Origin of the sequence: Micromonospora sp. MP36, assembly GCF_008119785.1 — a bacterium.
Classification (GTDB): domain Bacteria; phylum Actinomycetota; class Actinomycetes; order Mycobacteriales; family Micromonosporaceae; genus Micromonospora.
The window spans coordinates 1-56,629 of the sequence record NZ_VSFA01000010.1; the positions used below are offsets into that span (position 1 = coordinate 1).

General features: G+C 73.9%; 49 protein-coding genes, 1 tRNA gene and 1 pseudogene (1 of these 51 cut by a window edge). 22 read left to right on the top strand and 29 right to left on the bottom strand.

The genetic code is table 11. From position 1 onward, the window contains the following. The 9 genes from FXF52_RS11420 to argS form a co-directional block, all read right to left on the bottom strand. Positions 1-1,040 (bottom strand): Rho termination factor N-terminal domain-containing protein (locus tag FXF52_RS11420; protein ID WP_187413448.1); only part of this gene is annotated, 1,040 nt, incomplete at its 3' end. Positions 1,041-1,334: 294 nt separating this feature from the next. Next, entirely contained in the window at positions 1,335-2,273 is a 939-nt protein-coding gene (gene thrB / locus FXF52_RS11425) for a homoserine kinase (protein WP_148796465.1), read from the bottom strand. A gap of 83 nt (positions 2,274-2,356) precedes the next feature. Next, the gene (locus FXF52_RS11430; RefSeq protein WP_148796261.1) at positions 2,357-3,601 is read right to left on the bottom strand and encodes an MFS transporter; all 1,245 of its coding nucleotides are present in this window, start codon (positions 3,599-3,601) and stop codon (positions 2,357-2,359) included. A gap of 23 nt (positions 3,602-3,624) precedes the next feature. Then, positions 3,625-4,434: a polysaccharide deacetylase family protein gene (locus FXF52_RS11435; RefSeq protein WP_148796263.1), complete on the bottom strand. Its 810-nt coding sequence runs from the start codon at positions 4,432-4,434 to the stop codon at positions 3,625-3,627. 303 nt (positions 4,435-4,737) lie between these two features. Next, complete coding sequence (locus FXF52_RS11440; RefSeq protein WP_148796265.1) at positions 4,738-7,998, bottom strand: efflux RND transporter permease subunit; 3,261 nt, start codon at positions 7,996-7,998, stop codon at positions 4,738-4,740. 196 nt (positions 7,999-8,194) lie between these two features. Further along, positions 8,195-9,244, bottom strand: coding sequence for a threonine synthase (gene thrC, locus FXF52_RS11445; RefSeq protein ID WP_148796268.1), 1,050 nt, complete (start codon positions 9,242-9,244; stop codon positions 8,195-8,197). Positions 9,245-9,358: 114 nt separating this feature from the next. Next, positions 9,359-10,678 carry a homoserine dehydrogenase gene (locus FXF52_RS11450; protein ID WP_148796269.1) on the bottom strand — a complete coding sequence of 440 codons (1,320 nt, stop codon included), beginning with the start codon at positions 10,676-10,678 and terminating at the stop codon, positions 9,359-9,361. Further along, complete coding sequence (lysA, locus tag FXF52_RS11455; protein WP_148796271.1) at positions 10,675-12,060, bottom strand: diaminopimelate decarboxylase; 1,386 nt, start codon at positions 12,058-12,060, stop codon at positions 10,675-10,677. The genes FXF52_RS11450 and lysA overlap by 4 nt, the downstream gene beginning before the upstream one ends. A gap of 2 nt (positions 12,061-12,062) precedes the next feature. Continuing rightward, positions 12,063-13,730 carry an arginine--tRNA ligase gene (gene argS / locus FXF52_RS11460; protein ID WP_148796273.1) on the bottom strand — a complete coding sequence of 556 codons (1,668 nt, stop codon included), beginning with the start codon at positions 13,728-13,730 and terminating at the stop codon, positions 12,063-12,065. A 98-nt stretch (positions 13,731-13,828) separates the two neighbouring features. Here argS and FXF52_RS11465 point away from each other — a divergent pair, with 98 nt between their 5' ends. From FXF52_RS11465 to FXF52_RS11480, 4 genes are all read left to right on the top strand, one after another. Beyond that, the gene (locus tag FXF52_RS11465) at positions 13,829-14,650 is read left to right on the top strand and encodes a DUF3105 domain-containing protein (protein ID WP_148796275.1); all 822 of its coding nucleotides are present in this window, start codon (positions 13,829-13,831) and stop codon (positions 14,648-14,650) included. 10 nt (positions 14,651-14,660) lie between these two features. Then, positions 14,661-15,329, top strand: a complete 669-nt coding sequence (locus tag FXF52_RS11470) for a DUF305 domain-containing protein (protein ID WP_148796277.1) — start codon at positions 14,661-14,663, stop codon at positions 15,327-15,329. A 186-nt stretch (positions 15,330-15,515) separates the two neighbouring features. Beyond that, positions 15,516-16,211 (top strand): winged helix-turn-helix domain-containing protein, encoded by a 696-nt coding sequence (locus FXF52_RS11475; RefSeq protein WP_148796279.1) that lies wholly within the window; start codon positions 15,516-15,518, stop codon positions 16,209-16,211. 173 nt (positions 16,212-16,384) lie between these two features. Continuing rightward, positions 16,385-16,456 (top strand) — tRNA-Arg (locus FXF52_RS11480). Between the two features lie 54 nt (positions 16,457-16,510). On the opposite strand, the gene ligD is transcribed toward FXF52_RS11480, so the two are convergent. Genes ligD through FXF52_RS11495 form a run of 3 tightly spaced genes read right to left on the bottom strand, consistent with a single transcriptional unit; the run spans position 16,511 to position 18,793 of the window. Next, positions 16,511-17,470: a non-homologous end-joining DNA ligase gene (gene ligD / locus FXF52_RS11485; RefSeq protein WP_148796281.1), complete on the bottom strand. Its 960-nt coding sequence runs from the start codon at positions 17,468-17,470 to the stop codon at positions 16,511-16,513. A 58-nt stretch (positions 17,471-17,528) separates the two neighbouring features. Continuing rightward, positions 17,529-18,008 (bottom strand): cupin domain-containing protein, encoded by a 480-nt coding sequence (locus FXF52_RS11490; protein ID WP_148796284.1) that lies wholly within the window; start codon positions 18,006-18,008, stop codon positions 17,529-17,531. Continuing rightward, the gene (locus FXF52_RS11495; protein ID WP_148796285.1) at positions 18,005-18,793 is read right to left on the bottom strand and encodes an isocitrate lyase/phosphoenolpyruvate mutase family protein; all 789 of its coding nucleotides are present in this window, start codon (positions 18,791-18,793) and stop codon (positions 18,005-18,007) included. The genes FXF52_RS11490 and FXF52_RS11495 overlap by 4 nt, the downstream gene beginning before the upstream one ends. A gap of 53 nt (positions 18,794-18,846) precedes the next feature. On the opposite strand from FXF52_RS11495, the gene FXF52_RS11500 reads away from it, so the two are divergent. Continuing rightward, positions 18,847-20,250: a PLP-dependent aminotransferase family protein gene (locus FXF52_RS11500; RefSeq protein WP_148796467.1), complete on the top strand. Its 1,404-nt coding sequence runs from the start codon at positions 18,847-18,849 to the stop codon at positions 20,248-20,250. Here the strand turns inward: FXF52_RS11500 and FXF52_RS11505 are convergent. Next, positions 20,169-21,677, bottom strand: coding sequence for an MFS transporter (locus tag FXF52_RS11505; protein WP_148796287.1), 1,509 nt, complete (start codon positions 21,675-21,677; stop codon positions 20,169-20,171). The genes FXF52_RS11500 and FXF52_RS11505 overlap by 82 nt on opposite strands. Positions 21,678-21,757: 80 nt before the next feature. On the opposite strand from FXF52_RS11505, the gene FXF52_RS11510 reads away from it, so the two are divergent. The 3 genes from FXF52_RS11510 to FXF52_RS11520 all read left to right on the top strand — a co-directional run bounded on the left by FXF52_RS11510 (position 21,758) and on the right by FXF52_RS11520 (position 25,013). After that, positions 21,758-22,153 carry a helix-turn-helix domain-containing protein gene (locus FXF52_RS11510; RefSeq protein WP_148796289.1) on the top strand — a complete coding sequence of 132 codons (396 nt, stop codon included), beginning with the start codon at positions 21,758-21,760 and terminating at the stop codon, positions 22,151-22,153. 105 nt (positions 22,154-22,258) lie between these two features. Further along, complete coding sequence (locus FXF52_RS11515) at positions 22,259-22,804, top strand: TetR/AcrR family transcriptional regulator (RefSeq protein ID WP_148796291.1); 546 nt, start codon at positions 22,259-22,261, stop codon at positions 22,802-22,804. 34 nt (positions 22,805-22,838) lie between these two features. Next, positions 22,839-25,013 carry an MMPL family transporter gene (locus tag FXF52_RS11520; protein ID WP_148796293.1) on the top strand — a complete coding sequence of 725 codons (2,175 nt, stop codon included), beginning with the start codon at positions 22,839-22,841 and terminating at the stop codon, positions 25,011-25,013. Positions 25,014-25,037: 24 nt separating this feature from the next. On the opposite strand, the gene FXF52_RS11525 is transcribed toward FXF52_RS11520, so the two are convergent. Continuing rightward, a complete protein-coding gene (locus FXF52_RS11525) occupies positions 25,038-26,294 on the bottom strand; it encodes an erythromycin esterase family protein (protein WP_148796295.1) in 1,257 nt (418 codons plus the stop codon). A gap of 69 nt (positions 26,295-26,363) precedes the next feature. Here FXF52_RS11525 and FXF52_RS11530 point away from each other — a divergent pair, with 69 nt between their 5' ends. Continuing rightward, a complete protein-coding gene (locus FXF52_RS11530) occupies positions 26,364-26,555 on the top strand; it encodes a DUF2795 domain-containing protein (RefSeq protein ID WP_148796297.1) in 192 nt (63 codons plus the stop codon). Positions 26,556-26,561: 6 nt separating this feature from the next. Here the strand turns inward: FXF52_RS11530 and erm are convergent, their stop codons facing one another. Beyond that, complete coding sequence (gene erm, locus FXF52_RS11535; protein WP_148796299.1) at positions 26,562-27,347, bottom strand: ErmE/ErmH/ErmO/ErmR family 23S rRNA (adenine(2058)-N(6))-methyltransferase; 786 nt, start codon at positions 27,345-27,347, stop codon at positions 26,562-26,564. A gap of 421 nt (positions 27,348-27,768) precedes the next feature. After that, positions 27,769-28,671: a Gfo/Idh/MocA family protein gene (locus FXF52_RS11540; protein WP_148796301.1), complete on the bottom strand. Its 903-nt coding sequence runs from the start codon at positions 28,669-28,671 to the stop codon at positions 27,769-27,771. A gap of 174 nt (positions 28,672-28,845) precedes the next feature. On the opposite strand from FXF52_RS11540, the gene FXF52_RS11545 reads away from it, so the two are divergent. Beyond that, positions 28,846-29,241, top strand: a complete 396-nt coding sequence (locus FXF52_RS11545) for a hypothetical protein (protein WP_148796303.1) — start codon at positions 28,846-28,848, stop codon at positions 29,239-29,241. Next, positions 29,234-29,716: pseudogene (locus FXF52_RS11550) on the top strand (hypothetical protein). The gene FXF52_RS11545 and the pseudogene FXF52_RS11550 overlap by 8 nt, the downstream one beginning before the upstream one ends. Here FXF52_RS11550 and fabG read toward each other — a convergent pair. Both fabG and FXF52_RS11560 read right to left on the bottom strand, forming a co-directional pair. Further along, complete coding sequence (gene fabG, locus FXF52_RS11555; protein WP_148796307.1) at positions 29,689-30,447, bottom strand: 3-oxoacyl-ACP reductase FabG; 759 nt, start codon at positions 30,445-30,447, stop codon at positions 29,689-29,691. The pseudogene FXF52_RS11550 and the gene fabG sit on opposite strands and share 28 nt — an antisense overlap. Before the next feature lie 70 nt (positions 30,448-30,517). Beyond that, positions 30,518-32,170, bottom strand: a complete 1,653-nt coding sequence (locus FXF52_RS11560; protein WP_148796309.1) for an alpha-amylase family protein — start codon at positions 32,168-32,170, stop codon at positions 30,518-30,520. Between the two features lie 77 nt (positions 32,171-32,247). Between FXF52_RS11560 and FXF52_RS11565 the strand changes: the two genes are divergently transcribed. After that, positions 32,248-32,847: a DUF1349 domain-containing protein gene (locus FXF52_RS11565; protein WP_148796311.1), complete on the top strand. Its 600-nt coding sequence runs from the start codon at positions 32,248-32,250 to the stop codon at positions 32,845-32,847. Positions 32,848-32,936: 89 nt separating this feature from the next. After that, positions 32,937-33,608 (top strand): DedA family protein, encoded by a 672-nt coding sequence (locus FXF52_RS11570; protein ID WP_148796313.1) that lies wholly within the window; start codon positions 32,937-32,939, stop codon positions 33,606-33,608. A gap of 12 nt (positions 33,609-33,620) precedes the next feature. Here FXF52_RS11570 and FXF52_RS11575 read toward each other — a convergent pair whose 3' ends face one another. The 5 genes from FXF52_RS11575 to lysX all read right to left on the bottom strand — a co-directional run bounded on the left by FXF52_RS11575 (position 33,621) and on the right by lysX (position 41,474). Beyond that, positions 33,621-35,177: a cellulose binding domain-containing protein gene (locus FXF52_RS11575; RefSeq protein ID WP_148796315.1), complete on the bottom strand. Its 1,557-nt coding sequence runs from the start codon at positions 35,175-35,177 to the stop codon at positions 33,621-33,623. A gap of 187 nt (positions 35,178-35,364) precedes the next feature. Then, positions 35,365-36,780 carry a carbohydrate-binding protein gene (locus FXF52_RS11580; RefSeq protein ID WP_148796317.1) on the bottom strand — a complete coding sequence of 472 codons (1,416 nt, stop codon included), beginning with the start codon at positions 36,778-36,780 and terminating at the stop codon, positions 35,365-35,367. Between the two features lie 77 nt (positions 36,781-36,857). Beyond that, positions 36,858-37,589 carry a membrane protein insertase YidC gene (locus tag FXF52_RS11585; protein ID WP_148796319.1) on the bottom strand — a complete coding sequence of 244 codons (732 nt, stop codon included), beginning with the start codon at positions 37,587-37,589 and terminating at the stop codon, positions 36,858-36,860. A gap of 125 nt (positions 37,590-37,714) precedes the next feature. After that, on the bottom strand, positions 37,715-38,008 hold the full coding sequence (locus tag FXF52_RS11590; protein WP_255471858.1) for a DUF6412 domain-containing protein: 294 nt from the start codon (positions 38,006-38,008) through the stop codon (positions 37,715-37,717). Between the two features lie 130 nt (positions 38,009-38,138). Beyond that, positions 38,139-41,474, bottom strand: a complete 3,336-nt coding sequence (gene lysX / locus FXF52_RS11595; RefSeq protein ID WP_255471859.1) for a bifunctional lysylphosphatidylglycerol synthetase/lysine--tRNA ligase LysX — start codon at positions 41,472-41,474, stop codon at positions 38,139-38,141. Between the two features lie 288 nt (positions 41,475-41,762). Between lysX and FXF52_RS11600 the strand changes: the two genes are divergently transcribed. The 3 genes from FXF52_RS11600 to FXF52_RS11610 all read left to right on the top strand — a co-directional run bounded on the left by FXF52_RS11600 (position 41,763) and on the right by FXF52_RS11610 (position 45,878). Next, positions 41,763-43,019, top strand: a complete 1,257-nt coding sequence (locus FXF52_RS11600) for a glutamate--cysteine ligase (protein WP_255471863.1) — start codon at positions 41,763-41,765, stop codon at positions 43,017-43,019. Then, the gene (locus FXF52_RS11605) at positions 42,943-44,316 is read left to right on the top strand and encodes an FAD-dependent oxidoreductase (RefSeq protein ID WP_148796321.1); all 1,374 of its coding nucleotides are present in this window, start codon (positions 42,943-42,945) and stop codon (positions 44,314-44,316) included. The genes FXF52_RS11600 and FXF52_RS11605 overlap by 77 nt, the downstream gene beginning before the upstream one ends. 140 nt (positions 44,317-44,456) lie before the next feature. Continuing rightward, positions 44,457-45,878, top strand: a complete 1,422-nt coding sequence (locus FXF52_RS11610) for a WGR domain-containing protein (protein ID WP_148796323.1) — start codon at positions 44,457-44,459, stop codon at positions 45,876-45,878. A gap of 42 nt (positions 45,879-45,920) precedes the next feature. Here FXF52_RS11610 and FXF52_RS11615 read toward each other — a convergent pair whose 3' ends face one another. Continuing rightward, complete coding sequence (locus FXF52_RS11615; protein WP_148796325.1) at positions 45,921-47,174, bottom strand: hypothetical protein; 1,254 nt, start codon at positions 47,172-47,174, stop codon at positions 45,921-45,923. Positions 47,175-47,176: 2 nt separating this feature from the next. Next, positions 47,177-47,692 carry a SigE family RNA polymerase sigma factor gene (locus FXF52_RS11620; protein ID WP_148796327.1) on the bottom strand — a complete coding sequence of 172 codons (516 nt, stop codon included), beginning with the start codon at positions 47,690-47,692 and terminating at the stop codon, positions 47,177-47,179. An 89-nt stretch (positions 47,693-47,781) separates the two neighbouring features. Between FXF52_RS11620 and FXF52_RS11625 the strand changes: the two genes are divergently transcribed. Continuing rightward, on the top strand, positions 47,782-48,651 hold the full coding sequence (locus tag FXF52_RS11625) for an aminoglycoside phosphotransferase family protein (RefSeq protein ID WP_148796329.1): 870 nt from the start codon (positions 47,782-47,784) through the stop codon (positions 48,649-48,651). Positions 48,652-48,699: 48 nt separating this feature from the next. Here the strand turns inward: FXF52_RS11625 and FXF52_RS11630 are convergent, their stop codons facing one another. Then, on the bottom strand, positions 48,700-49,293 hold the full coding sequence (locus FXF52_RS11630; protein ID WP_148796330.1) for an NADPH-dependent FMN reductase: 594 nt from the start codon (positions 49,291-49,293) through the stop codon (positions 48,700-48,702). A 114-nt stretch (positions 49,294-49,407) separates the two neighbouring features. On the opposite strand from FXF52_RS11630, the gene FXF52_RS11635 reads away from it, so the two are divergent. Then, complete coding sequence (locus FXF52_RS11635) at positions 49,408-50,244, top strand: helix-turn-helix domain-containing protein (protein ID WP_148796332.1); 837 nt, start codon at positions 49,408-49,410, stop codon at positions 50,242-50,244. 143 nt (positions 50,245-50,387) lie between these two features. Here FXF52_RS11635 and FXF52_RS11640 read toward each other — a convergent pair whose 3' ends face one another. Next, a complete protein-coding gene (locus FXF52_RS11640) occupies positions 50,388-51,197 on the bottom strand; it encodes an Fpg/Nei family DNA glycosylase (RefSeq protein WP_148796335.1) in 810 nt (269 codons plus the stop codon). Between the two features lie 158 nt (positions 51,198-51,355). Here FXF52_RS11640 and FXF52_RS11645 point away from each other — a divergent pair, with 158 nt between their 5' ends. After that, a complete protein-coding gene (locus tag FXF52_RS11645) occupies positions 51,356-52,030 on the top strand; it encodes a DMT family transporter (RefSeq protein WP_148796337.1) in 675 nt (224 codons plus the stop codon). Positions 52,031-52,143: 113 nt separating this feature from the next. Here the strand turns inward: FXF52_RS11645 and FXF52_RS11650 are convergent, their stop codons facing one another. After that, positions 52,144-52,512, bottom strand: a complete 369-nt coding sequence (locus FXF52_RS11650; RefSeq protein ID WP_148796338.1) for a helix-turn-helix domain-containing protein — start codon at positions 52,510-52,512, stop codon at positions 52,144-52,146. A 105-nt stretch (positions 52,513-52,617) separates the two neighbouring features. Between FXF52_RS11650 and FXF52_RS11655 the strand changes: the two genes are divergently transcribed. The 3 genes from FXF52_RS11655 to rocD all read left to right on the top strand — a co-directional run bounded on the left by FXF52_RS11655 (position 52,618) and on the right by rocD (position 55,459). After that, positions 52,618-53,256, top strand: a complete 639-nt coding sequence (locus FXF52_RS11655) for an NAD(P)-dependent oxidoreductase (protein WP_148796340.1) — start codon at positions 52,618-52,620, stop codon at positions 53,254-53,256. Positions 53,257-53,429: 173 nt separating this feature from the next. Next, the gene (gene ddaH, locus FXF52_RS11660) at positions 53,430-54,245 is read left to right on the top strand and encodes a dimethylargininase (RefSeq protein ID WP_187413458.1); all 816 of its coding nucleotides are present in this window, start codon (positions 53,430-53,432) and stop codon (positions 54,243-54,245) included. Further along, positions 54,245-55,459, top strand: a complete 1,215-nt coding sequence (rocD, locus tag FXF52_RS11665; protein ID WP_187413459.1) for an ornithine--oxo-acid transaminase — start codon at positions 54,245-54,247, stop codon at positions 55,457-55,459. The genes ddaH and rocD overlap by 1 nt, the downstream gene beginning before the upstream one ends. 59 nt (positions 55,460-55,518) lie before the next feature. Here the strand turns inward: rocD and FXF52_RS11670 are convergent, their stop codons facing one another. Then, positions 55,519-56,629 carry the 3' portion of an FHA domain-containing protein gene (locus tag FXF52_RS11670; RefSeq protein ID WP_148796342.1) on the bottom strand. 44 nt of this gene lie beyond the right edge of the window, so the window shows 1,111 of its 1,155 coding nt (coding positions 45-1,155); the start codon falls outside the window, past its right edge — the gene reads right to left on this strand; it ends in the stop codon at positions 55,519-55,521.

Consider the following 56,629-nt stretch of genomic DNA (forward strand, 5'->3'; position numbering starts at 1 on the left):
TTGTACTTGTCGCGCCGCTGCTCGCCCTCCCGGGCGGCCCGCACGGCGCCGGTGATCGCGTCACCGCGGCGCAGGCCGTACTTCTTGATCTGGGACATCGAGACGTACACGTCGTTCGGGCCGGCCAGGTAGCCGGTGGTCCGGACGAAGGCGTAGTTGTCGAGCACGTCGATGATGCCGGCGACCGGTACGAGGACCTCGTCCTCGCCGACCTGCGGCTCGCGGCCGCCCTCGCCGCCCTCGGCGCGCTCGCCGCGGCCACGCCGGCGGTCACGGAACCGGCTGCGCCGGCCGCGCCGGCCGCCGCCCTCGCCGTCCTCGTCGCCGTCGTTGTCGCGCTCGGCGCGCTGGCCCCGCTCGCCGCCGCGCTCGCCGCGCTCGGCACGTTCGCCCCGCTCGGCCCGCTCGGCCCGCTCGGCGCGCTCGCCGCGCTCGGCACGTTCGCCCCGCTCGCCCCGCTCGGCGCGCTCGGCGCGCTCGCCCCGCTCGGCGCGCTCGCCCCGCTCGGCACGTTCGCCGCGCTCGGCACGCTCGCCGCCGCGCTCCCGGCCACGGCCCTCGCCGCGCTCGGCCCGCTCGCCGGTCTCGGCGGGGGCCTCCTCAGCACGCGGCTCGGCCGGCCCCGCCTCGGTGGTCGCGGCGGTCGCGGCGGCCCGGCCACGCCGGCTCCGGGTGCGACCCTCGGTCGCCTCGGCGACGGGCGCCTGCTCGGCCGGGCGGCGCTCGGTCTCGGCCCGCTCCTCGCGGACCTCGGCGTGCACCTCTTCCCGGGCCGGAGCGGCCGCGGCGGCGACCTCGGCCCGCGGTCGAGGGGTGCCGGCGGCGGCGCCGCCCTGCCGCTCGGTGATCGCGCTGATCAGCTCGCCCTTGCGCATGCGAGCCGTACCAGAGATGCCGAGCGACGCGGCCAGGCTCTGCAGCTCAGGCAGCAGCATCGCCGAAAGGCCGGTACCGCTGCGCCGACGGCGAGTGGGGGCCGCGGTGGTGGCTTCGCCAGCGACGTTGGAAACATCCGACGTCACGTCGGTGGTGTCGCTCAATGGATTCCTTCCCTCGATAGGCCGGGGCTGCCCGGAGTCGAAACCAGGTGGCCGGGCGGCCTCGGTGCACCCGCCTCGCATGGACGCGTCGCGGGAGTCTGTGACACAGCAGCCGGTCGGTTTCCCGACTCACCAGCGGCGGTGAGCAGGTCTCGCCGTCTGCGGCGACCTGTGGAAACTGCGGTGCGGCGTAGGCCTTTGGCAGGGGTGACGGGCTGACCGCCGAGAGCTTCGGGGGTGCGCCGCCCCGCAGGAGATCGCATGCTTCGCGGCTGTGCTGAGTCTAGAGCGTAATCAACTCTTCCGACCTGCGGCAACAGGGTCCCGCTCGGCGTGTCCAAGTCTACCCCGGGCGACCCGGGCACCGCTGACGTCTATGGGCAACTCCCAGCACTGCCAATCTGTTCCCGCCTGGAATCCCGCCGGTACCTCGGTCAGGGCCAGGACCGTGGGGCCCGCCCCACTGACCACAGCCGCCACACCCGCCTCACGCAGCGCGGCGACCAGGGCGGCCGTCGCCGGCATCCCCCCGGCCCGGTAGTCCTGGTGCAGCCGGTCGACCGTGGCCGGCAGCAGCAGCGCCGGATCGGCGGTCAGCGCGTGCACCAGCAGGGCCGCGCGTCCGGCGGTCAGGGCCGCGTCGGCGTGCGGCACGGTGGCCGGCAGCGCGGCCCGGGCGACGGCGGTCAGGCCGCGCTCGCCGGGCACGAAGACGGTGGGGCGGACGCCGTCCGCCACGGGCAGCGACACCGCCCGGGCACCGCCCGGCTCGGTCCAGGCGACGGTGAAGCCACCGAGCAGGCAGGGCGCGACGTTGTCGGGGTGGCCCTCGATCCCGGCGGCCAGCCGGAGCGCGGTGTCGTCGTCCAGCGTCGCCGCGCCGTCGTCGACCAGCGCGCGGGCCAGCAGCACCCCGGCGACGATGGCCGCAGAGGAGGAACCCAGGCCCCGGGCCTGCGGGATCCGGTTGACGCACTCCAGAGACAGCCCGGGCGGCTGGATGCCCAGCACGTCGAAGGTGGCGCGCATGGCGCGTACCACCAGGTGCCGGTCGCCGTCCGGCAGCTCGCCGGCGCCCTCCCCGGTCACCACCACCCGGGCCCCGCCGGCGGTCACCTCGGCCGCCACGTCGTCATAGAGCCCCAGGGCCAACCCGAGCGAGTCGAAGCCGGGGCCTAGGTTCGCGCTGGTCGCGGGCACCCGGACCCGTACGGGACCGGAGGCGAGAGTCATCGGCACCGGCTCATGCTAGGACCCCGCCCCGACAACGCGCCGATTCGCCCGGACCGTGGGAAGTGATCAGCTCCGCTCGCCGGTCAGGGAGTGCGGCTGGGCTCCGGCTCCGCCGCCGGGTCGGTGAGCGAGAGCCGCCGGGTGGCGAGCCGCCAGCCCAGCGCGTAGACCACGGTGACCAGGCCGCAGCCGGCCAGCACGGTCCGCTCGCTGACCTTGTCCACCACCAGGGCCACCGCCAGCTGACTGACCGAGATGGCAAGCGTCGCCAGCATCATGTCGGTGGCGAAGACCCGCCCCCGCAGGTGGTCCGGCACCTCGCCCTGGAGGGCGTAGTTGGACAGCACCCAGTTGCTGCCGCCGCCGAGGTGGGCCAGGAAGACCAGCACCAGCACCAGCGGGAACCAGGCGACCACCGACACCCCGAGGTAGGCCAGACCGTAGAGGGACATGGACAGTGCCAGCCCGGTGAGCAGCCAGGCCCGGTTGGCGAGCACCCGGCGCATCAGGATCGGGCCGACCAGCGCCCCGGCGCCCCGGGAGGCGAAGAGCAGCCCGGTGCCGACCGCCCCGACGCCGTACAACCCGGCGAGGAGCGGGAAGACGGTCAGCACGCCGTTGCCCAGGCCGACCGCCGACTTCACCGTGACCAGGGCGAGCACCCGGGGCCGCTGCGCGATGTAACGCAGCGCCTCGCGGATCGCCGGCCAGGTGCGTGCGGGCGTCTGCGCCGGGTCGCGGGGGGCCTGCAACGGCCGGCGGATCAGCGTGGCCAGGCCGGCCGCCACCACCAGGCCGCCCGCCGCCACCCAGAAGCTGACGTACGCGCCGGCCGCCGCGCTGATCATGCCGCCGAGCGAGGCGCCGACCACGGTCATGGTGCCCCAGGCGGAGCCCGCCACGGCGTTGCCGGCGGCCAGGTCCGCCGGGTCGAGCACGTTGGGCAGGGCGGCCTGGGCGGCCGGCGAGTAGAACGCCTTCGCCACCGCCATGGCCGCGATCGCCACCAGGGCCAGCCAGGCTGTCCGGGGGCCGCGGACGCCGAGCAGCAGCAGGACGCCGGCCAGCGCGGCGAGGTTCGCCGCGATCATGATCTTCCGCCGGTCGAACCGGTCGGCGATGGTGCCGGTGTACGGCAACAGCAGCGCGGTCATGCCGGTGTCCACGGCGAGCACCAGCGCGCCCCAGACCCCGCTGCCGGTCAGCTCCGGCAGGAGGACCAGCAGCGGCACCATGACGAACCAGTCGGAGCCGAACACCACCAGCTCGGCGAGGAAGAGGTTGCGGAAGTCACGGTTGCGGACGAGGACCGAGACGGTGGGTGACACGCCGGAACCCTACCCCCGGCCGGTCAGACCACGGCCGCGTGGCGGAGCAGTTGGGAGACCGTGACGAAGGTGTAGCCGCGGGCCCGCAGCCCGTTGATCATGTCGGGCAGGCCACGCAGCGCCACCAGCCGCCGCTGCGTGCCGACGTCGTGGCCGAGCAGGATGGTGCCGGGCTGCACGTCGGCGACGATCCGCCGGGCGTGCCCAGCCGGGTCGTTGGGGAACTCCCCCTCGACCATCTGCAACGTCCACAGCACCAGCCGGTAGTCCAGCCGGGCGGCGGCGTGCAGCACCGCTCCGCCCAGGTGCCCCCACGGCGGGCGGATCAGGCGGGGCGCCACCCCCGTCGCCTGGACGATCGCCTCGTGGCTGCGCCGCAGGTCGTCGTACGCGGTGTGGGCGTCCATCCGGGCCAGGTCGTGATGGGCCCAGCTGTGGTTGCCCACCTCGTGCCGACCGAGCCGGCCGCGCACCAGCGCGGCGTGCTCCCGGGCCCGCACGCCGACCAGGAAGAAGGTGGCCGGGACGGCGTACTTCTCCAGGGTGTCGAGCACCATCGGCGTCCACTGTGGCAGCGGCCCGTCGTCGAAGGTGAGCGCGATCAGGCGCTCGGTGGTGCGTACGCCCCAGACGACCTCGACCGCGCCGGAGCCGACCTCCTGGTGGCGGCTGCCCAGCGTGGCGCTGGCCGGCCCGCCGGCGATCGGCAGCCGGCGGTCGGCGATCCAGGTGGTCTGCGAGGTCCCGGCGGCGCCCAGCGCGGCGCCCCCGGCCAGCAGGGCGGTACGACGCAGCACCGCCCGCCGGTCCCACCGGCTCACGCCGTCCGCCATGGCCCCGCCCCCGCTCCGGCCGGCCGCGAAAGCGGGAGCGGCCGACACGCGCAGCACGTGTCAACTCACTCACGGTACAGCCCGACGTCGCCGTCCACGGTCCCCTCGCGCCGCCGTCCGCCTCTGATCCGGAAAGAACCGCCGTCCGCCCGCCTCTGGCCGGAGCGGCGGGTGGACGTGGCGGGCAAGGGTGGCGCCCCTGGACGGTGCCGATCGAAAAGAGTGGCCAGCCGACGCGGGATGGCCACTCTTTCCGGGAAGCTGCGCGTACCCGGGCCCGAAGGCCCCGGTGCGGCGGGCGGGTCAGTCGGTGGGTGGGAGGGGGGAGCGGCGGCTCTTCGGGAGCCGGAGCACCTCGAACTGGTCCGTAGCGTCGAGCAGCGCGGCGGACGGGGCCGGCCGGGCCGGCGGCGCGGCGGCCGGCGCGGGAGCCTCGGCCGGCGGCGCGCCGGCACCGACCGGGACCGGGACGTGGACCGGCTCCCGCGCCGGCTCCGGGGTGCCCCGGCGGCGGACCCGAGCCGCGCGCAACGACTCCTTGGTCCGCTCCACCATCGTGTAGAGGGTCGGCACCAGGATCAGCGTCAGCAGCGTCGAGCTGATCAGGCCGCCGATCACCACGATCGCCAGCGGCCGGGAGATGAAGCCGCCCTCGCCGGTGAGGCCGAAGGCCATCGGGAGCAGCGCGAATACCGTGGCGACCGCGGTCATCAGGATCGGCCGCAGCCGCCGCCGGCCGCCCTCGACCACCGCCTCGGTGACGACCATCCCCCGGGCCCGGTACTGGTTGACCAGGTCGAGCAACACGATCGCGTTGGTCACCACGATGCCGACCAGCATGAGCACGCCGATCAGCGCCGGTACGCCCAGCGGCGTCCCGGTGGCCAGCAGCAGCGCGATCGCGCCGGTGGCCGCGAACGGCACGGAGACCAGCAGGATCAGCGCCTGGGTCAGGCTGCGGAAAGTACCGACCATGATCAGGAAGACGATCGCGATCGCGGCCAGCACGGCCAGCCCCAGGTCGGCGAAGGCGTCCTTCTGGTCGGCGCTGACGCCGCCGATGGCGACCGTCGCCCCGGGCAGGTCCAGCGCGTCCAGCCGCTTCTGCAGCTCCTGGGTGGTGGCACCGAGGTTGGCGCCGGTGGCCGCACCGGTGACCGAGACGCTCCGCTCGCCGTCGATCCGGGTCACCTGCTGCGGGCCCTCGACCTGGTTGACGTCGGCGATGGCCTCCAGCTTCACCGGGCCGACCGGCAACGCCCGCAGTTCGGCCAGGCTCAGCGGCGGCCGCGTGCCGGTGCTGAGCACCACGTTCAGCGGCCGACCGTCCAGCGTGACCTGCCCCAGCGGGGCGCCCCGGTACGCCTGCGCGACCAGTTGCCCGACGGCCGCCTCGGTGAGCCCGGCCCGGGCCGCGGCGACCCGGTCCACGGTCACCTCGACCCGGGGCACCCGGCTGGCGAGGCTGGTGGCGACGTCCTCGACGCCCGGCGTGCCGGCCATCGCGTCCCGGACGGCCTCGGCGGCCCGGGTCAGCGTCTCCTGGTCGGCGGCCTGCACGACCACCTCGAGCTGGCTGGCGGAGCCGGCGTTCTGCCCGGCGCCGAAGCTCAGCTCACCCACCTCCGGGCCGAGCGCGTCGAACTCCGCGCGGAGGGTCCGCCGGACCTTCGCGGCGTCGGTGTCCGCGGTGAGCGCCACCGAGTAGGAGGCGGTGTTGTTGCCGCCGCCACCCGCCCACGGATTGTCGGTGCCGCCCGCGCTGACCTGGTAGGTCTTCACCCCCGGCGTACGCCGGAGCACCTCCTCGACCCGCGCGGCGGCCTGGTCGGTGCCGGTGAGCCCGGTGCCCGCCGGCAGCTCCTGCCGGATGGCCAGGGTGTCCTGGCCGGAGTCGTCCAGGAAGTTGGTCTCCAGCTTCTGGGCCAGGCCGAACGTGCCGAGCAGCACCAGCAGGCCCAGACCCACGGTGGCCCAGCGGGTGCCCCGGGAGCGGGTGGCGAAGCCGATCGCGGGCAGGTACGCCCGCTGCAACGGGCTGCGCAGCTCCTTCTCCTCGGCCGCCCGGCGGGCCGCGGCGTCGTCCACCCCGCCCGCGCGCGGCCTCAGGAACCAGTACGCCAGCACCGGAATCACGGTCAGCGAGACCAGCAGCGAGGCGAGCAGGGCCACCGTCACGGTGATCGCGAACGGCGCGAAGAGCTGCCCGACGAAGCCGCCCACCAGCGCGATCGGCGCGAACACGGCGACCGTGGTGAGCGTCGAGGCGGTCACCGCGCCGGCCACCTCGCGGACCGCGCCGAGGATCGCCTCCCGCTTCGGCTCGCCGTACTCCAGGTGCCGCTTGATGTTCTCCAGCACCACGATCGAGTCGTCGACGACCCGCCCGACGGCGATGGTCAGCGCGCCGAGGGTGAGCAGGTTGAGCGAGTGGTCGCCGGCCCAGAGCACGATGAGCGCGACCAGCACCGACAGCGGGATGGAGACCACGGTGACCACGGTGGAGCGGATCGAGAGCAGGAAGACCAGGATCACCACCACCGCCATGAGCAGGCCGAGCAGGCCCTCGGTGGTGAGGCTCTCGATGGACCGCTCGACGAACGGGGCCTGGTCGAAGACCACGGTGAGGTCGGCGCCGGAGGCGGCCGAGAGCGCGTCGAGCCGGTCCCGGATGTCGTGCGAGATGCCGACCGCGTTGCCGTCCGGGGTGGCGGTGACGGCGATGCCGAGGCTCGGCTTGCCGTTGGTCCGGGTGAACCCGGTGGCCGGGGCGAGCTGCTGCTCCACCCGGGCCACGTCGCCGAGGCGTACCGGGGCGGCGGGGGCGGTGGTGAGCACGATGCCGCGCAGCTCGTCCACGGTCCGGATCGGGGTGCCGACCTGGACCGGGAGCGACCGGCTCCCGTCGGCCACCGCGCCGGCCGGCACCGCGACGCCGTTGGTCTTGAGCGCCTGGGCGATCGCGGTGGGCGCCAGCCGGGCCGCGGCCAGCTTGACCGGGTCGGGGGTGACCAGCACGACCTGGTCGCGGGTGCCGGTCACCGCGACCGTCCGGACCCCGTCCAGCCCCTCCAGCTCGGGTACGACGGTCCGGCGCAGCTGCTCCGCCAGCGCCTGCTCGTCCGCGCCGCCGGTCGCGGCCACCACCACGGCCGGCAGGTCGTCGGTGCTGCCGGCGATGACCTGCGGGTCCACCCCCTGGGGCAGTTGCCCGTCGATGCGGTTCAACGCGGTCTGCATCTTGTTGACCACGTCGTCCAGGTCGGTGCCGAACGCGTACTGCACCTGGACGGTGGTGGAGCCCTCCCGGGAGGTCGAGGTGACCTTCTCCAGCCCCGGGATGCCCTGGAGGCTGTTCTCGATCGGCTCGGTGACCTGGGACTCCACGATCTCCGGCGCGGCGCCCGGGTACGCCGCCACGATGAACGCGGTGGGGAACTCCAGCGACGGCAGGAGCTGCTGCTTCAGCGACGGTACGGCGAACGCCCCGAACGCCGTGGTGACCAGCGCGATGAGGGCGATCAGCCCTCGGTTGGCGAGGCTGAATCTGGCGAGCAGCGACATCGGCGTGGCTCACTCCTGGGATGGGGTCTGCGGGGTTGCCCAAAGTCTGCCCCACCCCATCCCTCCACTTCGCACCCACCCACCCCCGCCCGCAGCCCCGTTGATCATGAGGTTAGCGGCGAAGAGAGCGCTTTCGCGTGCCGCCAACTTCATGATCGCCGAGGCGCGGGGGTCGGCGACCGGGGTCGGGGACCGGTCAGGCCAGGTCTAGGGAGCGGGCGGCGGAGAGGGGGTCGTTGGCGATCGTGACCGGGGCGGGAGCCGTCGAGATGGCCCACTCCGGGTCCTTGAGGCCGTGGCCGGTGACCGTGCAGACCACGGTGGACCCGGCCGGCACCCGGCCGGCGGCGGCCTGCTGGAGCAGACCGGCCACGCTGGCCGCGCTGCCCAGCTCGACGAAGGCGCCCACCTCGCGGGCCAGCAGCCGGTACGCCGACAGGATCTCCCGGTCGGTGACCGCCGAGATCAGCCCGCCCGAGGCGTCCCGGGCGTCGATCGCCTTGGTCCAGCTCGCCGGGTTGCCGATCCGGATGGCGGTGGCGATGGTCGACGGTTCCGGCACCACCTGACCGGTGACGAGGGGGGCGGCGCCGGCCGCCTGGAAGCCGTACATCTTCGGGGCCTTCGTGGCGTTGCCGGCGGAGAGATCCTCCGAGTAGCCCATCCAGTAGGCGGAGATGTTGCCGGCGTTGCCGACCGGCAGGCAGTGGATGTCCGGCGCGTCGCCCAGCGCCTCGACGATCTCGAACGCCGCCGTCTTCTGGCCGTGCAGCCGGTCGATGTTGACCGAGTTGACCAGGGCGACCGGGTAGTCCTGGGCGAGCTTGCCGGCCAGCGCCAGGCAGTCGTCGAAGTTGCCCTGCACCTGGAGCAGCTTGGCGCCGTGCACCAGTGCCTGGGCCAGCTTGCCCAGCGCGATCTTGCCCTGCGGCACCAGCACCGCACAGGTGATCCCCGCGCGGGCCGCGTACGCCGCGGCGGAGGCGCTGGTGTTGCCGGTGGAGGCGCAGATGATCGCCTTGTCACCCGCCGCGACGGCCTTGGAGACGGCGACCGTCATGCCCCGGTCCTTGAAGGAGCCGGTGGGGTTGGCGCCCTCCACCTTCAGCCAGACGTCGGCGCCGATCCGGGCGGAGAGCACCGGCGCCGGCAGCAGCGGGGTGTTCCCCTCGTGCAGCGTGACGACCGGAGTGGCGTCGGTGACCGGCAGCCGGTCCCGGTACGTCTCGATCAGACCCCGCCACATGTCGTTCTCCTCGCCTCGACCGCCCCGGTCGCATCGGGGCTTCTACCAGCGTGAACCAGCCTCTCGGACCGGCCGCCGGCACACCTGGGGTTAACCATCAGGCGGGACGGGAGGCTACGCCCCGCCCTCGACCCGCAGCACGCTGGTCACCGAGCGGACGATCTCCAGCCCGCGCAGCTCCCGGACGGTGGCCGCGAGCGCGGCGTCCGGCGCGACGTGGGTGACGATGACCAGTTCGGCGTCCGCGCCCCCGCCCCCGCCGCCCGCCGGGCCCTGCCGGACGGTGGCGATGGAGACCTCGTGCCGAGCGAAGACCCCGGCCACCGCCGCCAGCACACCCGGCCGGTCGGTCACGTCGAGGCTGATGTGGTAGCGGGTGAGCGCCTCCCCCATCGGCCGCACCGACAGGTCCGCGTACGCCGACTCGCTGGGCGCGTGCACTCCGGCGAGGCGGTTGCGGGCCACCGCGACCACGTCGCCGAGCACCGCGCTGGCGGTCGGCGCGCCGCCCGCGCCGCGCCCGTAGAACATGAGCTGCCCGGCCGCCTCCGCCTCGACGAAGACCGCGTTGAACGCGTCGCCGACGCTGGCCAGGGGGTGGGCCAGCGGGATCATCGCCGGGTGCACCCGCACGCTGACCGTCTCGCGGCCCGCCGCGTCGGTGCCCCGGGCGGCGATGCAGAGCAGCTTGATCGTGCAACCCATCGCCTTGGCGCTGGCCACGTCGGCGGCGGTCACCTCGGTGATCCCCTCGCGGTGCACGTCGGCGGCGGTGACCCGGGTGTGGAACGCCAGGGAGGCGAGGATGGCGGCCTTGGCGGCGGCGTCGAAGCCCTCCACGTCGGCCGTCGGATCCGCCTCGGCGTATCCCAGCTCGGTGGCCTCCTCCAGCGCCTCGGCGAAGCCGGCGCCGGTGGCGTCCATGGCGGAGAGGATGAAGTTGGTGGTGCCGTTGACGATGCCGGTGACCCGGTTGATCCGGTCGCCGTGCAGCGACTCGCGCAGCGGGCGCAGCAGGGGGATGGCCCCGGCGACGCTCGCCTCGTAGTAGAGGTCGGCGCCGCCCTCGGCGGCGGCGTCGTGCAGCGCCGCGCCGTCCTCGGCGAGCAGCGCCTTGTTGGCGGTGACCACGCTCTTGCCCGCGCGCAGCGCCTCGACCAGCCAGCTCCTGGCCGGCTCGATGCCGCCGACGACCTCCACCACGATGTCCACGTCGTCCCGCTTGATCAGCCCGAGCGGGTCGGTGGTGAACAGGGCGGGGTCGACCGGCAGGTCGCCGCGGTCCCGGCCGAGCCGGCGTACGGCGATGCCGGCGATCTCCAGCGGGGCGCCGATCCGGGCGGCGAGGTCGGCCGACTGCTCGTGCAGCAGCCGCACCACGTCGCTGCCGACCGTGCCGCAGCCGAGCAGCGCCAAGCGAACGGGTGAGGTCATCCGACATCCAATGCGAGCAGGTCCTCTTCGGTCTCCCGGCGGACGATCAGCCGGGCCCGACCGTCGCGGACGGCGACGACCGGGGGCCGCGGGACATGGTTGTAGTTGCTGGCCATGCTCCGGCAGTACGCCCCGGTGCCGGGCACCGCGACAAAATCTCCGGGCTGCACGTCAGCGGGCAGGAATTCATCCTTCACCACGATGTCCCCGGACTCACAATGCTTTCCCACCACGCGGGCGAGCAGCGGCTCCGCCGTCGAGGCCCGGTTCGCCACCGTGGCCGAGTAGGACGCGTCGTAGAGCGCGGTGCGGATGTTGTCGCTCATCCCGCCGTCGACGCTGACGTACGTCCGCAGGCCGTCCACGTCCTTGACCGTGCCCACCTCGTAGAGGGTGAACACGGCGGGGCCGACGATGGCCCGGCCCGGCTCGATGGACAGGTGCGGCACCCGCAGCTTCTCGGCGAAGCACTCCCCGTCGACGATCTTGCGCAGCCGCTTGGCCAGGTCGCTCGGCGCGGCCGGGTCGTCCTGGGTGGTGTACGCGATGCCGAACCCGCCGCCCAGGTCCAGCTCGGGCAGTTCCACGCCGCGGGCGTCGCGGATCTGCGCCTGCAGGCCGAGCACCCGGCGGGCGGAGACCTCGAAGCCGCTGGCGTCGAAGATCTGCGAGCCGATGTGCGAGTGCAGCCCGCGCAGCTCCAGCACGTCCTCGTCGAGGATCTTGAAGGCCGCCGCCGCGGCCGCCCCGCCGGCGAGCGAGAAGCCGAACTTCTGGTCCTCGTGCGCCGTGGCGATGAACTCGTGGGTGTGCGCCTCCACGCCGACGGTGACCCGGACCAGCACCCTGGGGCGTACGCCACGCTCGCGGGCGAGCGCGGTGAGCCGGTCGATCTCGGCGAACGAGTCGACGATGATCCGGCCCACCCCGGCGTCCACCGCCCGGGTCAGCTCGGCCACCGACTTGTTGTTGCCGTGGAAGCCGATCCGCTCCGGCGGCATCCCCGCCGACAGCGCGGTGGCCAGCTCGCCGCCGGTGCAGACGTCGAGGAACAGGCCCTCCTCGGCGATCATGCGGACCACCGCCCGGCAGAGGAAGGCCTTGCCGGCGTAGTAGACGTCGGCGTCCGGGAAGGCGGCCTGGAACTCCCGGCAGCGGGAGCGCAGGTCATCCTCGTCCAGCACGTACACAGGGGTGCCGAACTCGGCGGCCAGGTCGCGGACGTCCAGCCCGGCGACCTCCAGCGCGCCGCTCCCGCCCCGCGCCACGTTGCGCGGCCACAGCTGCGGCACCAGGGCGTTGACGTCGACCGGGGTACGCAACCAGGCCGGCCCGCGGTTGCCGATGTCGCCGTGCAGGGCACCGGCTTCGTGCGCGCGCATGGTTACATCCTTTCCGGCGCGGAGACGCCGAGCAGCTGCAGGCCGTTGGCGATGACCACGCGGGTGGCGTCGTTGAGCCAGAGCCGGGCCCGGTGGGTGTCGGTGATCTCCTCGTCGCCCTGCGGGGTGACCCGGCACTGGTCGTAGAACCGGTGGAACGCCGGGGCCACCTCGCGCTCCAGGTAGTGCGCGAGCCGGTGCGGCTGGCGCAGCTCGGCGGCGGTGGCCACCACGGCCGGGAACCCGGCGAGGGCCTTGAGCAGCTCGTGCTCCTTCTCGTGGGCGAGCAGCTCGGGGCGGAAGCCCGCCGCCGCGCCCCGGGTCAGCCCCGCCTCGGCGGCCTGCCGCGAGATGCCGGCGGTCCGCGCGCCCACGTACTGCACGTAGTAGACCGGGTTGTCGTTCTTGGCCCGGGTCCACAGCTCCACGTCGATGTCGATGGGCGAGTCGGCCGAGTAGCGGGCCAGCGCGTACCGGGCGGCGTCCACGCCGATCGCGTCGACCAGGTCCTCCAGGGTGACCACGGTGCCGGCCCGCTTGCTCATCCGCACCGGCTGCCCGTCGCGGACCAGGTTGACCAGCTGACCGATGAGGATCTCCAAGTTGCGGTCCGGGTCGTCGCCGAAGCAGGCGGCCATGGCCTTCATCCGGCCGATGTAGCCGTGGTGGTCGGCGCCCAGCATGATCACCACGCGCTCGAAGCCGCGCTCGCGCTTGTCCAGGTAGTAGGCGCAGTCGGCGGCGAAGTAGGTCCACTCGCCGTTGGACTTGCGCAGCACCCGGTCCTTGTCGTCGCCGAAGTCGGTCGTGCGCAGCCAGGTGGCGCCCTCGGCCTCGTAGACGTGCCCCTGCTCGCGCAGCCGGGCCAGCGCCTTGTCCAGCTCGCCCCGGTCGTGCAGGTCCTTCTCGTTGAAGTAGGTGTCGAACTCGACGCCGAAGTCGCGCAGCGACGCCTTGATCTCCTCGAACATCAGCTGGACGCCCTCGACCCGGAACACCTCCTGGGCGGCGGCGTCGTCCAGCTCGCGCACCTCCGGCCGGCGCCGGCACACCTCGTCCGCGATCTCGGCGAGGTACGCCCCGCCGTAGCCGTCCTCGGGGGTCGGCTCGCCCTTCGCGGCAGCGAGCAGGGAGCGGGCGAACCGGTCGATCTGGGAGCCGGCGTCATTGAAGTAGTATTCCGTGCCCACGTCGGCGCCGGTGGCGCGGAGCAGCCGGCTGAGCGCGTCGCCGACGGCCGCCCAGCGGACCCCGCCGATGTGCACCGGGCCGGTCGGGTTCGCCGAGACGAACTCCAGGTTGATCTTCTGGTCGGCGAGGGTCTCGCTGCGGCCGTACGCCGGGCCGGCCTCGACGATGACCCTGGCGAGCTGGCCGGCGGCGGCCGAGTCGAGCCGGATGTTCAGGAAGCCCGGGCCGGCGATCTCCACCGACTTGATCCCCGGCGCCCGGCCGAGCTGCTCGGCCAGGGCGGCGGCCAGCTCCCGCGGGGGTACGCCCACCTTCTTGCTGAGCTGCAGCGCCAGCGTCGAGGCGTAGTCGCCGTGCTCGGGGTTGCGGGGTCGCTCGACGGTGGTCTGCGCGGGCAGCGCGGAGCGGTCCAGGCCCCGGTCTTCGAAGACGGCGTGGGCAGCGGCGAGGACTACGTCGGCGAGTTCTGCGGGAGTCACCGAACCATGTTATCGGGGGTAGACTCGGGCACCGCGGCGGCGACCAGCATGTGAACCCGACCCGCCGGCTCCCTGACCGACCGACCTGACGAGGCACGATGAGCATCAGCACCCCGGGCGGCCCGGAGCGCCGTCCGACCGTGGTCAGCACCGGCAAGAAGCCGGCTGCCGGCCGGCCGGCCGCTGCCGACAAGCCCGCCGGTGGCAAGGCCGGGTCCGGCAAGGGTCCGAAGCCGACCGGCGGCGGCAAGGGCCGCAAGCCGGTCGCCCCGGTGAAGGTCAGCCAGGGCCGGTCCTGGGGTCCGATCGCCCTCTTCGTCGCCGTTGGCGTGCTCGCCGTCGGCATCATCGGCTACGGCGCCTTCGCCGCCTACCGGGGCTCCCAGCCATGGCAGGAGCGGGCCGACGCGATCAAGGGCGTGGTCGACTTCCGCAAGAAGGACAAGGACCTGGTCGCGGGCGGCAACCACCAGACGGGCCCGATAAAGTACGACATCCTCCCGCCGGTCGCCGGCCCGCACAACGCGGCCTGGCAGAACTGCATGGGTGACGTCTACGACGCTCCGATCGCCAACGAGCACGCGGTGCACAGCCTGGAGCACGGCACGGTCTGGATCACCTACCGCCCGGACCTGCCGGCCGACCAGGTGGCCAAGCTCAAGGCCAAGGTCGAGGGCAAGGAGAAGATGATGCTCAGCCCGTTCGAGGGGCTGGACAAGCCGATCTCGCTGCAGGCCTGGGGCTTCCAGCTCAAGGTCGACAACGCCGACGACAGCCGGATCGACGACTTCATCAAGACGCTGCGGGTGAACGCCTCCGTCGAGGGCCCGAACGCCAACTGCGGCCAGGGCATCACCGCCACCGGCACCACCCCGCGGGACAACCTGGGCAACCAGATGCCCGAGCAGCCCACCCAGTGAGGACGCCGCGATGACCGCCGCCGTGACAACGGACACCGACCTCGACGAGGCCCCGGTCACCGGTGACGGTGACCGGGGGGCCGCGCGCCGCTTCGGCGTCCTGGCCCTGGCCGCCGCCATCGTGGTCGGTCTCCTGCTCGGGTACGCGGGCGGCCTGCTCACCCCGACCTTCACCCGTCCGGGCAACAACTCCGCCGAGGCCGGCTTCGCCCGGGACATGACCACCCACCACGCACAGGCGGTGGCCATGGGGCTGATGGCCTTCCAGCAGGGCCAGGACCCGGAGGTACGGCAGATCGGCGGCGACATCGCCACCGGCCAGCAGGGCGAGATCGGCACCATGCAGACCTGGCTGCGGTCGTGGCAGCTCGACCCGACCGGCGACCAGCCGCCGATGGCCTGGATGCCGGACGGCGCCGGCCTGGTCAAGAACGGCCTGATGCCGGGCATGGCCACGCCGGACGAGATGGCGAAGCTGCGGACCGCCCAGGGCCGCGAGTTCGACGTGCTGTTCCTCCAGATGATGATCCGGCACCACCTCGGCGGGATCCACATGATCCAGGGGATCCTCGATCAGGGGCACGACAAGGACGTGCTGGCGGTGGCCCAGATCATGAAGAACACTCAGCAGACGGACCTGACCAACCTCCAGGCCGCGCTCAAGCGGCTCGGCGGCTGAATCGCCGGCACGCCTGCTCCGAAGGGCCCGCGTCGTTCCCGACGCGGGCCCTTCGCATGGCCAGCCTCATACCAGCCCGTTATGCCCGTTTATAACGCTTTGGCAGTCTCCGACCCATAGCGCGCCTTGGAGACTTTTCTCCCCACATATCGTGACCAGTTGCGATTCGGGCTCGTTGCGCAAGACGTGGGGGTTGCACTCAGAGACGCAGGCAGGTCGGTGACCAGTTGGTGCCGACGTCACACCATCGGCGGTGACGGGGCGGTGGCAGCCGTCCGTCGCGGACAGCGGCCGGGCGAGTCGGGAGCGCTCAGCCGCGAACAGGAACTCGAACTGATCGACGTGCTGCGGGGCGTCCACCCCGACGAGTTCGGCCTGGACGAGGAGCTCTGGACGCGACAGAGCCTGACCACCCTCATCCAGCGCCGGTTCGACCTGACGATGGACGCCGGCACGGTCGGGGCGTACCTGCGGGCCTGGGGGTTGGGTCCGCGGGAGCCGCGGGAGCGGGCCTGCGGGCTCTGCGTGGGCGCGGTCGAGCGCTGGGTACGCAGCGAGTACCCGTCGATCACCCGGGCCGCCCAGGAGCACGCCGCGGAGGTCTACTGGATCGGCCGGGTGCGCCTGCGCGGCACCATGCCGGCGGCGGACGTGATCTCCGCGGTCTCCTCCCGGGGCCGGGTCCGCTTCATGATCACCACGCCGTCGGTCGACCCGCCGCTCCCGCGCGACTTCGTGCTGCGGCTCAGCGGCGCCGAGGAGCGGACCGTGCACCTGATCGTCGACGGCTCGTGGCCGCGCAACGAGTGGCCGCGCCGCCTGCCGCGCCGGATCGTCCTGCACCCGCTCCCCAGCTGCGGCCGCCCCCTGGCCGCCGCCTGACCCCGACCACCACTTCGCGCCGACCACTCCCGCTGATCATGAGGTTGACGGCGACGACGATCTCCATCGCTGCCGCCAACCTCATGATCAGCGGCGACGGTGGACCTGGGCGACGCGCGGGATACCGATTGGGTGATCCGGGAGGGGGTTTGCTACTCTTCTCGGGTCGCTGAGCCCCCGTAGCTCAGGGGATAGAGCACCGCCCTCCGGAGGCGGGGGCGCAGGTTCGAATCCTGCCGGGGGCACAGACACGAAGAAGCCCGGGCCGTCGGCCCGGGCTTCTCAGCATGTCGGACGAGTCAGCCGGCCTCGCGGCGGGCCTTCGCGCGGCGCTTGCCCTCGTGCATGGCCTGCACCCGGGCCACCGGGATGGTCCGCCCCTCGGCGACCAGGTCGGCCGAGAGCCGCTGCGGGGCGGGCAGCGCCGCCGCCCACGGATCCCGCTCGGCGACCAGCGCCGGCACGGTCCGCACCGTGAAGTCGGCGGGCGTCACCGACTCCAGGTCGGCCCAGCCGACCGGGTACGACACCGGCGTGCCCGGCCGCACCCGGGGGCTGTACGCCGCCACCACCGTCGCCCCGTGCGCCCGGGTCGAGTCGACGAACACCCGGCCGCCCCGGTCCTCCACGATGAAGGCGGTGGTGGCCAGCGCCGGGTCGAGGCGTTCGGCGCGGGCCGCGACGGCCCGGGTCACGGCGGCCGCCTCCTCGGCGGTGGTTTCGGCGTCCACCGGCACGATCACGTGCACGCCCTTGGCGCCGCTGGTCTTCACCGCCCCGGCCAGCCCGACGTCGGCCAGCGCCTGCCGGACCAGCAGCGCGGCCCGCACCGCCATGCCGAACGAGTCCCCCGGCGGCGGGTCGAGGTCGAGCACCAGATGGGTGGGGTGCTCCGGGTGGCCCGCCAGGCCCAGCGTCGGGTGGTATTCCACCGCCCGCTGGTTGGCCAACCAGAGCAGCGTCCGCCGATCATCGCAGAGGGCGTACGAGATCCGCCGGCGCGACGCCTCCGCCCAGACCGAGGTGCGGCGCACCCAGTCGGGGGTGTACTTCGGCAGGTTCTTCTGCATGAACGGGTCCTGCCCGGGCCGCACCCGGACCACCGAGAGCGGCCGGTCACGCAACCCCGGCAGGATCCGCTCGTGGACGGCGTCCAGGTAGTCGACCAGGTCGCGTTTGGTCGCCCCGGCCCCGTCGAACAGCGGCTGGTCCAGGTTGGTCAGCGACACCCCGTCCCGGGTCTCGTCAGCGGCACCCATCCGCTCACCTTCCCGGTCTGCGGCTGTGCCGGCAACCCCGACACGGCCGCCGCGGGAGTCAGATCCAGAACGTGTCGTGCCGCAGGAAGAACTCCGTCCGCTCCTCCTCGGTCTTGTCGGCCAGGTCCAGCAGGCCCTCGAAGTAGCCCTCCCGGGGCGCGCCGGGGGCGAAGTGCAGCAGCATCGAGGCCGGCTCGCCGGACTCGTTGCGGAACGCGTGGACGCCGCCCTCGGGGACGTGCACGAAGTCGCCGGGCACCGTGTCGATCCACCGCCGCCCGTCGTAGATGCGTACCGTGCCGGACAGGATGAAGAACGATTCCGAGATGGACCGGTGGAAGTGCGGGTCGGGGCCGCTCGGCTGTGGCCCCATCTCCCAGCGGTAGAGCCCGAACTGCCCGTTGGTCGACGCGCCGGTGGCCAGGTAGTGGGCCGTACCGCCGCTCGGGTAGACCAGCTCCGGGGGCTGGTCGGCCGGGCGGTGGGTGGCGGTCGGCTCACCCCAGTCTCCTGAGTAGCGCGGCGGCGGATAGGTCACCGTGCCTCCTCTCCGGTCGGGAACACCTCGTCGCCCGCCCGGATCGCGGCGAGCATCTCGACGGTACGGGCGCGGGCGGCCGCGTACAGCCCGGAACCGAAGCTGATCCGGGCCACCCCGAGCCCGGCCAGCTCGGCCACGGCCGGCGCGCCGGGTCGGGTGAGCACGTTGACGGGGGCGTCCACCTCGGTCACCAGGGTCCGGATCGCCGCCGGGTCGGCCAGCACGATCGGATAGACGCAGTCCGCTCCGGCCGTCCGGTAGCGGCGGGCCCGGCTGACCGCCTCGGCGAGCCGCCCCTTCGGCGGCCCGTACGCCCGCAGGTGGACGTCCACCCGGGCGTTGAGCACCAGGTCCACCCCGGCCTCCCGGGCCGCCGCGCGGACCCCGGCGAGCAGGTCGGCCTGCTCCTCGACGTCGCACAGCTCCCGGGTACGCGGGTCGGAGTCCTCGAGGTTGCAGCCGACCGCGCCGGCGGCGAGCAACCGCTCGACCAGCTCGGCCGGGCGCAGCCCGTACCCCCGCTCCAGGTCGGCGGTGACCGGGACGGGCACCGCGGCGGCGATCCGGCCGACCGCGGCGAACATCTCGTCCACCGGGGTGGCCTCGTTGTCGGCGTGGCCGAGCGCCTCGGCGACCGCGCCGCTGCTGGTGGCGACGGCCGGGAAGCCGGCGGCGACCACGTCCCGGGCCGACCCGGGATCCCAGGCGTTGGGCAGGATCAGCGGATCTCCGGGGCGGTGCAGCGCGCGCAGCGCGGCGGCCCGCAGGCTCAGCTCGGTCATGCGGGGATTCTCGCCGGTGCGGTGGCCGCCCCCTAAGCTCCAATTCCGTGCCGATGGACTGGGCCGATTTCGGCGTCGACCTGCACTTGGAGCTGGACGCGAGCGGCGGCCGGCGAGCCGGGCTGGAACGGGCCCTGCGCGAGGCGATCCGCGACGGCCGGCTGCCGCCGGCGACCCGCCTGCCGGCCACCCGCACCCTCGCCACCGAACTCGGGCTGTCCCGGGGCACGGTCAGCGCCGCCTACGACCAACTGGTCGCCGAGGGCTGGCTGGTGGCCCGGATCGGTGCCGGCACCGAGGTCAGCCCGCTGCGCCGGGCCGCGCCGGCACCGGTCCCGCCGCCGCCCGGGGCGGCGCCCTTCCGGTACGACCTCCGCCCCGGCAGCCCCGACGTCGGGCACTTCCCGGTCACCGCCTGGCTGCGGGCCACCCGGCGGGCGCTGGCCGTGGCTCCCGCCGACGCGTACGGCTACGGCGACCCCCGGGGCCGGCCGGAGCTGCGGTCCGCGCTCGCCGGCTACCTGGGACGGGCCCGCGGCGTACTCGCCGCCCCGGAGCGGATCGTGGTCACCACCGGGTACGTCCAGGCGCTGGTGCTGCTCACCACCGTGCTGCGCGACGCCGGTACGCCGGTCGTCGCGATGGAGGACCCGGGGCTCTCCTTCCACCGCGAGGTGGTCCGGCGGCACGGCGGAACCGTGCTGCCGCTGCCCGTCGACGAGCGGGGCGCGCGCACCGACCTGCTCGGCAGCGGGCGCCTCGCCCGGGTGGGTGCCGCGGTGGTGACCCCGGCGCACCAGTTCCCGACCGGGGTGACGCTGCACCCGGCCCGCCGGCACGCGCTGACCGACTGGGCCCGGACCACCGGCGGCCTGGTCGTCGAGGACGACTACGACGGCGAGTTCCGGTACGACCGGCAGCCGGTCGGCGCGGTCCAGGGCACCGCCCCGGAGCAGGTCGCCTACGTGGGCACCGCGGCGAAGACGCTCGGGCCGGCGTTGCGCCTGGCCTGGCTGGTGCTGCCGGCCCGGCTGGTGGATCCGGTGGTGGACGCCAAACGGCACCTCGACCTGCACACGGAGACCATCGGCCAGCTCGCCCTCGCCGATCTGATCGGCACGCACGGTTACGACCGGCAGATCCGGACCGTCCGGCGCCGCTACCGGCAGCGGCGGGACCTGCTGCTGGACCGGCTGTGGCGGTGGCCCGGCCTGGGCGGGATCCCGGCGGGCCTGCACGCCACCCTGCACCTGCCGCCGGACGGCCCGACCGAGGCGGAGGTGCTGGCGGCGGCCGCCGCGCGTGGCCTCGCCCTGGGCGGGCTGGCCCCGCACCGGCACCACCCCGAGGGGCAGCCGGGCGGCCTGGTCGTCGGCTACGCCAGGCCACCGTCGCACGCGTACCCGGCGGCGGTGGACCTCCTGGCCGAGGTGCTGGCGACGGCCGACCGCCGCTGACCGCGGCCTGGCCCGCCGTGGTGGCCGGGCGCCGGCCGCTTTTTCCCCGCGGTGACGAGGGCGACCAGCAGGGCGGCGGTGACCAGTGCGGCGGCCACGGCGAACGCCGACCGGTAGCCGGCGGCGAGGGCGGCCACCTGGTCCGCGCCGGCGGCGCGCGACGCGTCGGTGCGGACCGCGGCCAGGGTGGCGAGGGCGGCCAGCCCGAGGGCTCCGCCCACCTGCTGGGTGGTGTTGGCCAGTCCGGAGGCGAGCCCGGCGTCGTCAGGCGCGGCACCGGCCATGGCGAGGGTGGTGACCGCCGGGAGGGTCAGCCCGCCCGCGACGCCGAAGACCAGCATGGCCGGGAGCACGTCACGGGCGTAGCTCGCGTCCACCGGGAGGCGGGCCAGCAGCAGGAAGCCGACCACGGCGAGCGCCAGCCCGCTGACCAGCACCGTCCGGGCGCCGTACCGGGCCATCAGCCGGCCGGCCAGGCCCAGCGAGACCAGCGCGATCACCAGCGGGGCGGGCAGGAAGGCGAAGCCGGTGGCCGCCGGGTCCAGCCCGAGGACGAGTTGCAGGTGCAGCGCGAGCAGGAACTGGAAGCCGAAGTACGCGGCCACCATGAGGAACTGCACGACGTTGGCGGCGACCAGGCCGGGCGCCCGCAGCACCCGCGGGGGCAGCAGCGGGGTCGGGGCACTCCGCTGCCGGACCGCGAAGCCGGCGAGCAGCGCCACGGCCAGCGCGGCGGCGCCGAGGGTGCGCGCCGAGGTCCAGCCGTGCGCTCCGGCGCCGACGATGGCCAGCACGGCCACCATCAGGCCGGCGGTGGCCAGCACCGCGCCGAGCAGGTCCAGACCGGCCCGCAGGCCGACGCCGGGGTCCGGCGCGATCAGCCGTACGGTGGCGGCCAGGATAAGCGCGCCGATCGGCAGGTTGATCAGGAAGATCGACCGCCAGCCGGCCAGGTCGGTGAGGACTCCCCCGACCAGCAGGCCGATCGAGGCGCCGGCCGCGCCGGTGAAGCTGAACACGGCGATCGCCCGGGCCCGCTCGGCCGGCTCGGGGAAGAGCCGGACGATCATGCCGAGGCTGACCGCGGTGGCCAGGGCACCCCCGACCCCCTGCGCGAACCTGGCGGCGACGAGCGTCGCCGGGCCGGTGGCCACCGCGCAGAGCAGCGAGGCGAGGGTGAACAGCGCCACCCCGGCCAGGAAGACCTGGCGCCGGCCGAGCAGGTCGCCGAGGCGCCCGGCCAGCAGGAGCAGGCCGCCGAAGGCGACCAGGAAGGCGTTCACCACCCAGGCCAGCCCGGCGCCCTGGAAGCCCAGGTCGGCCTGGACGGCCGGCAGCGCCACGGCGACGATGCTGCCGTCCAGGATGATGATCAGGCTGCCGGCGCAGAGTACGAGCAGCGCCGGCCAGCGGTGGGACCCCGTCATCGGGTACGCCTCCTTGGTGCACGGTTTGTTACCGAGGACATCGTCTGTGACCATCAGACCGAGCGGAAGGAGGCACTTTCGTGTCCCAGGGGAACAGCTGTGTGTCCGTGACCGCGCAGCAGGCGCGCGCCTGCACCGTCCGGGAGGCGCTGGACCGGGTCGGCGGCAAGTGGAGCATCGGCATCCTGATCGCCGCGTCGCAGGGCCCGATCCGGTTCACCGAGTTGGAGCGGCAGGTCGAGGGGATCAGCCGGCGGATGCTCACGCTGACCCTGCGCAACCTGGAGCGGGACGGCCTGCTGCACCGGCACGTCCACCCGACCGTCCCGCCGAAGGTGGAGTACACCGCCACCCCGATGGCCCGGGAGCTCTACGAGTCGCTGGTCGCGTTGACCGCGTGGGCGGAACGGCACCGGACGGCGATCAGCGCGGCCCGGGCGGCGTACGACCGGGAGCACGGCGCCCCGGCCGGCTGAGGCTGCGCTGGCCCAACTGGTGGCGGACGCGCTGTGGCGAAGGCCACGCAATCGGTCTGACCGATCGGTCAGGTGCTGACCGATCGGTCAGGCATCCTGGAGGACATGGCACGACCGGTACCGGAGACCCACCAGGAGATCCTCGCCGCGGCGGCGCGACGATTCGCCGTCACCGGCTACAAGGGCACCTCGCTACAGGACATCGCCCGCGAGGTGGGCTGCTCCAAGGCCACGGTGCTCTACCACTTCGCCAACAAGGAAGCCCTGCTCGGTGAGCTGATGGCGCCCGCCATCGCGGTGCTGGAGGCGCTCGACGCGCGGATCGCCGCGCACCGCGGCGGGGCCGCCCAGCGGGTCGCCGCCGAGGGCTTCGTCGACCTCGCGGTCCGCTTCCGCCGCGAGATCGCGCTGCTCCGCGGCGAGTTCCCCGACCTGCTCCAGCAGCCCGCCTTCGCGCACGTCCAGCAGATCTCCGAACGGCTGATCGACGCCTTCGCCGGCCAGTCCGACCGCCCGTCCGCGCGGATCGCCGCGCTGGTCGTGCTCGCCGGCATCGCGGAGACGTGCGCCGAGTTCATCGCCATCCCCGACGAGGAGCTGCGGCCCGCGCTGCTGGCCGTCGTCCAGCGGGCCCTCGAGCCCGCCACCTGATCCCAGTTCACGACCCCGAGGACAAGGAAACCTCATGGCGACCCTGCTCTACCGGCTCGGCCGGGCATCCTTGCGCCGCCGGCGACTCGTCGCCGTCGTCTGGCTCGTCGTGCTCGTCGGCCTCGGCGCCGCCGCGCTCACCCTGAAGGGCCCGACGGCGAGCAACTTCAGCATGCCGGGCACCGAGTCGCAGCGCGCGATCGACCTGCTCGCCGAGCGGTTCCCAGCGGCCAGCGGAGCCACCGGCACCATCGCCGTCAAGGCACCCCAGGCGGGCCAGCTCGGCACGCCCGCGGGGCAGGCCGTGGTCAAGCAGGTCACCGAGGAGGCGGCCGCCCTGCCCGGAGTGGTCGGTGCGGTCGACCCGTACCAGGTCAAGGCGCTCAGCCCGGACGGCCGGTACGCGCTGATCCAGGTGCAGTTCAACGGCCGGGCGGACGAGGTGACCGACGCCCAGCGCACCGCGTACGAGAAGGTCGGCGCGCAGGCCGAGGCGCAGGGGTGGCAGATCGCCCCGGGCGGTGAGGTGCTCAACGCCGAGCCGGAGGTCGGCTCGACCGAGGCACTCGGTGTGCTGGTCGCGGCGATCGTCCTGATCATCACCTTCGGCTCGCTGGTGGCGGCCGGCATGACCATGCTGAACGCGCTGACCGGCGTCGGCGTCGGCATGGCCGGCCTGTACGCGCTCAGCGGCGCGGTCGAGCTGACCAGCACCGCGCCGATCCTGGCGCTGATGCTCGGCCTCGCGGTCGGCATCGACTACTCGCTGTTCATCACCTCCCGGCACCGGCAGAACCTGCGCGACGGGCTCTCCCCCGAGGAGGCGGTCGGCCGGGCGGTCGGCACCGCGGGTTCCGCCGTGGTCTTCGCCGGCGCCACCGTCGTCATCGCGCTCGCCGGCCTGGCGGTGGTGAACATCCCGTTCCTCACCGTGATGGGTCTGGCCGCCGCCGGTACAGTCACCGTGGCCGTGCTGGTCGCGATCACCCTGGCTCCGGCGCTGCTCGGCTTCGCCGGCCGGAAGGTGCTCCCGCGCAGGCTGCGCAACCCCGAGGCGGTCCGCTCCGCCGGCGCCGAGGACCGCTCGGGCTTCGGGTTCCGGTGGGCGCACTGGGTGACGAAGCTGCGCATCCCGGTCATCCTGGTCGGCCTGCTCGGCCTCGGCCTGCTCGCGCTCCCCGCCCAGCACATGCGCCTGTCCCTGCCGGACGCCGCCACCGCGGCCGAGGGCACCCCGGCCCGGGTCAACAACGACCTGATCCAGGAGGGCTTCGGCCCCGGCTTCACCGGCCGCCTCGCGGTGGTCGTCACCGCCGACTCGCCGCAGGCGACCCAGGCCGCCGTACCGCAGGTCACCGCGCTGGTCCAGAAGACGCCCGGCGTGCTGGCCGTGGCCCCGCCGCAGCTCGACCCGACCGGGCGGACGGCGCTGCTCGGAGTCATCCCCAAGGAGGGCCCGACCGACGAGGCCACCGAGACGCTGGTGCACGACATCCGCCACCAGGTCGGCGGCATCCGGAACGCCGACGTGCTGCTGACCGGCGCCACCGCGATCGGCATCGACGTGTCCGAGAAGCTCTCCGACGCGCTCCCGGTCTACCTGCTGCTGGTCGTCGGCCTGTCCGTGCTGCTGCTGATGCTGGTGTTCCGCTCGGTCCTGGTACCGGTGAAGGCGGCGCTGGGTTTCCTGCTCACCGTGGCGGCCACCTTCGGCATCACGGTCGCGGTGTTCCAGCAGGGCCACCTGGCCGACCTGATCGGGCTGGACACCCCCGGCCCGCTGGTCAGCTTCCTGCCGATCCTGCTCGTCGGCATCCTGTTCGGGTTGGCCATGGACTACGAGGTGTTCCTGGTCTCCCGGATGCGAGAGGACTTCGTGCACGGCGACACCGCTCGGCAGGCGACCATCAACGGGATGGGGCACGGCGCACGGGTGGTCACCGCCGCCGCGCTGATCATGATCTCGGTGTTCGGCGGCTTCGTCTTCCTCGACGACCCGGTGATCAAGTCGATGGGCTTCGCGCTCGCGATCGGGGTCGCCATCGACGCCTTCGTGGTCCGGATGACCATCGTCCCGGCGGTGATGTCGCTGCTCGACACCGCCGCCTGGTGGATCCCCCGCTGGCTGGACCGGATCCTGCCCAACGTGGACGTCGAGGGCGAGGGCCTGCGTACCCACCTGACCGAGCGGGAGACCGCCGGCGTGTGACCACCCGGGGACCTGCCCGGCCGGTCAGACCCCGGCCGGGTAGGTCTCCATCTCACCGGGAGCGCTCAGCGCCGGCAGCGGGTGCAGGGCGGTGGCCTCGTCGCACCAGATGAACGCGTCGTAGCGCTCGCCGAGCCGGGTGGGCACGTAGTTGCCCCAGGCCTCGAAGCTCGGGTCGTAGACCACCCCGATGGCCCGGTGGTCGGCCGTCCCGGTCACCCAGTCCGGCTGGTCGGGGCCGCCGAAGACCAGCACCGCCCGCTCCGGCATCAGCTCGTGCAGCCGCCGCTCCACCGAGCCCTCCCGGGCCGGCGGCACCACCACAGCCTCCGCCGGCGAGCCCCAGCGCGGCGCGGCGATCACCGTGCCCCGGTAGCTGCCGAAGCCGACCAGGGCCACCGCGTCCCCGCCGTGCCGTTCCCGGGCGAGCTGACCGATGTTGACCATCCCGTCCGCCGTCATGTCGGTAGCCCGGGCGTCGCCCACGTGGGTGTTGTGCGCCCAGACGATGCCCCGGGATTCCGGGCCGTAGTGGTCGAGCAGCCGGTCGAGCGTGTCGGCCATGTGGCTGTCGCGGACGTTCCACGACTCCGGGCCGCCGCCGACCATCGCCCGGTAGTAGCGCTCCGCGCCGGCCACCACCTCCGCGTTCTGCCAGGCCGAGAAGCACTCCGGGCCGTCCGCGGCGGCCTGTTCCCGGGTACGCGCCAGCAGCCGGACGACCTCCTCCTCGCACCGGGCGGAGACGAACCGGCTGGCCGTGCCGTACTCCTCGACCCGCTTGCCGTACGGCTCGAAGCAGCGGTACGCCTCCTGCGCCGCCTCCAGCGAGGTCGGGTCCTCCTCGCCCAGGTAGTCGAAGATCGCCTGCATCGACTCCCACAGGCTGTAGACGTCCAGCCCGTGGAAGCCGGCCCGGTCCCCCTCGGGGCGTTCCAGGTTCCACGCCCGCAGCCAGCGGCAGAAGCGCGCCACCTCGGCATTCGCCCACATCCAGGTGGGCCAGCGCTCGAAGCGTTCCAACGCGGTCTGCGGATCGGCCAGCCCGCCCGGGGCGGCCACCACCGACCGGTGCACCCGGTCGCAGTCGGGCCAGTCCCCCTCCACCGCGACGAAGTCGAAGCCCTGCTCGGCGATGAGCCGCCGGGTCAGTTGCTCACGCAGCCGGTAGTAGTCGTAACTGCCGTGCGTCGCCTCCCCGATCATGACGATCCGGGCGTCCCGGACGCTGTCCAGCAGCGGGTCGAAGTCGCTCGGCGCGCCGAGTCGCTGTACCAGCATGCCCGCGGCTACCCGGGGACCCGTCGGGCAAACCGGCATGCCCTCCGGCGGAGCGGGTAGCCGCGTGGCATGACCGTGACCGGGGTGCAGTTGCAGGAGTTCCTGGCCGGGCTCGACTACCCGGTCTCCCGGGAGGACCTGATCCGCTGGTGCCAGGAGAACGGTGCCAGCACGGAGACGTTACAGCTGCTCAAGGCCCTCCCGGCGGAGGACTTCGACTCCCCCGCCGAACTGGCCGACGCGCTGAAGACGCTCGGCTGAGCCGGGTCAGACCCGGAGCAGCCGGAACAGGGTGAGCCACTGCTCCGGCCAGACCTCGCCCACCAGCGTGTCGGGCGGCAGTCGGAGCGCGCGCAGCGCGGCGTCCACCCGGGCCCGCGGCTGGTGCCGGCGCAGCGAGGCGGACAGGGACCCGCCCACCCCGCCGAAGCCGGCCTCCACCAGCCGCCGGTAGGCCGGCAGCTCGGCGGGGGACAGCAGCGGCTCCGGCCGCCGCTCGATCCGCAGGATGCCGGCGTCGACCCGGGGCACCGGGCGGAACGCCGTCCGGGGCACGGTGCCGACCGACCGCCAGGCGTACTCGGGCCAGGTCAGGATCGTCAGCCGGCTCCACCGGCCGCCGTGGCCGGTGCGCCGGCGGGCGTACTCCCGCTGGGTGAGCAGGGTGGCCGCGCGGAGCCGGTCGGCGGCCAGGCACCAGCGGACCACCGCGGCGGTCAGCGACCACGGGATGTTGCCGACCAGGTCGAAGGGCTCGGTGGGCGGCGCGGCGGCCAGGAAGTCGGCCCGGCGCAGCGCCACCCCGGGCCGGCCGGCACAGGCCGCCGCCAGGTCCGCGGCGGCCACCGGGTCGATCTCGTACGCGACCAGCCGCCGGCACCGGGCGGCCAGCGGCACGGTCAGCCGGCCCCGGCCGGCGCCCACCTCGACGAGGAGGACGTCCGGGTCGGGTCGGGCCGCCCGGACGATCCGCGCGACGGCGGCCGGGTCGGCGAGGAAGTTCTGGGAGAGCACGCGACGGGACCGGTCGCGTTCGGTACGGTGGGGCGCCATGGCGTCGTCGTCCTGTCTGTCGCCGAGCGGCGACGGGACGGACAGGCGGCCGGCGGGCAGCCGGCGATCGGGCCTGTCCGAGCGGATGGGGACTCGGACGGCCCACGGCACGGGCGGTACGCGGTCAGCACCCACCACCCGACCGGCGGCTCACCGCGCCGGGGCACGGCGCGGGGCGGGTCGGTGGGGTGTGGTGCCACCGCCGGCGGCCCCCGAAGGGGCGGATCGCCGGCGGGCGGTCAGCAGCGGGTCGCGTTCCGGCCGGCCGGGGCCGGACGCCGGATCCGCGGGCGGGCCACCAGCAACGGGGCCCAGGCGGCCGGCGTGCCGGCCACGTCGATCAGGGCGTGCGCCATGCGGCGAGGCTAGCCAGGGGAAGCCTCCCCGTCGACCGGTTTTCGCCGCGCGTTGACCGGCCCGGTCAGGCGGGCAGGTCGACGGTGCGGCCCTCGGCGCGGGCCCGTTCGGCGGCGTCGAGCACCCCCACCACCTCCCGGCCGAACCGGACGTCACACCGGTGGTCACGGGTGCCCGCCTCGACCTCCTCCAGCAGCTGGTCGATCGCCGTGCCGTACGCCTGGAGCGCGCTCCCGTCGCCGGGTGGGACGGTCTCGGTGCCGTTCTCGCCGAAGAAGACGAAATCCCGGGTGACCGCCTCGGCCGGCGCCTCCAGGGTGAGCGAGAGGCTGCTGGTGGCGCCGCCGTCGTGGGTGAGCAGCAGGTGCACCAGGCCGCTCGGGCCGTCCATCGCAGCGACCTGGGTGACCCGGCCGAGCACCGGCAGGATCAGCGACAACGCGTGCGGGCCGATGTCCCACAGCGCGCCCCGGTCGCGCCGCCACTGCGAGTTCCCGTACGGGTTCCCGGGCTGGTAGATGTACGCGAACATGGTGGCCCGGGCGTGCTGCCAGCCGCCGGCCGCCGCGGTCGAGGCGAGGAAGCCGGTGACGTTCGGGTGGAACCGCTGGGTGAAGAAGACCACGGAGGCCACCCCGGACGCCTGCGCGGCGGCGACCACCCGGTCGGCCTCGGCGAGGCTCAGCGCCAGCGGCTTGTCCAGCAGCAGGTGCCGCCCGGCGGTGGCGGCCCGGACGGCGATCTCGGCCTGGATGTCCGGCGGCAGCGCGACGGCGATCGCGTCGCAGGCGCCGAGCAGCGCGTCCACGTCGTCGAAGGCCGGTACGCCGTGCCGAGCGGCGAGCGCCCCCACCTTCGCCGGGTCCCGGCCCCAGACCCCGGCCAGCTCGGCCTGCGGGTGCGCCTCGATGGCCGCGGCGTGTGTCTCCGCCGCCCAGTGACCGGTGCCGAACAAGCCGAACCGCACCACGGGTCCCCCTGCCGTCGTCGTCCGCCACGGCGTACGCCGGTGGCCGTGATCCACGCTAGTCGTCCGGTCGGGTCGACGCGCCCTCGACCGGACGGGAGAGCCGGGCGACGGTGGTTACTACGACGCTTAGTAGTCTGTGTCGGTGAATCGGACTGCGCCGGGAGGGCGTCGATGACCAGCGCCGCGGCGGCCGGCTCGCCGGTGGACGGGATCCTCGCGACGGCCGCGATCGTGCTGTCGCTCGTACTCGCGCTCTGGGCGCTGGTGGCGGCGCTGCGCCACCGGGCGCCGGACCGGCTCCAGTTCGTCGGCCTGGCCGCGTTGGAGGTGGCGCTGCTCGCGCTCGCCGTGCTGGCGCTGGTGGCGCTCGGTGGCGGCGAGCGGCCGGGCGAGCCGGGCGCCTTCTTCGGTTACCTGGTGACGCTGGTCTGCCTGCCGCCGCTGGCCTGGGTGCTGGCCCGGATGGAGCCGACCCGCTGGGGCTCGGCGATCGTCTGCGCGGTCTGCCTGGTCACCCCGGTCGTGGTGGTCCGGTTGCAGCAGACCTGGGAGGTCGTCGGTGGCTGAGACCCGAGCGCCCGAGCGCACCACCAACCGGGGCCCGGGCCGGCTGCTGATCGCCGTCTACATCCTCTTCGCCATCGCCGCGACCTCGCGGGCCGGCCTGCAGATCGCCACCAAGTTCGACGAGGCGCCGGTGGCGTACCTGCTCTCCGCGGCGGCCGCGCTGATCTACATCGTGGCGGCGGTCGGGCTGGCCCGGGCCGGGCACGCCGGCCGCCGGGTCGCGCTGGCCTGCTGCTCGGTGGAGCTGGTCGGGGTGGTCGCGGTCGGCATCCTCAGCCTGGCCGACCGGGCGCTCTTTCCCGACGAGACGGTCTGGTCGGGGTTCGGCAGCGGTTACGGCTACATCCCGCTGGTCCTGCCGATGCTCGGCCTCTACTGGCTCTGGCGCACCCGTCACGACGCGTCCTGACGCGTCCCGCCCCGGGCTCGGGCGGGACGCGTCGGGGGTCAGTCCTTGGGGCCGCCGGCGACGTAGATGACCTGGCCGGAGACGAAGGACGCGCCCTCGCTGACCAGGAACGAGATGGTGTGCGCGACGTCCTCGGGCCGGCCGGTGCGGCGGACCGGGATCTCGGCGGCGGCGTGCTGCTGGAGCGCGGCGAAGTCGACCTTCATCCGGGCCGCGGTGGCCGCGGTCATGTCGGTGACGATGAAGCCGGGCGCGACCGCGTTGACGGTCACGCCGAACGGGCCCAGCTCGATGGCCAGGGTCTTGGTGAAGCCCTGCAGGCCCGCCTTGGCCGCGGCGTAGTTCGCCTGGCCCCGGTTACCCAGGGCGGAGGTGCTGGAGAGGTTGACGATCCGGCCCCACTTCCGCTCGACCATGTGCTGCTGGGCCGCCTGGCTGAACAGGAACGCGCCCCGCAGGTGCACGCTCAGCACGGTGTCCCAGTCGGCGTCGGTCATCTTGAACAGCAGGTTGTCCCGGAGCACCCCGGCGTTGTTGACCAGCACGGTCGGCGCACCCAGCTCGGCCGCGACCCGCTCGACGGCGGCCTCCACCTGGGCCCGGTCGGAGACGTCGGCGCCGACCCCGAGCGCCCGGCCGCCGCCCGCGGCGATGGCGTCCACGGTCTCCTTGGTCGCCGACTCCTCGATGTCGACTACGGCGACGGCCATGCCGTCGGCGGCCAGCCGGCGGGCGGTGGCGGCGCCGATACCGCGCGCGGCTCCGGTCACGATGGCGACGCGGGGCTCCTCCGACATGATTACCTCCCGGTAACTTGGGCTCGATCGAAGGAGCTTAACCCAGGGGTACGCGGGACCAATCCCGTCGTCACAGCCCCCTACCCCGGCAGATCCGGATCCACCGGTAGCCGTAGCCGGCGAGCTTGAGCCGGTCCAGCTTGCCGACCTCCTCGTAGTTGCGATCGGTGAGCACGTCGATCGGCAGGTCCGCCTCGGGGGCGAGCATGCTCAGGTCGACCTCGACGTCCTCGGTGCCGAGGTTGTGCAGGAAGGCCATGGTCCCGGTCGGCCCGTCGGCGCGGTGCGCGAGCACCCCGGGTGGCATCGGCACGTCGATGTGGGTGGTGCTGCCCGAGCCGATCTCCGGGGCCTCCCGGAGCGTACGGATCATCCGCTCGAACCAGCCCAGCAGCGACCTCGGGTCCTTGCGCTGCGCCGTCACGTTGACCTGCTGGTAGCCGTACTCCCCCCTGTCCACCACCGGGCGGACCAGCTTCTCCGGGTCCGCCGTGGAGAAGCCGCCGTTCTCCTTGTACGACCACTGCATCGGGGTACGGATCGCCTCCCGGCCGGGCAGCGACAGGTCCTCGCCCATGCCGATCTCCTCGCCGTAGCGCAGTACCGGCGTGCCGCGCAGCGAGAACTGGAGCGCGTACGCCAGCTCGATGCGCCGGCGGTCGTTGTCGAGCATCGGGGCGAGACGGCGGCGGATGCCCCGGCCGTAGAGGCGCATGTCCTCGTCGGGGCCGAACTGCTCGTACACCTGGTTGCGCTGCTCGGCGGTGAGCCGCGACAGGTCGATCTCGTCGTGGTTGCGCAGGAAGGTCGCCCACTGCCCGCCCTCGGGCAGCGCCGGGGTGTCCCGCAGCGCCTCGATCACCGGCTCCGGGTCCTGCCGGGCCAGGGCGAGCATCAGCCGCCCGTTGAGCATGAAGTCGAAGAGCATGTGGATCCGGTTGGCCGAGCCGCCGCTGTCGCCGAAGTACGTCGGGAGCTGGTCGGGCTCGACGTTCGCCTCGGCCAGCAGGATCGCGTCCCCCCGTCGCCACTGCACGTGCTGGCGCAGCTCGGTGAGGAAGTCCATGTCCTTCGGTGAATCCGGATCGCCGGGCTCGGTCAGCTCGATGATGAACGGGACGGCGTCCATCCGGAACCCGGAGACGCCGAGCTGGAGCCAGAACGACACGATCTTCTTGATCTCGGCACGGACCTCGGGGTTGGCGATGTTGAGGTCCGGCTGGAACTTGTAGAACCGGTGGTAGTACCACGCCTTGGCGGTCCGGTCGTAGCTCCACGTCTCGTTCTGCTCGCCGGGGAAGACCATGCCCTGGTGCCGGTCCGGCGGCTCCTCGGCGGACCAGACGTACCAGTCCCGGTACGGCGAGTCGGGCGAGGAGCGGGCGGACTGGAACCAGGGATGCTCGTCAGAGGTGTGGTTGACCACCAGGTCGATGACCACGTGGATCCCCCGGTTCCTCGCCTGGTGCAGCAGCTCGGCGAAGTCGCCCAGGCTGCCCAGGCGCGGGTCCACGTTGTAGAAGTCGGTGACGTCGTACCCGCCGTCGCGGCGCGGGGACGGGTGGATCGGATGCAGCCAGAGGCAGGTCACGCCGAGCCGAGCCAGGTAGTCGAGGCGGCCGATGAGGCCCCGGATGTCGCCCACCCCGTCGCCGTTGGAGTCCGCGAACGTGTCGATGTCGAGGCAGTAGACGACCGCCTCCTGATACCACCTGTCGCCCATGTCCGGATTACTTCTCCGCTCCGCCCGTCCGGCAAACCCGGGTCCTGCCCGGCTCGCCCCGCCGGTACCGTGCCGGCATGAGCGCCGACACCCACCCCGTCGACTGGTCCGCCGGCACCTGGCTGAATCCGCCCGAGCGGGCCGAGGAGACCGCCGACGGGCTGCTGGTCGAGCCGCGTGCGGGCAGCGACTTCTGGCGACGGACCAGCTACGGCTTCGTGCACGACGACGGGTCGGCGCTGCTCGCACCGTTCCCGGTGGACAGTGCTGTCGAGGTGGGCTTCCGGCTCGACTACGCCGCGCAGTTCGACCAGGCGGGGTTGCTGGTCCGGGTGGACGAGCGGCGGTGGACCAAGGCGGGGGTGGAGGTCAGCGACGGCCAGCCGCAGGTCGGGGCGGTGGTCACCGACGAACGGTCGGACTGGTCCGTGGCCCCGGTGCCGGAGTGGTCGGGGCGGGAGGTGACCGTCCGGGTCAGCCGGGCCGGCGACGCGCTGACCGTACGGGCGCGGGTGGCGCGGGAGCCGTGGCGGCTGGTCCGGGTGGCCCCGCTGGACCCGGCGGCCGAAGCGTCGGCCGGTCCGTACTGCTGCTCGCCCAGCCGGGCCGGGCTGGTGGTCCGCTTCACCGGGTGGCGGCGGGGCCCGGCGGACGCCGCCCTGCACCCGGCGGGCTGAGCGCGCTGGGCGGTGGGGCCGGTCACCGCCAGGTGTGACGGCGCGGGGCCGGGGTACCACCCTCGGATCCCCCGCGCGGAAGGACGGCCATGGCCCTCGCCCAGAGCGTCGACCCGAACCAGTTCACCGGGCTGACCGGGTGGGTGGCGGCCGTCATCGACTCGCTGGGCGCGCTCGGGGTGGCGCTGCTGGTCGCCCTGGAGAACGTCGTCCCGCCGATCCCGAGCGAGATCGTGCTGGCGATGGCGGGTTACCTCTGTGCCGAGGGCCGGTTCAACGTGGTGCTGATCGTGCTCGCCGCGACGGCCGGGTCGCTGCTCGGCGCGGTGGTGCTGTACTGGCTCGGTGCGGCGCTCGGCGAGGAACGGCTGAAGCGCTGGCTGGACCACATCCCGCTGGTGGACCGGGACGACCTGGAGAAGGCCGACCGCTGGTTCGAGCGGTACGGCAGGTGGGCGGTGCTGGTCGGCCGGTTGGTGCCGGTGGTGCGCAGCCTGGTGTCCGTCCCGGCCGGCGCCAACCGGCTGCCGCTGGGCGAGTTCCTGCTGCTCACCACGCTGGGCAGCGGGGTGTGGAACACGTTGATCGTCGGGCTCGGTTTCGCCCTCGGCTCCCGCTGGCAGCAGGTCGACCGGTACAGCGACTGGTTCAACTACGCGATCTTCGCGGTGTTCGGCCTCATGATCGCGGGCTGGGCGACGAAGAAGATCCGTCGCCGTCGCGCCCGGCGCGGCCGGCAGTCGGTGACCGCCGGCCGCTGACCGCGACGCCGCTCAGTACCTCGCGGTGATCGAGGTGAACTCCCAGGTGTTCTGGGCGATGCCGGAGCAGTTGGAGACGACGCCCCCGCCCGGGCAGGCCCGGTCCCGGTTCACCGACCAGAAGGTGAACCGGGACAGCCCGCGGGCCTTGGCCCAGTCCCGGATCTGGGTCCAGGTGGCCGGGGAGGTCAACTCCTGCTGGTCGGAGAGGCCGTTCATGCCGGAGATCCCCATGTGGGCGTACGCGGTGGCGTCGGACCAGCCGAACGCCGCCTTCAGCGCGCCCTTCAGCCCCTCGGCCGCGTTGACCGTGCTCTGGTACATGTTCGCCCCGCCGCCGAAGTCGAACGGCATGATCGTGAACGTGTCGATGTTGGCGCCGAGCGCGGCGGCCTGGTTGATCAGGCGGGTGCCCCACCAGGACGGCCCGGAGGTCGTGGTGCCGAAGGTGACGATCGTCCTGATGCCGGGGTTGTTCTGCTTGACGATCTTGAGGGCGCCGAGGATCCGGTCCTGCACCACCTCGTTCTCGAACTCGTCGCTGTTCTCGATGTCGATGTCGATGGCCTTCAGCCCGTACGCGTTGATGACCTGCTGGTAGGCGCCGGCCAGCGCGCTGGCCGAGGAGCAGTTCGGGCCGAGCTTGTTGCCGCTCCAGCCGCCGAAGGACGGGATGACGTCACCGCCGGCCGCCCGGATCGCGGCGATGGTGTTCGCGTGCGCGCCGCCGGTGAGCGGGCCGCTGCCGTCCCAGGCCGGCGTGCAGCCGCCGCTGGAGAGCACGAACGCGATGGTGAACCACTTGATCCCGGTCGCGCCCATGACGGTGGACGGCGCGGGCGGGTCACCCCAGCCCGGGTAGAGGTAGGGCGCGGCGGCCATCGCGCCGCCCCCGCCGGTGCACCCGGTGGTGCTGGCCGACACGGCCGCCGACTTCGCCGACTCCCCGTTGGCGTTGTACGCGGTCACCGTGTAGCTGTGCGCCGAGCAGGCGGCCAGGCCGGAGACGGTGGCCGAGGCGCCGGTGACGGTGGCCTTCACGCTGGTGCCCTCGTACACCCGGTAGCCGGTGACCGTGCCGGAGACGGCGTTCCAGGCGAGCGAGACCGACGTGTTGGTGGTGCCGGTGACCCGCAGGCCACCCGGGGTGGCCGGGGTCCCCGGGGTCCCGCCGCCGGTGCATGGGCCGCCGTTGACGGTGCAGTTGGTCGGGTTGCCGGTGCCGTTGACGTTGAAGCCGAAGGTGGTGCTGGCGCCCGGGGCGAGGGTGCCGTTCCAGGACTGGTTGACCGCGGTGACGTGCTGGCCGGAGGTGGTCAGCAGGGCGTCCCAGAACGCGCCGACGGTGCTGCCGGCGGGCAGATCGAATTGGACGTTCCACGAGGAGATGCTGGCCGGACTGTCGTTGGTGACGGTGAACTTCGCCTCGTACCCGGTGTCCCAGCTGGTGACGCGGACGAAGGTGGCGGTGGCGGCGGAGGCGGGTGGCGCGGCCACGACGGTGGTCGCGATCAGGGCGGCGGCGAACGCGGCGGCGAACGTCGCCACCCGGGCGGAACGGAGTCTCACGGCGTCCTCCAGGGACCGTTGTGGTGGGGGGCGCCGGCCTGCGCGGACCGGCGTGGAGGGTATCCATGACCGTCGACGTCTGCGCCCATTATTAAGAGTGTTAACTGTTTCTGTCCAGAGGGGACCTGAGCGTCAGGAAGGGCCCCTTCCGCCGCGCGAGGCGTCGAGAAGGAGCCCTTCCTTGCGGTCAGCGGCGGAAGGTGAACCAGTTGACGTTGACGAAGTCGGTGCCCTGGCCGCTGCTGAAGGTCAGGTAGACGGTGTGCCGGCCGGTCACCGCGCCGACGTTGCCCGGCACCGAGCGCCAGCTCTGCCAGCCGCCGGTGTTGGCGATCGCGAAGCTGCCGATCGGCGCGCTGGTCGGGCTGTCCACCCGGACCTCGACCAGCCCGCTCACGCCGGCCGGCGCCCCAGAGGCGACCCGGGCCACGAAGTCCCGCGGCGGGGTGGCGCCGAAGTCCACGTTGTCGTAGCGGACCCAGTCACCGTTGCTCAGCCAGCCGATGTTCTGGCCGCCCTCGGCGCACGCCTCCACCTGCACCCCGTGCTGGGCGCTGAACGCCTCGGCCTGGATGGTCGAGTACGCGTCCACCGCGCCGCCCGGCGGCGGGGTGGTCGGTGGCGGGTTGCCGCCGCCCCGGCTGTAGACGGCCACGTAGTCGACCAGCATCGGCCGGCCGGAAACCGTGGCGGAGGTCGGCGTCGAGTAGCCGGCCACCCCGTTCGGGAAGCCGCCGCCCATCGCCACGTTGAGCAGCAGGAAGTAGCCGCCGTGGTTGGTCATCTGCCCCCAGTACGGCTCACCGACCTGCGTCTGGCTGACGGTGTGGAAGAGCTGGCCGTCGACGTACCAGCGGAGCTGCTGGGGGCTGACCGAGGCGTCCCACTCGAAGCGGTAGGTGTGGAACGCCGACTGGCAGGTGCTGCCCGGGCAGGCCCGGGAGTTGCCGATGCCGTTGAACTCGTTGCACGGCCCGCCGGGGGCGACGCCGCAGTGCAGAACCCCCCAGACCGAGTTGATCCCGTTGACGTTCTCCATCACGTCGAACTCGCCGATGCCCGGCCAGTTCTGGTAGTTGCCCCGGTAGGGCGAGCCGAGCGCCCAGAACGCCGGCCAGTAGCCCTCTGCCTGGGCGCCGGCGACGTTCGGCATCTGGATCCGACCCTCCAGGGCGAGGACTCCCCCGGCCGGTGGCTTGAAGTCGGTCCGGACCGTCTCGATCCGGGCCGAGGTCCACCGGCCGGCGCCGTCCTTGAGCGGGGTGATCCGCAGGTTGCCGGCGCCGTCCTGGCTGAGGTTGGCGGTGCTGGAGGTGTACGTCTGGATCTCGCCGGTGCCCCAGTTGGCCGGGCCGCCCGGGTAGCTGGTGCCGGTGTCGATGATCCAGTTGGCGGACGAGGGCAGGGTGCCGGCCGCGCCGGTGAAGTCGTCGCTCCACACCAGACTCCAGCCGGACGGGGGCGGCGGGACGGCGGCTTGGGCGGTCAGCGAGACGGCGGCCAGCGCGGTGGTGGTGGCGAGCACGGCCGCCGTGAGGGCGAGCCGCCGGCGCGACGGGCGCACGGCGGAGGGGGCGGCGGACGCCGCCGGGACAGGATTCATCGGGGTGCCTCTCTGCGGGGACGGGTGCGAGAGAGCGCTCTCTGAGGGCGATTTCTACGCGCCCGCCCCCGCATTTGTCAATGCATGTCGATGCCTTCCGGCTGCGGTCGGCGCAGTACGGCCTGCTCCAGGGCGGTCCAGCCGGTGCTGATGACCAGATAGAGCACCGCCGCCAGCGGCACCACGAGCGCCACCAGCAGCGTCGTGTACGGCAGCAACGGCACCAACCGGCCCAGCAGCGCGCCGCCCGGGCCCGCGGTGGGCGTACCGGTGGCCGCGGCCGCCCGCCGGGCCCGCCGCGAGGACCACCAGGCCAGCGCGAGCAGCGCCGCCAGCAGCACCCCGAAGACCGCCAGCACCGGACCGGAGAGCCCGTCGCCGAGGTGCCAGCCCAGCGGTACGCCGGCCAGCCGCTCGTCGAGCAGGCCGCCGGTCCCGTCGCCGGTGGCGAAGAGGCGGTACATGACCAGGAAGAACGGCGCCTGCAACAGCGCCGGGAGGCAGCCCGCGACCGGGCTGGCCCCGGCCCGCCGGTAGAGCGCGAAGAGTTCGCTCTGCAGGCGGGCGGGGTCGTCGGCGTACCGCCGCTGGAGGTCGCGGACCTCGGGAGCGAGCGCCGCGCGGCGCCGCTCCCCGCGGACCTGCGCCACGGTGAGCGGCCAGATCAGCAGCCGGACCCCGATCGTGAACAGGACGATCGCGGCGGCCATGGCGGCTCCGCCGGTCAGCGGGACCAGCGTGTCGGCGAGCCAGGTGACGACGGCGGCGGCGGCGGACGCTGCGGTGTGCAGTGGTGCGAAGGCGAGCATGGGGAACCCCTCGGTCCGATACCCGGATGTCCCGACGGGACGACGCGTCCCGGCGCGACGGATGACGACGGAATCGGCCGCGCGATCACTCGCCCGGGCCCGGCGCAGCCGGGGATGGCGGGACGCTACGCGGCCGAGGGGCGCAGGCCGGGTGCGCGGGGACGCGGCCGGCCGGCGGCGTCCGGGTCGGCCTGGCGGGGCACCCGGCGACCGCGGGCCCGGGCCCGCAGCGCGGTCGCGTGTCGCCCGCCGGGCGGGTCGGGCAGCGCCCGCACCCGCAGCGCGAGCAGCGTGGCCAGCAGCAGCGCGGCGGCCAGCGCCGCGCCGGCGAGCAGCTCCACCGGTCGGTCCGCGAGCACGGTGAGCTGGGCGAGGGCGTACGCCCACGTCCCCGTCACCGCCACCAGAATCCCCGGCACGCCGATCAGGCTAGAACCCGCTGTCACGCCCCCGGCTGAGTCGCCCGGGTCGCACTGGCAGGTCGGCGATGTGGCGACATCCCACTGGGCGCGACCCCGCCAGATCGGCGACCTGGCGCTACCCGCCCGATCAGGAGCCCTCGCGGACCAGGGGGAAGGGCAGGGTCTCCCGGATCGACCGGCCGGTCAGCAGCATCACCAGCCGGTCCACGCCGAGGCCGAGGCCGCCGGTGGGTGGCATGGCGTACTCCAGCGCGGTGAGGAAGTCCTCGTCCAGCTCCATCGCCTCCGGGTCGCCGCCGGCCGCCTTCAGCGACTGCTCGGTGAGCCGGCGCCGCTGCTCGGTCGGGTCGACCAGCTCGGTGTACGCCGTACCCAGCTCCAGCCCGAACGCCACCAGGTCCCACCGTTCGGCCAGCCGCGGGTCGTGCCGATGCTGCCGGGTCAGCGGCGACACGTCGGTCGGGAAGTCCAGGTAGAACGTGGGCAGCTCGGTGCGCGCCTCGACCAGCCGCTCGTAGAGCTCCAGCAGCACCGCGCCGCGCCCCCAGCGCGGGTCGTACGACACCCCGGCGGAGTCGCAGAGCTTGCGCAATGCGGCCAGGTCGGTGTCGGCGGTGACCTCCTCGCCCAGCGCGGCGGAGATCGCCTCGTCGACCGTGCGCACCGGCCACTCGCCGCCCACGTCCACCAGTTCTCCGCTGCCGGGGCGGCGGACCACCGGGGCGCCGTGCACCGCCACCGCCGCCGCCACGATCAGCTCCCGGGCCAGCTCGCGCATCACGTGGTAGTCGGCGTACGCCTGGTACGCCTCCAGCACGGTGAACTCCGGGTTGTGGCTGTGGTCGACGCCCTCGTTGCGGAACGCCCGGCCCAGCTCGTACACCCGCTCGACGCCGCCCACGGCGAGCCGCTTCAGATACAGCTCGGGCGCGATCCGCAGGCTCAGCCGCAGGTCGTACGCGTTGCTGTGGGTGACAAACGGGCGGGCGTTGGCCCCGCCGTGCACCCGCTGGAGGATCGGCGTCTCCACCTCCAGGAAGCCCCGCCCGACCAGCGCGGCACGCAGGCTGTGCAGGACCGTGCCCCGGGCCCGCAGCAGCTCCCGCGCGTCGGGGTTGATGGCGAGGTCCAGGTAGCGCTGCCGGACCCGGGCCTCCGGGTCGGCCAGCCCGTGGTGCTTGTCCGGCAGCGGACGCAGGCACTTGGCGGTGAGCCGCCAGTCGGCGACCCGCACCGACACCTCGCCGTGCCGGGTGGCGTACATCTCGCCGGTGGCCCCGACGTGGTCGCCGATGTCGACGGCGCCCCGCCACCGGTCCAGGTCGCGTTCGAGCATGAGCTGGAGGTCGCCGCTGCCGTCCCGAACGGTGGCGAAGAGCACCCCGCCGTGGTCCCGCACCAGCATCACCCGGCCGGCCACCGCCACGGTCTCGCCGGTCCCGGTGTCCGGGGCCAGCCCGGCGTGCCGCTCCCGCACCGCGGCGCAGCGCTCCGTGCGGGGATAGCCCACCGGGTACGGGTCGACCCCCTCGGCGCGCAGCCGGTCGAGCTTCGCCACGCGTACCCGGACCTGCTCGGGCCGGTGCGCCGGGGCCGGCTCCGGCGGGACGGCCCGGACCGTCGCGGCGGACGGCGGCACGAAGCGGACGGCGCCGCCGGCCGGCGGCACCCCGTACAGCGGGGTGGGCCGGCCGCCGGGCAGGGCGAGGAAGCCCTCGGCGGCCGCCGCGGCGAGGCCGACCCGGGCCAGTTCCCGGCGCTCCCCGAAGCAGAGGTAGCGGGGCGTCCAGTGCGGCTGGTACTTGGCGTTCGACTGGTAGAGCGACTCCAGCTGCCACCAGCGGGAGAAGAAGAGCAGCGTGTGCCGCCAGAGCTGGATGACCGGGCCGGCGCCGATCCGGGCGCCCTGCTCGAACGCCGAACGGAACGCCGCGAAGTTCAGCGACACCCGCTCGACGCCGAGACGGGGGCCCGCCGTCAGCAGCGACACCACCATGAACTCGATGACCCCGTTCTCGGCGGTGCGGTCCCGGCGCATCAGGTCCAGCGACAGCCCGTGCGCGCCCCACGGGCTCAGCGACAGCAACGCCCGTACCCGGCCCTCGCCGTCCCGGGCCTCCACCAGCACGCACTCGCCGTCCGCCGGGTCGCCGAGCCGGCCCAGCGCCATCGAGAAGCCCCGCTCGTGCTCGGTGTCCCGCCAGGTGGTGGCCAGGTCGGCCAGGCCGGCCAGCTCCTCCGGGGGGATCTCCGCGTGCCGGCGTACCTGGGCGGTGTAGCCGGCCCGCTCCACCCGGTGCACCGCCTGTCGGACCGGGCGCATGTCGCGGCCGTCGAGGTCGAAGTCGCGGGTCAGCAGAATCGCCTCGTCGCCCAACTGCAGCACCTTGAGCCCGTGCCGCTGGTAGGCCCGCGCCCCGGCCTCGCTGGCGCCGATCACCGCCGGGGTCCAGGCGTACTCGCGGGCCTGACCGAGCCACCCGGCGATGACCGGGCCCCACGCCTCCGGATCACCGATCGGGTCGCCGCTGGCCAGGCTGACCCCGTTGACCACCCGGTAGGTGATCGCCGCCTTCCCGCTCGGCGAGAAGAGGGCCGCCTTGTCCCGCCGGGTGGCGAAGTAGCCGAGCGAGTCCCGCTCGCCGTACCGGGCGAGCAGCTCGCGGATCCGCTCCTCCGCGTCGGGGTGTAGCACCGCGTTCGCCCGCTGCGAGCGGACCAGGGTGAACAGGCCGGCGACGAAGGCGATCGCGCCGAACCCGCCGAGCAGCAGGTTGACCCAGCCGGGGGCCTGACCCTTCCGGGTCACGTCGACCATGATCGCGCCACCGAAGACCTTCTCGACCGCGTACCCGAGCCGGTCCGACCAGGTGTGCAGGCTGCCCGGCTCGACCAGGAGCAGCAGGTAGCCGAGCCCGACGGAGACCGCCGCCAGGCCGAGGAGGACGCCGAGGGCCCGCCAGACGCTGCCGCTGCGCACCTTGGCGTAGAACTCCCGCCGGGCGGCGATCAGCAGGGCCAGCGCGCCGGCGGCGAAGCCCAAGCCGACCCACACCCCGACCGTCTCCAGGGCGCCGAAGATCCGCTCACCGGCGTCGTCGGTGAGGTCGTTGCTGCCCACGGTCAGCAGCAGCCCCCCGGCCACCAGGCTGAACGTCAGGGTGAGGCTGAAGTACACGACCAGCACCCAGTACGCGAGCCGCTTGCGGCGCAGCACCGCCGAGGCCAGGGTGCCGAGGAAGACCGCGTACGCCAGGTTGGCCGGCGCGGGCACCAGCAGGGCGTCGATGGCGGTGCGGACGGGCTGGATGCCGGTGCGGAAGGCGCTGCTCAACGCGGCGAGCGCGCAGACCACCGCGACCACCCAGAGCAGGGTGGCGAAGCCCCGCGGCACCTGGCCGCGCCAGTCCCGGCCGGCGCGCCGGGCGTCGGTCACCGTCCGCGACGTGGTGCTCGGAGTCAACGTGGCCTCCCTCGCTGCCGGCGATGGGCGTCGAGCGGCCTCATCGTAGGCCCCGAACCCGTTCCCCCGCCCCGCCCACGTCGGCCAGCCGGGCCGAGGATGCGCGCAGATTCCCGGAAAGACTGCCCATTCCGCCGGTCAAGGCCACGCCTTCCGGGAAATCGGCCGCACCCGCCGGCGCACCCCGCGACACGCCGGAGGGTGCGTTTCCGGCCGTCGACACGGTGGGTAACAGGGCGTCGACGGCGCGGCGCCAGGTCGCGGCCCGACGGATGGGCGGTGGTGGCGATGGGTGGTTCGGCGGCGGAGCGGGAACCGAGCACCGCCCCGGGCGGGACCGACCTGCTGACGGTCGGCGTCGAGGAGGAGTTCCTGCTCGTCGACCCGCACACCGGCGCCGCCGTGCCCGCCGTCGACCTGGTCATGGAGCAGGTGCCGCCGGAGTTGCGCGGCCAGGTGGAACGGGAGTTCCAGACCAGCCAGATCGAGATCGGCAGCCCGCCGGGGCTGGAGCTGTCCTCCGTCCGGCATTCCCTCGGGGTGCTCCGCGCCGAACTGGCCGACGCCGCGGAGCGGGCCGGCGTACGGCTGCTCGCCATCGGCACCGGGCCGGTGGACGGGCCGGTGCCGCCGGTGGTGGACAAGCCCCGCTTCGACCGGATGGTCGAGCGGTTCCAGCTGCTGGTGCCCGGCCCCGGCAACAACGGCATGCACGTGCACGTCGGCATCCCCGACCCGGAGGCCGGGGTGCAGGTGCTCAACCACGTCCGCCCCTGGCTGCCGATCCTGCACGCGGTGACCGCCAACTCCCCGTTCGCCAGGGGCGCGGACACCGGGTACGCGAGCTGGCGCTCGGTAGAGTGGGAACGCTGGCCGTCGGTGGCGCCCACCCCCTACCTGGACTCGCACGAGCACTACGAGCGGCTGATCCGGCAGCTCATCGCCAGTGGTGTGATGCTGGACGAGGGAATGCTCTACTGGTACGCCCGGCTGTCCGCGAAGTATCCGACGGTGGAGCTGCGGATCGGCGACGTCTGCCCGTCGGTGGACGACGCGGTGCTGGTCGCGGCCCTGGTGCGGGCCCTGGTGGCGACCGCGCTGGCGGCGGTCGCCGAAGGACGGCCGGCCATCCGCACCGACCACCACCTGCTGGTCGCCGCGCACTGGCGGGCGGCCCACGACGGGCTGGAGGGCGACGGCGTCGACCTGACCGACGGCGAACTGCGCCCGGCCTGGGATCTGCTGGACCGGCTCGTCGACCGGGTCCGCCCGGAGCTGGCGCGGCACGGGGACCTCGACCAGGTGACCGAACTGCTGGGCGGGCTGCGCCGGCACGGCAGCGGCGCGGCGCGGCAGCGGGCGGTGTTCGCGCGTACCGGTCAGTTGGTCGACGTGGTGGCGGACGTGGCCCGGCAGACCCGGGGCCTGACCGGCCCCGCCTCGGATCTTCGCGTGACAGGATGGGCCCGTGGCGGAACGGCTGATCGTCGTCGGCGGGGACGCGGCCGGGATGGCGGCGGCGTCCCAGGCCCGACGGCGCCGTGACCGGGCCGACCTGGAGATCGTGGCCTTCGAGCGCGGCCACTTCACCTCATACTCCGCCTGCGGCATCCCGTACTGGATCGGCGGGGTGGTGCCGGACCGGGATGCGCTCATCGCCCGTGACCCGGCGACCTTCCGCACCCAGTTCGATATCGACGTGCGGCTGCGGCACGAGGTCACCGCCATCGACCTGGACCGCCGGGAGGTGGTCGCCCGCGACCTGGACGGCGGCGGCGAAGTCCGCGCGGGTTTCGACACCCTCTTGTACGCCACCGGGGCGGGCCCGGTGCAGCCCGAATGGGCGCGCGGCGGCGTCGCCGGGGTCTTCGGCGTGCAGACCCTCGACGACGGCGCGGCCCTGCTGGACTGGCTGGACCGCGAGCCCCGGCCCCGGCGCGCGGTGGTGGTCGGCGGCGGCTACATCGGCGTGGAGATGGCCGAGGCGCTGCTCCAGCACGGGCTCTCGGTCGACCTCGTCGAGCAGGGCGCCCAGCCGATGTCGACGGTGGACGCCGACATGGGCGAGCTGGTCGCCGCCGCCCTGCGCGAGGTCGGCATCGGCATCCGTACCGGCCTGACGGTCACCGGCCTGCGGGAGCGGGACGGGCGGATCGCCGCGGTGGTCACCCCCGAGGGCCCGATCCCGGCCGACGTCGTGGTGCTGGGTCTCGGCGTACGCCCGAACACGGCCCTCGCCGCGGCCGCCGGCCTGCCGCTCGGCCCCACCGGCGGGATCCGCACCGACCTGCGGATGCGGGTGCCCGGGGTGCCGGGGGTCTGGGCGGCCGGCGACTGCGTGGAGACCCTGCACCGGGTCAGCGGCCTGCCGGTGCACATCCCGCTGGGCACCCACGCCAACAAGCAGGGCCGAGTCGCCGGGATCAACATCGGCGGCGGGTACGCGACCTTCCCCGGCGTGGTCGGCACGGCGGTGACCAAGGTGTGCGACCTGGAGGTGGGCCGGACCGGCCTGCGGGAGCCGGACGCCATCGCGGCCGGCTTCGAGTTCGTCACGGTACGGGCCGAGTCGACCAACCGGGCCGGGTACTACCCGGGCGCCCGACCGATGACGGTGAAGCTGATCGCCGAGCGGCCCAGCGGCCGGCTGCTCGGGGCGCAGATCGTCGGCTGGTCCGAGGCGGCCAAGCGGATCGACCCGCTGGCGGTGGCGCTGTGGAACGGCATGACGGTGGACGAGATGACCGCGCTGGACCTCGGCTACGCCCCGCCGTACGCGCCGGTCTGGGATCCGATCCTGATCGCCGCCCGCCGGGCCGTCGACGCCCTCGGCCACCGCTGAGCGGCTGCCGGTTCGGGGTGCAGTTCTTGTCGCCGGGGCGACAACAGATGCACCCAGCGTTCTTTGTCGGGGGGCGCGGTTAGCGTGTGGACGCTGTCGCGGTGCCGGGTCCGGCGCCTTTTCCCCTCGGAGGCATCCATATGTCGCAGGAGACGACCTACCTCGAACTGTCCGAAGTGGACGGAGGAGCGCACAAGTTCTACGAGGTCGTGGTGGCGGACACCGCGATGACCGTGCGCTACGGCCGGATCGGCGACCAGGGCCAGGTGAAGACCACCACCTACCCGGACAACGCCCGCGCCCGGGCCGCCGCCGCGAAGAAGATCGGCGAGAAGGTCCGCAAGGGGTACGCCCTGGCCGTGCGCGGCGGACGGCAGAAGCGGCCGGTCTCCCGCCGGCAGATCGTCAGCACCCGCTCCACCGCCCGCACCGCCCCGGTGCTCTGGCGGTACGACTCGGGTGCGCCCGCGTTCGGCATCTTCATCGACGGGCAGAGCTGCATGGTGGGCAACGAGCACGGCGTGATCACCAACCTGGGGCACGACGCCCGGGTGCTGAACCAGGTCCGGCTCCCCGACGGGGTGAAGTGCATCGTCGCCGACGACGCCTGGATCTACGCGGGCTGCGACGACGGCAACGTCTACGACCTCTCCGGCAAGGTGCCCCGGGTGGCGTACGCGATCGCCCCGGACATCGACATCTACTGGCTGGACATCCACGACGGCGTGCTGGGCGTCTCCGACCGCGAGGGCGGCATCGCCGCGGTCGACCACGAGGACGAGTTCCTCTGGCGCCGGCCGGGGCGGGGCCGCTCCGCCTGGATGGTGCGCTGCGACACCGACGCGCTCTACCACGGCCATTCGCAGGGGGTGACCGGCTACGACTGGCGCACCGGGCGGGAGCTCTGGCACACCCGCACCGGGGCGGTGCTCTTCGGCTGGCAGGAGCGGGACACCGTGTTCGCCGGCACCGGCACCCGCGAGGTGGTACGCCTGCGCAAGGACGGGCGGGCCGAGCGGACGTACCGCTGCGACTCCGCGGTCTTCTCCTGCGCCACCGCCGAGGGCGGCCGGTACGTCTTCGCCGGGGACAGCGCGTCCTCGATCTACTGCTTCGACGAGGCCGGCAACCGGCTGTGGAAGCTCGGCACCGGCTGCGGCTCGGCCTACTCGATGCAGTACCACGAGGAGCGGCTCTACGTGGTCACTACCAGCGGCCACCTGGCCTGCATCGACGCGAGCGAGCCGGCGATCCGGGCCGCCGAGGCGGGCAGCGTGCCGGAGGTGGTCGATGTGAAGGCACCGGCCCGGCTGCCCGAGCCGGCCGCCTGGACCGCCGTCGAGGTGACCACCGACGACCGGTCCGGTGTGGTGGTGGAGTGCGTCGACCGGGGTGGCCAGTTGCGCATCCGCGTGCTCTCGGACGGCTACCGCCGGGACTGGTCGGTGCAGTTCCCCAAGGGCATCCGGGAGCCGGGGGCCCGCTACCTGGTCACCGAGGTCCGGGAGTCCGGCCGGGGCGGGTTCTACCGGGCGTACGGCGACATCCGCCGCCTCCGCTGATGGCTCCGGTCCGGGGGCGGTGCGGGACCGCCCCCGGACCGGTCACCGGCAGGTCCAGCGCACCGGCCGGACCTGGTCGTCGGACTCGAGCTTCCCGCCGAGCACCCGGCCGTCGTCGCTGAAACTGGTCACCCCGCCCTGCCGCTCGCCGCGCCAGCCGTCCGGCACGGGCAGTTTCACCGACCTCGTGTCGGTGATCACGCCGGGGACGTCATCGGAGACCCAACCGGCCATCCAGCCCTGACCGTTGCCGGTCCCCGACCAGAGGGCGCCCTTCAGTACGTCCGCCTGCCCGGTCCGCAGGTTGATCCGCACCGGGTACATGTGCGCGCCGCTCCGGGGGACCACCTTGGTGTCGCGTTCGGCGAGGCCGGTCACCCAGCCACCGGCCAACGACAGGGGCAGGAACCGGTCGGCCCGCCCGCCGGGCACCTGCGGCAACGGCAGCACCTCCGGCCGGGCGGCGCCCGGACGCCACACAACCGCGCGGGTGGGCTTGTCCGGGTGCCCGTCGGACATCGCGGCCAGGATGGTGCCGTCCTCGTCGATGTCGATGGCCGTGCCCTCCCACTGTGGGCCGGGCAGTGGCAGGTCGACCGGCTGGCTCCGGTACGAGTCCCAGACCACCGGCCGTTGGATCCAGGGTTTCCCGGGAACCAGATTGCGGTAGCCGACGATCCGGCCGGCGTCGTTGACGGCCGTCGCGCCCCCGGACGTCACCACGGGCAGACCGATGACCTCACCGTTGCGCACCGCCCACGCCCGCCACTCGTTGCCGGCCCCTAACGACGAACCCACCGCCAGGCCGGCCCGGTTCACATCCGCCAACTCCTGCATCGAGCCCGGCAGCTCGACCTCCCCGACCCGGTCGCCCTCCCAGATCAGCAGGCCGAAATCCATGCGGCCCTGCCCCTGCGGGGCCCGGCGGCCCACCAGCCACCGGCCGTCCGGGTCACCGCCGGTGACCGCGGCCCGTGGATCGCCCGGCACAGGCAGCAGTGTGGCCGTGCACACCCCCTGCCACGGGCCGGTCGGCCGCGGTTCCGGCAACGGCATCGACGGGCTGGGGCTCGCGGCCGGCGCCGGCGCCGCCCGCCCGTCCCCGCCCAGCGCCGCCGGCAGCGCGGCCATCGCCAGCACACCCAGCGCGGCCGCCCCGGCCGCCGCCACCCGGCGGTTGCGCCGCCGCCGGCGGGCCTCCTGGATCGCCCCCGGCAGGTCGATCCGGGGCGGGCCGGCCGGCTCGTCGTCCAGCCACCGCAGCCGGTCGGCGACGTGTTCGTCATCGGTCCTCATGCTCACCGCTCCTTTCCGGTCCGGCCGGCCATCTCGCGGTCCCCGAGCAGCCGTCGCATCGCCGCCAGGCCGTGCGAGGTCTGGCTCTTCACCGTGCCGGGCGAGCAGCCCAGCGTCCGGGCCACCTCCTCCACCGGCAGGTCGTGCAGGAAACGCAGCACCAGCACCGCTCGCTGGCGGGGCGGCACCTTCGCCAGGGCATCGCGCAGCACGGTCCGCTCCTCGACGCCCCGGTCCTCGGTGGACCGCACGTCGGGTGGCCCGCCGAACAGGTGCACCCGCCACCAGCCGCGCCGCCGGGTGTCCAGGAAGTGCCGCACCAGCACCGTGCGGACGTACGCGTCGAGCTGCTCGACCTCAGCGATCCGCGCCCAGCGCAGGTAGAGCCGCGTGGCGGTCTCCTGCACCAGGTCGTCGGCCTGGTCGGCGTCGCCGCACAGCGCGTACGCGAGCCGGCGCAGCGCCGGCAGGCGCGCGGTGACGTACTCGACGTATTCCTGGTCCGATGCGTCCGGCATCCGGCCACCTCCGTGGGTTTCGCTCTTCCAGACGGCATCGCGCCGGAAACGGTTGTACGTGATCCGGGCCCAGCCGTGAGGATGGCCGGGTGGAGATTCCGGAGAGCCTGCGGTGGACCGAACGGCTCCCAGCGGGCCGGGCCTGGCGGGCGCTGCTACCGGACCGGCTGGCCGAGTGCGTCGCGCACTGGGATCTGCGGGTGGTGGGACCCCCGTTCGGGTACGCGTTCGCCTCGCTGGCCGTGCCGGTCGAGTTGACGGACGGCACACCGGCCGTGCTCAAGCTGCAGTACCCGGACGACGACAGCCGGGACGAGGCGGCGGCGCTGGCCCACTGGGCCGGCCGGGGCGCGATCCGGCTGCTGGCGCACGACCCGCAGCGGCGGGCGCTGCTGGTGGAGCGCTGCCTGCCCGGCACCCCGCTGCACGAGCTGCCCCTCGATGCGGCGCTGGACGTGGTGGTCGAGCTGCTCCCCCGGCTCGGCGTGCCGGCCGGCCCGCCGTTCACCCCGCTGGCCGAGGAGGCGGCCAGCTGGGCGGAGCAGATCCCGGCGAACTGGGAGCGGGCCAACCGCCCGTACGAGCGGCGGCTGCTGGACACCGCGCTCGGGCTGCTCGCCGACCTGGCGCCCAGCCAGGGCGGGCAGGTGCTGGTCAACCAGGACCTGCACGCCGGCAACGTGCTCCGGGCGACCCGGGACCCGTGGCTGGCCATCGACCCGAAGCCGCTGGTCGGCGAGCGGGAGTTCGCGCCGGTGCCGATGGTGCGCGGCCCGGAGCTGGGGCACTCGCCCGAGGCGGTCCGTCATCGGCTGGACCGGCTCAGCGCCGAGCTGGGCCTGGACCGGGAGCGGGTCCGGGGCTGGACGATCGTGCACACCACGGCCTGGAGCATCGGCGGGGACCAGGTCTTCCCGAACCAGGTCGAGGTGGTCCGCTGGCTGCTCGGCGAGGAGTGACCGATCCCGGGAGCCGGCCGGGGTCGGTCACTCCGCGAGGTCCAGCGCTCAGGCCGGGTACGGGGCGGCGTCCCGTGCCGTCCGCAGGGCGGCGGCCCACCAGGCGAGCTGGTCCAGCAGGGTCTTGGCGTACCCGGGCGCCTGGGGATCCAGCGGCCGCCCGTCCTCCCAGTTGGTGAAGTAGTTCGGGAAGGCCAGGCCGTCGCGGATCGTCACCGCGTGCAGCTCGGTGAGGACGTTCTCCAGGTGCAGGACGGCATGGCGACCGCCGGCGGCCCCGCCGTAGCTGACGAAGGCGACCGGCTTGGCCACCCACTGGGTGAAATGCCAGTCGATGGCCGCCTTCAGGGAGGCGGGGTAGCTGTGGTTGTACTCCGGGGTGACCAGGATGACGGCGTCCGCGTCCGCGAGCCGGGAGGTCAGGGGCGCCATCCCCGCCGGGCGCGGGTACGTGTCGCCGGCGTACTTCGGTGACATCGCCGGCAACGACAGCGGGATCTCGATCTCCGCGAGGTCGACGACGTCCACGTCGAACCCGCCGTGCTCGCGCGCCCGCTCGGCGACCCAGGACGCGACGACCGGCCCGAACCGGCCCTCACGGACGCTTCCCACGACAATGACCAACTTGTGCTTCTCGTTCATGCGATCCACGGTCCGCCGTCGGAGCGACGGCAACCAGACCGGGCGCAGGCTGGCCCCCGTAGGGCCAGGCTACGGCGTCGGCGGCTGCCGGAATCCGCCCTAGACTCTCGATCCATGAGTACGCCGTTGGGCGACTTCGTCCGGGCGAAGCGCGACAGCATCCAGCCGGAGTCCTTCGGTCTGCCCGATCGTGGTCGACGCCGCTCCCCGGGCCTGCGCCGCTCGGACCTGGCAGCGCGGGCCGGGATCAGCGTCGAGTACCTCACCCGCATCGAGCAGGGGCGGGACCGCAACCCGTCTCCCTCGGTGGTGAACGCGCTCGCGGACGCCCTGAGCCTGGATGCCGGGGAGCGCCACCACCTGCGCTACCTCGCGAAGATCACCGGCGGGGCCTGCTCCGCGTACCGGCGGCCGTCGCCGCCCAACCGCGAGGTCCGGCCCACCGTGCGGGAGATGCTCCGGCTGCTCGAACCCGGCGTCGCGTTCGTCACCAACCGCCTGGGCGACGTGCTCGCGTACACGAGCGGGTTCGAGCTGGTCATGCGCGGGAGCGGGCTGCTCGACACCGAGTCGCCCAACCTGACCCGCTACGTGTTCACCGACCCGCGCGCCCGGGCGTTCTTTCCGGACTGGGACCAGGTGGCCGACGAACAGGCCTTCGACCTGTGGCTCGGGCCGTCCGCCGAGACGTCCGAGTGGTTCAAGGCGGAACTCGCCCCCGTCGCCGGGCAGGAGTTCACCCGACGACTCAACCACCACCTGCCGCCGCCGCAGGTCCCGCTGCGGCTCGACCATCCCGCCGGGCACGAGCTGCGCTGGCACCGGGAGCGGCTGGAGCTGCCCAGCAGCGACGCCCAGCAGTTGGTCGTCCTCCTGCCCGCGGACGGGGCGACGGCGGAGGCCGTCGAGCGGCTCCGTCACCAGACCCGCGTTCTTCGCGCGGTCGGTTGACGCAGGGGTTCGCCGGCCCGGACGCCGCCCGGCTCACCGTCCACCCTGCCGACGCGCTCCAGGTCACCGCCGGCAGGTCGGAGGACGCGGCCGGGATCGTTTGAGCGGCAGCACCCGGGGTGGGCCAGCCACCGGGTCCGGCGTCAGCCGGCCTGGCAGGTGGGGCACCAGTAGAGGTTGCGGCCAGCCAGCTCGCCCCGGCTGACCCCGGCGCCGCAGACGTGGCAGGGCGCGCCGGGGCGGCGGTAGACGTACACCTCCCCGCCGTGCCGGTCGACCCGGGGCGCGCGGCCCATCGCCTCCGGCAGGTGCTCGTCCCGCACCGTGTCGATCCGCCCCCGCTCGACGGCGCAGGTCATCAGCGCGACCAGGTCCGCCCACAGCTCCGCCCAGCCGGCCGGGGTGAGGGCCCGCCCGGGCAGGGTGGGCGGCAGCCCGGCCCGGAAAAGCGCCTCGGTCACGAAGATCAGCCCGGTGCCGGCCACCACGGACTGGTCCAGCAGCAGCGCCGCCAGCGGGGTGGCGCTGCGGCGGATCCGCGCGTACGCCCGGTCCGGGTCGGCGTCGGCGCGCAGCGGGTCCGGGCCGAGCCGGTCGCGCAGCGCCGCCACCTCGGGCGGGGTGAGCAGCTCGCACGCGGTCGGGCCGCGCAGGTCCAGCCAGTGCGTGTCGCTGGCGAGCCGGAGCCGGACCTGGCCGACCGGGGGCGGCGGCTCGCCGGGCCCGTCGGCGAACTTGCCGTACAGCCCGAGGTGCACGTGCAGGGTCAGCTCGCCGGCGTAGTGGTGCAGCAGGTGCTTGCCGTACGCCTCGGTGCCGTCCAGGACGGTGCCGGTGAGCCGCGCCGCACCCTCGGCGAAGCGGCCCTGCGGGCTGGCGGCGTGCACCTTGTCGCCGGCGAAGAGCTCGGCGTGCCGGGCCGCCAGGCGGTGGATGGTGTGTCCCTCTGGCACGCGGCAACGGTAGCCCGGGAGCCCGGCGACCCCGCCGAGGAGTCCGGCCACCCGTCGACAAGTGTCGACTTTCCGGCGGCCGGGTACCTCCTGGGTGTCACGCGTGGCTGCCACTGCGTTTCCCCCGGCCTCCACGCACCAGATCAGGAGGTGTCGAAATGAAGATCCTGTCCCGCCGGCCCGGCCCGGCGCGCCATGAGGACGTGAACGGCGACGGCGTCGTGGACGCCCGCGACCGGACGGCCGTCGCGGACCGGGCGGACGCCCGGCCCGAGGTCACCGACCGCGACGAGGAGCGGACCGGGTACCGGAACACCGCGACCGACGGCGAGCGGCGGGCGGACCGGGCCACCGCCGACGGGGCGCTCGCCACGAAGGCGCGGCGCACCGGCACGACGGTCGACCCGGAGCCGAGCCTGGAGCGCACCGTCGACCTGGACCGGGACGGCCGGCCGGACCGGCCGCTGGCCGACGCCGACGGCCGGACGGCTCCCGTGGCCCTCGGTCCGAAGCCCCGGGCCAGCCTGCTGGCCACCCTCGGCCTGATCGTCTCGGTGGTCGGCGCGCTGTTCGTGCTGAGCGGCGCCCTCGCCGGGTACGGCATCGGGCTCGGCGCGGTCGGCGCGGTGCTCGCCGTTCTCGGCCTGGTCGCCACCCGCCGGCGGCACGTGGCCGGCACCACCGACGCGCTGATCGGCGTGCTGGTCGGCCTCGCCGCCGTGGTGCTCGGCATCGTCGCCATGACCGGCCAGTTCGACTGGCCGACCACCGACGGCGAGTGGGTCGGCCGGTTCCGGGAGTGGCTTGATTCACAGTTTGCCGCGACGTTCTGACGGGCACTGATCGGCTCGCCGGCGGTGCGCCGGCATGCCTCAGCCTGGTGGTTCACCAGCAGGGCACATCCTTTCGGGGGCGGCGGTTCGCCGCCCCCGAAGCGTTTCCCGGCTCAGTCCGCCGCGACGACGCCCTCGCGCGCGTCGATCAGCTCGTCCCAGTGCTCCCGGGCCCAGGCGCAGGCGACCTCGATCGGGCCGAGCAGGCTGCGCCCCAGCGGGGTCAGCGCGTACTCGACCCGGCGGGTGGGTGCGACGTGGACCGTGCGCCGGATCAGCCCGTCCTGCTCCAGCTTCCGCAGCGACCGGGTGAGCACCTTGGGGGTGACGGCCCGCAGCGGCACCCGCAGCTCCGAGAAGCGCCGGGGTCCGCCCTCCAGGCAGCGGATGATCATGCCGGCCCACTTGTCTCCGAACCGGATCGGCGTCAGGTCCGTCGGGCAGACTTCGTCGAACATGTCCGGGTCGAGCGGCGCACGCATGCCGCCCACCGTAGTCGGTATCCCGGTGGAAACCGGCCGCCCGGATAGCGTCCGCCCCGACCGGCCGGCGACCACGCCGGCCAACGGGTGATGAGGGGTACGTCGATGAGCAGGATCATCGTCTTCGGCGCCGGCGGCCGGGCCGGCCGGGCCGCGGTCCGCCAGGCGCGAAACCGGGGGCACCGGGTCACCGCGGTGCTCCGCGACCCGGCCCGCCACCCCGACCTGTCCGCCGACGGGCAGGTGACGGTGGTCACCGGGGACGTCACCGACGCGGACCGGGTCGCCGAACTGGCCGCCGGGCACGACGCGGCGGTCCACGCGGCGGCCGACTTGGCCGCGCCGGCCGACGTCTTCTTCCCGGCGGCGGCGCGGGCGCTGCTGGGCGGGCTCGGCCGGGCCGGGGTGGACCGGCTGCTGGTGGTCGGGCTCGCCTCGGTGCTGCCGACCGTCGCCGGCGTGCCGCTGCTCGACACGCCGGACTACCCGCAGGAATACCGGGCCTTCTGCCTGGGGCACGCGGCGGGGACCGAGGTGCTGCGGCAGGCCGGCGCGGCCGTCGACTGGCTGGTGCTCAGCCCCGCCGGAGACTTCGACCACGGCGGCACGCCGACCGGCCGGTACCGGTTCGCGCCGGCCGAGGCCGCGAGCCGGATCACGTACGCCGACCTGGCGGTGGCGCTGCTGGACGAGATCGAGACGCCCCGGCACCGGCAGCTCCACCTCGGGGTGGAGCGGGCCTGAGCGGCGACGCAACGATCCACCGCGGGATGAGCGCCAGACGCAACGATCCGACGCCGAACGCAACTTCTCGCGGTGGATGTCGCCGGCCCGCGCCACCTAACGTTGGACTACGGCGCCAGCCCGTGGGCCGACCGTGGCCGGGCGCGCCCGACCCCTGGGAGCACGACATGACGATGGACGCCACCCGCCAGCGCTTTCTGATGTGCCGGCCGACGTACTTCGCGGTCGACTACGCGATCAACCCGTGGATGGACCCCACCGCGCCGGTCGACGCCGACCTGGCGATCCGGCAGTGGGAGCAGCTCCGCCAGACGTACGTCGACCTGGGCCACGAGGTCGAGCTGATCGACCCGGTGGCCGGGCTGCCGGACATGGTCTTCGCCGCCAACGGCGGCACGGTGATCGACGGTAAGGCCATGGCGGTGCAGTTCCGCGACCCGCAGCGCGCCGACGAGGCCCCCGCCTACCGGGCCTGGTTCGAGGCCGCCGGCTTCGAGATGTACGACCCGAAGCACGTCAACGAGGGCGAGGGCGACATCCTGCTGGTCGGCGACCACCTGCTCGCCGGCACCGGGTTCCGCACCGCGCACGCCTCGCACGCCCAGTTGCAGGAGGTCTTCGGCTACCCGGTGATCACGATGCAGCTGGTGGACCCGCGCTTCTACCACCTGGACACCGCGCTCACCGTGCTCGACGAGCGGACCGTGGCGTACCTGCCGGAGGCGTTCTCGCCGGGCAGTCGGGCGGTGCTGCGCCGGCTCTTCCCGGACGCGATCCACGCCACCATGGCCGACGCCGAGGTGCTGGGGCTGAACGCGGTCAGCGACGGCCGGCACGTGGTGCTGCCCGCCCAGGCCACCGACCTCGCCGCCAAGCTGCGCGACCGGGGCTACCAGACCATCGGGATCGACCTGTCCGAGCTGCGTAAGGCCGGCGGTGGACCGAAGTGCTGCACGTTGCGACTCCGTCAGGGAAAGGCAGACAAGTGATCATCGACGACATGCTGCGGACGCCGTCCGCCGTACGGGACGCGGAGCGCCACACGGCGCACAACTACCACCCGCTGCCCGTGGTGATCTCGTCGGCCGAGGGCTCCTGGCTGACCGACGTGGACGGCCGCCGCTACCTGGACTGCCTGGCCGGCTACTCGGCGCTGAACTTCGGCCACCGGCACCCGAAGCTGATCGAGGCCGCGCACGCGCAGCTCGACCGGCTCACGCTGACCAGCCGGGCGTTCATCCACGACCAGTTCGCCGACTTCTGCCGGGAACTGGCCGAGCTGTGCGGCAAGGACCTGGTCCTGCCGATGAACACCGGCGCCGAGGCGGTGGAGACCGGCATCAAGGTCGCCCGCAAGTGGGGCTACCAGGTCAAGGGGGTGACCCCGGGCCAGGCGAACATCGTGGTCGCCGAGGGCAACTTCCACGGCCGGACCACCACCATCGTCAGCTTCTCCACGGACGAGGACGCGCGCGCCGACTTCGGGCCGTACACCCCGGGCTTCACGGTCGTCCCCTACGGCGACCTGGACGCGCTGACCGCCGCGATCGACGAGAACACGGTCGCCGTGCTGTTCGAGCCGATCCAGGGCGAGCAGGGTGTCGTGGTGCCGCCGGAGGGCTACCTGCCGGGCGTCCGTCGGGTCTGCACCGAGCGGAACGTCCTCTTCATCGCCGACGAGATCCAGTCGGGTCTGGGGCGTACCGGCGCGACGTTCGCCTGCGACCACGAGGGCATCGTGCCGGACATGTACCTGCTGGGCAAGGCGCTCGGCGGCGGCATCGTGCCGGTCTCCGCGGTGGCCGCGAACGCCGACGTGCTCGGCGTGCTCAAGCCGGGCCAGCACGGCTCGACGTTCGGCGGCAACCCGCTGGCCTGCGCCGTCGCCACCGAGGTGGTCCGGCTGCTGGCCACCGGCGAGTTCCAGCGCCGCTCGGCCGAGCTGGGCGAGCGGCTGCACGCCGGCCTGCGCGGCCTGATCGGCAAGGGCCTGGTCGCCGTCCGGGGCCGGGGCCTCTGGGCCGGCCTGGACATCGACCCGGCGCTGATGACCGGCCGGCAGGCCTGCGAGCGGCTGATGGAGCGGGGCGTCCTGGCCAAGGACACCCACGGCTCCACCATCCGGCTCGCCCCGCCGCTGGTGATCACCGAAGAGGAGATCGACCACGCGGTGGCCCAGCTCGCCGCCGTGCTGGCCGGCTGACCGCCGTACGCGAAAGGGCGCCGGGACCGCGACGGTCCCGGCGCCCTTCGTCGTCGGCCTCAGGGGCGCGGCAGCCGCATGGCCATGGTGGGAGCCTCGGCCATGACCGAGGTGGGGGTGAACTTCGCGTCGCTGGGCAACTCGTCGGCCCGGCCGACCTGCACGCCCGGGTAGAGCTCGATGATGTCGCCCTCGCCCAGCACCCGGGACTGCTGCGGGGCCAGCGCGATCCGGTCCGGCTCGGCCATCGAGCCGCCCGGCCGGACGCCCGAGCCGTTGGTGCTGGTGTCCGTGACGATGACCTCGCCTCGACCAGCCCGCAGCTCGAACCGGACGTGGCTGCGGCTGATCCAGCGCCGCGCCTCGTCGTTGAGCCACTGGCCGAGCACGATCCCACCGGCGGAGTCCGGCGCCCGCCCGACCAGCACCGGCTGGGTCTCGGTGAGCACGAACCGCCGCCGCACCAGCCCGCCGATGCGGACGGCCAGCACCTCCGTACGCGGCCGCGGCCCGGCGTCGCCGAGCCGGACCCCGTGCCGGGGGCAGGTCGGCACCCCGTTGCGCAGCGTGGGCGGCGGCTGGCCGGCCGGGGCGCGGTCCACCCGGGCCAGGTCGGCGAAGGCGCCACCGCCCCCACCGTCACCGAAGAGCGCGCACCCGGGCTCGGGGCAGCGCCACTGCCGGGCCAGCAGCTTCGCGCCGACCGGTGAGCGGCTGCCCGAGGCCGGGTCCTGCCCGCCGCCGACATGTGCGATGAACACCGGCCCACCGGCGCCGGGCACCGGGGCGAGCACCCGCCCGGCCTGCCCGAGCCAGGGAAACCGGCCGCCCAGCCCGTTGAACCGGACCCGGCTGAGCACGGGCAGCCCGAGCAGGTCGGCCACCTCCAGCATCCGATCGCCGGGGTGGTCCAGCACCTCCACCAGCCCGTCGTCCGCCCAGCGCCGGACCACCATCCGCTCGTTGGAGGTCAGGTCCGCGTCGGAGAGCAGGGCCCGGTGCACGATGGCGTAGACCGGGACGCTGTCCTCCCCCAACTGCCGGGACAGGGCGTCGATCACCATGCCGAGCCGCAGCAGGCTGGCCGGCCGCCCGCCGTCCAGGTTCTGCCAGCGGATCACCTCGGCCAGGTCCACCACGGCCCGGGCCAGTGCGGGGTCGGTGCAGACC

Excerpts from the sequence above, each read along its gene's own strand:
- FXF52_RS11495 (WP_148796285.1), bottom strand. The coding sequence starts at position 18,793 with ATGACCGAGCTGAGCCTGCGGGCCGCCGCGCTGCGCGCGCTGCACCGC.
- FXF52_RS11615 (WP_148796325.1), bottom strand. The coding sequence starts at position 47,174 with ATGAGGACCGATGACGAACACGTCGCCGACCGGCTGCGGTGGCTGGAC.
- FXF52_RS11565 (WP_148796311.1), top strand. The coding sequence starts at position 32,248 with ATGAGCGCCGACACCCACCCCGTCGACTGGTCCGCCGGCACCTGGCTG.
- FXF52_RS11525 (WP_148796295.1), bottom strand. The coding sequence starts at position 26,294 with ATGCTGGTACAGCGACTCGGCGCGCCGAGCGACTTCGACCCGCTGCTG.
- FXF52_RS11655 (WP_148796340.1), top strand. The coding sequence starts at position 52,618 with ATGAGCAGGATCATCGTCTTCGGCGCCGGCGGCCGGGCCGGCCGGGCC.
- FXF52_RS11630 (WP_148796330.1), bottom strand. The coding sequence starts at position 49,293 with ATGAACGAGAAGCACAAGTTGGTCATTGTCGTGGGAAGCGTCCGTGAG.
- FXF52_RS11545 (WP_148796303.1), top strand. The coding sequence starts at position 28,846 with ATGACCAGCGCCGCGGCGGCCGGCTCGCCGGTGGACGGGATCCTCGCG.
- FXF52_RS11500 (WP_148796467.1), top strand. The coding sequence starts at position 18,847 with ATGGACTGGGCCGATTTCGGCGTCGACCTGCACTTGGAGCTGGACGCG.
- FXF52_RS11585 (WP_148796319.1), bottom strand. The coding sequence starts at position 37,589 with ATGCTCGCCTTCGCACCACTGCACACCGCAGCGTCCGCCGCCGCCGCC.
- FXF52_RS11620 (WP_148796327.1), bottom strand. The coding sequence starts at position 47,692 with ATGCCGGACGCATCGGACCAGGAATACGTCGAGTACGTCACCGCGCGC.
- FXF52_RS11435 (WP_148796263.1), bottom strand. The coding sequence starts at position 4,434 with ATGGCGGACGGCGTGAGCCGGTGGGACCGGCGGGCGGTGCTGCGTCGT.
- thrC (WP_148796268.1), bottom strand. The coding sequence starts at position 9,244 with ATGTGGCGGGGTCTGATCGAGACGTACCGGGACCGGCTGCCGGTCACC.
- FXF52_RS11645 (WP_148796337.1), top strand. The coding sequence starts at position 51,356 with ATGAAGATCCTGTCCCGCCGGCCCGGCCCGGCGCGCCATGAGGACGTG.
- FXF52_RS11505 (WP_148796287.1), bottom strand. The coding sequence starts at position 21,677 with ATGACGGGGTCCCACCGCTGGCCGGCGCTGCTCGTACTCTGCGCCGGC.
- FXF52_RS11570 (WP_148796313.1), top strand. The coding sequence starts at position 32,937 with ATGGCCCTCGCCCAGAGCGTCGACCCGAACCAGTTCACCGGGCTGACC.
- FXF52_RS11470 (WP_148796277.1), top strand. The coding sequence starts at position 14,661 with ATGACCGCCGCCGTGACAACGGACACCGACCTCGACGAGGCCCCGGTC.
- ddaH (WP_187413458.1), top strand. The coding sequence starts at position 53,430 with ATGGACGCCACCCGCCAGCGCTTTCTGATGTGCCGGCCGACGTACTTC.
- FXF52_RS11520 (WP_148796293.1), top strand. The coding sequence starts at position 22,839 with ATGGCGACCCTGCTCTACCGGCTCGGCCGGGCATCCTTGCGCCGCCGG.
- ligD (WP_148796281.1), bottom strand. The coding sequence starts at position 17,470 with ATGGGTGCCGCTGACGAGACCCGGGACGGGGTGTCGCTGACCAACCTG.
- FXF52_RS11465 (WP_148796275.1), top strand. The coding sequence starts at position 13,829 with ATGAGCATCAGCACCCCGGGCGGCCCGGAGCGCCGTCCGACCGTGGTC.
- FXF52_RS11600 (WP_255471863.1), top strand. The coding sequence starts at position 41,763 with ATGGGTGGTTCGGCGGCGGAGCGGGAACCGAGCACCGCCCCGGGCGGG.
- thrB (WP_148796465.1), bottom strand. The coding sequence starts at position 2,273 with ATGACTCTCGCCTCCGGTCCCGTACGGGTCCGGGTGCCCGCGACCAGC.
- FXF52_RS11650 (WP_148796338.1), bottom strand. The coding sequence starts at position 52,512 with ATGCGTGCGCCGCTCGACCCGGACATGTTCGACGAAGTCTGCCCGACG.
- erm (WP_148796299.1), bottom strand. The coding sequence starts at position 27,347 with ATGGCGCCCCACCGTACCGAACGCGACCGGTCCCGTCGCGTGCTCTCC.
- fabG (WP_148796307.1), bottom strand. The coding sequence starts at position 30,447 with ATGTCGGAGGAGCCCCGCGTCGCCATCGTGACCGGAGCCGCGCGCGGT.
- FXF52_RS11440 (WP_148796265.1), bottom strand. The coding sequence starts at position 7,998 with ATGTCGCTGCTCGCCAGATTCAGCCTCGCCAACCGAGGGCTGATCGCC.
- FXF52_RS11635 (WP_148796332.1), top strand. The coding sequence starts at position 49,408 with ATGAGTACGCCGTTGGGCGACTTCGTCCGGGCGAAGCGCGACAGCATC.
- FXF52_RS11450 (WP_148796269.1), bottom strand. The coding sequence starts at position 10,678 with ATGACCTCACCCGTTCGCTTGGCGCTGCTCGGCTGCGGCACGGTCGGC.
- FXF52_RS11580 (WP_148796317.1), bottom strand. The coding sequence starts at position 36,780 with ATGAATCCTGTCCCGGCGGCGTCCGCCGCCCCCTCCGCCGTGCGCCCG.
- FXF52_RS11560 (WP_148796309.1), bottom strand. The coding sequence starts at position 32,170 with ATGGGCGACAGGTGGTATCAGGAGGCGGTCGTCTACTGCCTCGACATC.
- FXF52_RS11530 (WP_148796297.1), top strand. The coding sequence starts at position 26,364 with ATGACCGTGACCGGGGTGCAGTTGCAGGAGTTCCTGGCCGGGCTCGAC.
- FXF52_RS11610 (WP_148796323.1), top strand. The coding sequence starts at position 44,457 with ATGTCGCAGGAGACGACCTACCTCGAACTGTCCGAAGTGGACGGAGGA.
- lysA (WP_148796271.1), bottom strand. The coding sequence starts at position 12,060 with ATGCGCGCGCACGAAGCCGGTGCCCTGCACGGCGACATCGGCAACCGC.
- FXF52_RS11515 (WP_148796291.1), top strand. The coding sequence starts at position 22,259 with ATGGCACGACCGGTACCGGAGACCCACCAGGAGATCCTCGCCGCGGCG.